The 57,671-nt window shown below is 43.4% G+C and carries 54 protein-coding genes and 1 other RNA gene (2 of these 55 cut by a window edge); 27 read left to right on the forward strand and 28 right to left on the reverse strand.

Features of this window, described 5'->3' with window-relative positions; genetic code table 11:
- The 3 genes from FAM09_RS26975 to FAM09_RS26985 form a co-directional block, all read right to left on the reverse strand.
- Positions 1-326: the 5' portion of a lactonase family protein gene (locus FAM09_RS26975; RefSeq protein WP_136580283.1), read on the reverse strand. 784 nt of this gene lie to the left of the window's left edge; the window shows 326 of its 1,110 coding nt (coding positions 1-326); it begins with the start codon at positions 324-326; the stop codon falls past the left edge of the window.
- 76 nt (positions 327-402) lie between these two features.
- Entirely contained in the window at positions 403-903 is a 501-nt protein-coding gene (locus FAM09_RS26980; RefSeq protein WP_136580284.1) for a hypothetical protein, read from the reverse strand.
- Between the two features lie 66 nt (positions 904-969).
- Positions 970-1,899: a phosphoribosylaminoimidazolesuccinocarboxamide synthase gene (locus tag FAM09_RS26985; protein ID WP_136580285.1), complete on the reverse strand. Its 930-nt coding sequence runs from the start codon at positions 1,897-1,899 to the stop codon at positions 970-972.
- Positions 1,900-2,043: 144 nt separating this feature from the next.
- Between FAM09_RS26985 and FAM09_RS26990 the strand changes: the two genes are divergently transcribed.
- Positions 2,044-4,977, forward strand: a complete 2,934-nt coding sequence (locus FAM09_RS26990) for a TonB-dependent receptor (RefSeq protein ID WP_136580286.1) — start codon at positions 2,044-2,046, stop codon at positions 4,975-4,977.
- Between the two features lie 114 nt (positions 4,978-5,091).
- Here the strand turns inward: FAM09_RS26990 and FAM09_RS26995 are convergent, their stop codons facing one another.
- The gene (locus FAM09_RS26995) at positions 5,092-5,871 is read right to left on the reverse strand and encodes a (Fe-S)-binding protein (RefSeq protein ID WP_136580287.1); all 780 of its coding nucleotides are present in this window, start codon (positions 5,869-5,871) and stop codon (positions 5,092-5,094) included.
- Positions 5,872-6,042: 171 nt separating this feature from the next.
- On the opposite strand from FAM09_RS26995, the gene FAM09_RS27000 reads away from it, so the two are divergent.
- Positions 6,043-7,581, forward strand: a complete 1,539-nt coding sequence (locus FAM09_RS27000; protein WP_136580288.1) for a S10 family peptidase — start codon at positions 6,043-6,045, stop codon at positions 7,579-7,581.
- Positions 7,582-7,679: 98 nt separating this feature from the next.
- Here FAM09_RS27000 and FAM09_RS27005 read toward each other — a convergent pair whose 3' ends face one another.
- Positions 7,680-8,111 (reverse strand): winged helix-turn-helix transcriptional regulator, encoded by a 432-nt coding sequence (locus FAM09_RS27005; protein ID WP_136580289.1) that lies wholly within the window; start codon positions 8,109-8,111, stop codon positions 7,680-7,682.
- 93 nt (positions 8,112-8,204) lie between these two features.
- On the opposite strand from FAM09_RS27005, the gene fabF reads away from it, so the two are divergent.
- The 4 genes from fabF to FAM09_RS27025 all read left to right on the forward strand — a co-directional run bounded on the left by fabF (position 8,205) and on the right by FAM09_RS27025 (position 13,501).
- Complete coding sequence (gene fabF, locus FAM09_RS27010) at positions 8,205-9,446, forward strand: beta-ketoacyl-ACP synthase II (RefSeq protein WP_136580290.1); 1,242 nt, start codon at positions 8,205-8,207, stop codon at positions 9,444-9,446.
- A 249-nt stretch (positions 9,447-9,695) separates the two neighbouring features.
- Positions 9,696-10,337: a carbohydrate-binding family 9-like protein gene (locus tag FAM09_RS27015; protein WP_136580291.1), complete on the forward strand. Its 642-nt coding sequence runs from the start codon at positions 9,696-9,698 to the stop codon at positions 10,335-10,337.
- A gap of 291 nt (positions 10,338-10,628) precedes the next feature.
- Complete coding sequence (porG, locus tag FAM09_RS27020) at positions 10,629-11,498, forward strand: type IX secretion system protein PorG (RefSeq protein WP_136580292.1); 870 nt, start codon at positions 10,629-10,631, stop codon at positions 11,496-11,498.
- An 80-nt stretch (positions 11,499-11,578) separates the two neighbouring features.
- Positions 11,579-13,501, forward strand: a complete 1,923-nt coding sequence (locus FAM09_RS27025; RefSeq protein ID WP_136580293.1) for a menaquinone biosynthesis decarboxylase — start codon at positions 11,579-11,581, stop codon at positions 13,499-13,501.
- Positions 13,502-13,615: 114 nt separating this feature from the next.
- Here the strand turns inward: FAM09_RS27025 and FAM09_RS27030 are convergent, their stop codons facing one another.
- Complete coding sequence (locus tag FAM09_RS27030; RefSeq protein WP_136580294.1) at positions 13,616-14,845, reverse strand: ABC transporter permease; 1,230 nt, start codon at positions 14,843-14,845, stop codon at positions 13,616-13,618.
- Positions 14,846-15,087: 242 nt separating this feature from the next.
- Between FAM09_RS27030 and FAM09_RS27035 the strand changes: the two genes are divergently transcribed.
- The 4 genes from FAM09_RS27035 to fsa all read left to right on the forward strand — a co-directional run bounded on the left by FAM09_RS27035 (position 15,088) and on the right by fsa (position 17,705).
- Positions 15,088-16,377, forward strand: coding sequence for a type IX secretion system plug protein (locus FAM09_RS27035; RefSeq protein ID WP_136580295.1), 1,290 nt, complete (start codon positions 15,088-15,090; stop codon positions 16,375-16,377).
- 183 nt (positions 16,378-16,560) lie between these two features.
- Positions 16,561-16,660: signal recognition particle sRNA small type (ffs, locus tag FAM09_RS27040), an RNA gene on the forward strand.
- A 58-nt stretch (positions 16,661-16,718) separates the two neighbouring features.
- A complete protein-coding gene (locus tag FAM09_RS27045) occupies positions 16,719-16,961 on the forward strand; it encodes a four helix bundle protein (RefSeq protein WP_166437281.1) in 243 nt (80 codons plus the stop codon).
- 69 nt (positions 16,962-17,030) lie between these two features.
- Positions 17,031-17,705 (forward strand): fructose-6-phosphate aldolase, encoded by a 675-nt coding sequence (gene fsa, locus FAM09_RS27050; protein ID WP_136580297.1) that lies wholly within the window; start codon positions 17,031-17,033, stop codon positions 17,703-17,705.
- 211 nt (positions 17,706-17,916) lie between these two features.
- Here the strand turns inward: fsa and FAM09_RS27055 are convergent, their stop codons facing one another.
- Complete coding sequence (locus FAM09_RS27055; RefSeq protein ID WP_136580298.1) at positions 17,917-18,366, reverse strand: hypothetical protein; 450 nt, start codon at positions 18,364-18,366, stop codon at positions 17,917-17,919.
- Between the two features lie 220 nt (positions 18,367-18,586).
- Complete coding sequence (locus tag FAM09_RS27060) at positions 18,587-18,907, reverse strand: antibiotic biosynthesis monooxygenase family protein (protein ID WP_136580299.1); 321 nt, start codon at positions 18,905-18,907, stop codon at positions 18,587-18,589.
- 276 nt (positions 18,908-19,183) lie between these two features.
- Between FAM09_RS27060 and smc the strand changes: the two genes are divergently transcribed.
- On the forward strand, positions 19,184-22,711 hold the full coding sequence (gene smc / locus FAM09_RS27065) for a chromosome segregation protein SMC (protein ID WP_136580300.1): 3,528 nt from the start codon (positions 19,184-19,186) through the stop codon (positions 22,709-22,711).
- A gap of 307 nt (positions 22,712-23,018) precedes the next feature.
- Here smc and FAM09_RS27070 read toward each other — a convergent pair whose 3' ends face one another.
- Positions 23,019-23,549: a ferritin gene (locus FAM09_RS27070; RefSeq protein ID WP_136580301.1), complete on the reverse strand. Its 531-nt coding sequence runs from the start codon at positions 23,547-23,549 to the stop codon at positions 23,019-23,021.
- Between the two features lie 78 nt (positions 23,550-23,627).
- Here FAM09_RS27070 and FAM09_RS27075 point away from each other — a divergent pair, with 78 nt between their 5' ends.
- Positions 23,628-23,957, forward strand: a complete 330-nt coding sequence (locus FAM09_RS27075; protein WP_136580302.1) for a DMT family protein — start codon at positions 23,628-23,630, stop codon at positions 23,955-23,957.
- A gap of 161 nt (positions 23,958-24,118) precedes the next feature.
- Here the strand turns inward: FAM09_RS27075 and FAM09_RS27080 are convergent, their stop codons facing one another.
- Complete coding sequence (locus tag FAM09_RS27080; RefSeq protein ID WP_136580303.1) at positions 24,119-25,135, reverse strand: beta propeller repeat protein; 1,017 nt, start codon at positions 25,133-25,135, stop codon at positions 24,119-24,121.
- A 1,073-nt stretch (positions 25,136-26,208) separates the two neighbouring features.
- On the opposite strand from FAM09_RS27080, the gene FAM09_RS27085 reads away from it, so the two are divergent.
- Positions 26,209-26,913, forward strand: a complete 705-nt coding sequence (locus FAM09_RS27085; protein ID WP_136580304.1) for a hypothetical protein — start codon at positions 26,209-26,211, stop codon at positions 26,911-26,913.
- A 183-nt stretch (positions 26,914-27,096) separates the two neighbouring features.
- Here FAM09_RS27085 and FAM09_RS27090 read toward each other — a convergent pair whose 3' ends face one another.
- Complete coding sequence (locus FAM09_RS27090; protein WP_136580305.1) at positions 27,097-28,002, reverse strand: transglutaminase domain-containing protein; 906 nt, start codon at positions 28,000-28,002, stop codon at positions 27,097-27,099.
- 382 nt (positions 28,003-28,384) lie between these two features.
- Positions 28,385-28,669, reverse strand: a complete 285-nt coding sequence (locus tag FAM09_RS27095; protein WP_136580306.1) for a hypothetical protein — start codon at positions 28,667-28,669, stop codon at positions 28,385-28,387.
- Between the two features lie 586 nt (positions 28,670-29,255).
- On the opposite strand from FAM09_RS27095, the gene FAM09_RS27100 reads away from it, so the two are divergent.
- Positions 29,256-29,891: a DUF6266 family protein gene (locus FAM09_RS27100; RefSeq protein WP_136580307.1), complete on the forward strand. Its 636-nt coding sequence runs from the start codon at positions 29,256-29,258 to the stop codon at positions 29,889-29,891.
- A 30-nt stretch (positions 29,892-29,921) separates the two neighbouring features.
- Here the strand turns inward: FAM09_RS27100 and FAM09_RS27105 are convergent, their stop codons facing one another.
- Positions 29,922-30,467, reverse strand: coding sequence for a sigma-70 family RNA polymerase sigma factor (locus tag FAM09_RS27105; RefSeq protein WP_136580308.1), 546 nt, complete (start codon positions 30,465-30,467; stop codon positions 29,922-29,924).
- A 172-nt stretch (positions 30,468-30,639) separates the two neighbouring features.
- On the opposite strand from FAM09_RS27105, the gene FAM09_RS27110 reads away from it, so the two are divergent.
- The 3 genes from FAM09_RS27110 (at position 30,640) to FAM09_RS27120 (ending at position 32,595) form a co-directional block, all read left to right on the forward strand.
- Complete coding sequence (locus FAM09_RS27110) at positions 30,640-30,864, forward strand: helix-turn-helix domain-containing protein (RefSeq protein ID WP_136580309.1); 225 nt, start codon at positions 30,640-30,642, stop codon at positions 30,862-30,864.
- Positions 30,865-31,038: 174 nt separating this feature from the next.
- The gene (gene ku, locus FAM09_RS27115; RefSeq protein WP_136580310.1) at positions 31,039-31,830 is read left to right on the forward strand and encodes a non-homologous end joining protein Ku; all 792 of its coding nucleotides are present in this window, start codon (positions 31,039-31,041) and stop codon (positions 31,828-31,830) included.
- Positions 31,831-32,100: 270 nt separating this feature from the next.
- Positions 32,101-32,595, forward strand: a complete 495-nt coding sequence (locus FAM09_RS27120; protein ID WP_136580311.1) for a hypothetical protein — start codon at positions 32,101-32,103, stop codon at positions 32,593-32,595.
- Between the two features lie 33 nt (positions 32,596-32,628).
- Here FAM09_RS27120 and ligD read toward each other — a convergent pair whose 3' ends face one another.
- From ligD to FAM09_RS27140, 4 genes are all read right to left on the reverse strand, one after another.
- A complete protein-coding gene (ligD, locus tag FAM09_RS27125) occupies positions 32,629-35,418 on the reverse strand; it encodes a DNA ligase D (RefSeq protein ID WP_136580312.1) in 2,790 nt (929 codons plus the stop codon).
- 160 nt (positions 35,419-35,578) lie between these two features.
- Positions 35,579-36,541 (reverse strand): alpha/beta fold hydrolase, encoded by a 963-nt coding sequence (locus FAM09_RS27130; protein WP_136580313.1) that lies wholly within the window; start codon positions 36,539-36,541, stop codon positions 35,579-35,581.
- Positions 36,542-36,702: 161 nt separating this feature from the next.
- A complete protein-coding gene (locus tag FAM09_RS27135) occupies positions 36,703-36,963 on the reverse strand; it encodes a hypothetical protein (protein WP_136580314.1) in 261 nt (86 codons plus the stop codon).
- 69 nt (positions 36,964-37,032) lie between these two features.
- A complete protein-coding gene (locus FAM09_RS27140; RefSeq protein ID WP_136580315.1) occupies positions 37,033-37,377 on the reverse strand; it encodes a hypothetical protein in 345 nt (114 codons plus the stop codon).
- Positions 37,378-37,977: 600 nt separating this feature from the next.
- Between FAM09_RS27140 and FAM09_RS27145 the strand changes: the two genes are divergently transcribed.
- Complete coding sequence (locus tag FAM09_RS27145) at positions 37,978-39,162, forward strand: acetyl-CoA C-acyltransferase (protein ID WP_136580316.1); 1,185 nt, start codon at positions 37,978-37,980, stop codon at positions 39,160-39,162.
- A gap of 56 nt (positions 39,163-39,218) precedes the next feature.
- On the opposite strand, the gene FAM09_RS27150 is transcribed toward FAM09_RS27145, so the two are convergent.
- A complete protein-coding gene (locus tag FAM09_RS27150) occupies positions 39,219-39,938 on the reverse strand; it encodes a hypothetical protein (RefSeq protein ID WP_136580317.1) in 720 nt (239 codons plus the stop codon).
- Between the two features lie 162 nt (positions 39,939-40,100).
- Here FAM09_RS27150 and FAM09_RS27155 point away from each other — a divergent pair, with 162 nt between their 5' ends.
- Entirely contained in the window at positions 40,101-40,619 is a 519-nt protein-coding gene (locus tag FAM09_RS27155) for a GNAT family N-acetyltransferase (protein ID WP_166437282.1), read from the forward strand.
- A 343-nt stretch (positions 40,620-40,962) separates the two neighbouring features.
- Here FAM09_RS27155 and FAM09_RS27160 read toward each other — a convergent pair whose 3' ends face one another.
- Entirely contained in the window at positions 40,963-41,349 is a 387-nt protein-coding gene (locus tag FAM09_RS27160) for a single-stranded DNA-binding protein (RefSeq protein ID WP_136580319.1), read from the reverse strand.
- A 194-nt stretch (positions 41,350-41,543) separates the two neighbouring features.
- Here FAM09_RS27160 and FAM09_RS27165 point away from each other — a divergent pair, with 194 nt between their 5' ends.
- Positions 41,544-41,957, forward strand: coding sequence for a hypothetical protein (locus FAM09_RS27165; protein ID WP_136580320.1), 414 nt, complete (start codon positions 41,544-41,546; stop codon positions 41,955-41,957).
- A 131-nt stretch (positions 41,958-42,088) separates the two neighbouring features.
- On the opposite strand, the gene FAM09_RS27170 is transcribed toward FAM09_RS27165, so the two are convergent.
- The 3 genes from FAM09_RS27170 to FAM09_RS27180 are packed head-to-tail and all read right to left on the reverse strand — an operon-like array spanning position 42,089 to position 45,088.
- Positions 42,089-42,799: a LytR/AlgR family response regulator transcription factor gene (locus tag FAM09_RS27170; protein ID WP_136580321.1), complete on the reverse strand. Its 711-nt coding sequence runs from the start codon at positions 42,797-42,799 to the stop codon at positions 42,089-42,091.
- Positions 42,796-43,842: a sensor histidine kinase gene (locus FAM09_RS27175; protein ID WP_136580322.1), complete on the reverse strand. Its 1,047-nt coding sequence runs from the start codon at positions 43,840-43,842 to the stop codon at positions 42,796-42,798. Before FAM09_RS27175 ends, FAM09_RS27170 begins: the two co-directional genes overlap by 4 nt.
- A 7-nt stretch (positions 43,843-43,849) precedes the next feature.
- The gene (locus FAM09_RS27180; RefSeq protein ID WP_136580323.1) at positions 43,850-45,088 is read right to left on the reverse strand and encodes an acyltransferase family protein; all 1,239 of its coding nucleotides are present in this window, start codon (positions 45,086-45,088) and stop codon (positions 43,850-43,852) included.
- Between the two features lie 339 nt (positions 45,089-45,427).
- On the opposite strand from FAM09_RS27180, the gene FAM09_RS27185 reads away from it, so the two are divergent.
- Both FAM09_RS27185 and FAM09_RS27190 read left to right on the forward strand, forming a co-directional pair.
- Positions 45,428-46,414 (forward strand): pyruvate dehydrogenase complex E1 component subunit beta, encoded by a 987-nt coding sequence (locus tag FAM09_RS27185; RefSeq protein WP_136580324.1) that lies wholly within the window; start codon positions 45,428-45,430, stop codon positions 46,412-46,414.
- 707 nt (positions 46,415-47,121) lie between these two features.
- Positions 47,122-48,285, forward strand: a complete 1,164-nt coding sequence (locus tag FAM09_RS27190; RefSeq protein ID WP_136580325.1) for a sigma-54-dependent transcriptional regulator — start codon at positions 47,122-47,124, stop codon at positions 48,283-48,285.
- Between the two features lie 62 nt (positions 48,286-48,347).
- On the opposite strand, the gene FAM09_RS27195 is transcribed toward FAM09_RS27190, so the two are convergent.
- Positions 48,348-49,274 (reverse strand): MerR family transcriptional regulator, encoded by a 927-nt coding sequence (locus tag FAM09_RS27195; protein ID WP_136580326.1) that lies wholly within the window; start codon positions 49,272-49,274, stop codon positions 48,348-48,350.
- A 176-nt stretch (positions 49,275-49,450) separates the two neighbouring features.
- Between FAM09_RS27195 and FAM09_RS27200 the strand changes: the two genes are divergently transcribed.
- The 3 genes from FAM09_RS27200 to FAM09_RS27210 all read left to right on the forward strand — a co-directional run bounded on the left by FAM09_RS27200 (position 49,451) and on the right by FAM09_RS27210 (position 52,709).
- Entirely contained in the window at positions 49,451-51,037 is a 1,587-nt protein-coding gene (locus FAM09_RS27200) for a S26 family signal peptidase (RefSeq protein WP_136580327.1), read from the forward strand.
- Positions 51,038-51,250: 213 nt separating this feature from the next.
- Positions 51,251-51,736 (forward strand): cytidine deaminase, encoded by a 486-nt coding sequence (locus FAM09_RS27205; RefSeq protein WP_136580328.1) that lies wholly within the window; start codon positions 51,251-51,253, stop codon positions 51,734-51,736.
- Between the two features lie 199 nt (positions 51,737-51,935).
- Positions 51,936-52,709, forward strand: coding sequence for a hypothetical protein (locus FAM09_RS27210; protein WP_136580329.1), 774 nt, complete (start codon positions 51,936-51,938; stop codon positions 52,707-52,709).
- Between the two features lie 65 nt (positions 52,710-52,774).
- On the opposite strand, the gene FAM09_RS27215 is transcribed toward FAM09_RS27210, so the two are convergent.
- The 5 genes from FAM09_RS27215 to FAM09_RS27235 all read right to left on the reverse strand — a co-directional run bounded on the left by FAM09_RS27215 (position 52,775) and on the right by FAM09_RS27235 (position 56,595).
- Positions 52,775-53,812, reverse strand: coding sequence for a flavin reductase family protein (locus FAM09_RS27215; protein ID WP_136580330.1), 1,038 nt, complete (start codon positions 53,810-53,812; stop codon positions 52,775-52,777).
- 2 nt (positions 53,813-53,814) lie between these two features.
- Complete coding sequence (locus FAM09_RS27220) at positions 53,815-54,816, reverse strand: YhdH/YhfP family quinone oxidoreductase (RefSeq protein WP_136580331.1); 1,002 nt, start codon at positions 54,814-54,816, stop codon at positions 53,815-53,817.
- Positions 54,817-54,922: 106 nt separating this feature from the next.
- Positions 54,923-55,429, reverse strand: coding sequence for an O-acetyl-ADP-ribose deacetylase (locus FAM09_RS27225; protein WP_136580332.1), 507 nt, complete (start codon positions 55,427-55,429; stop codon positions 54,923-54,925).
- 163 nt (positions 55,430-55,592) lie between these two features.
- On the reverse strand, positions 55,593-56,096 hold the full coding sequence (locus FAM09_RS27230) for a methylated-DNA--[protein]-cysteine S-methyltransferase (protein WP_136580333.1): 504 nt from the start codon (positions 56,094-56,096) through the stop codon (positions 55,593-55,595).
- A 166-nt stretch (positions 56,097-56,262) separates the two neighbouring features.
- Complete coding sequence (locus FAM09_RS27235) at positions 56,263-56,595, reverse strand: tRNA-binding protein (protein ID WP_136580334.1); 333 nt, start codon at positions 56,593-56,595, stop codon at positions 56,263-56,265.
- Between the two features lie 36 nt (positions 56,596-56,631).
- Here FAM09_RS27235 and FAM09_RS27240 point away from each other — a divergent pair, with 36 nt between their 5' ends.
- Positions 56,632-57,042 carry an OsmC family protein gene (locus FAM09_RS27240; protein ID WP_136580335.1) on the forward strand — a complete coding sequence of 137 codons (411 nt, stop codon included), beginning with the start codon at positions 56,632-56,634 and terminating at the stop codon, positions 57,040-57,042.
- Between the two features lie 148 nt (positions 57,043-57,190).
- Positions 57,191-57,671: the 5' portion of a Gfo/Idh/MocA family protein gene (locus FAM09_RS27245; protein WP_136580336.1), read on the forward strand. Its footprint extends 938 nt past the window's final position; the window shows 481 of its 1,419 coding nt (coding positions 1-481); the start codon lies at positions 57,191-57,193; its stop codon lies beyond the right edge, outside the window.

Here is a 57,671-nt window from a genome sequence, read left to right on the forward strand (position 1 = left end):
TGGTCACCGCCGGTGGATTGTTTATCGATGAAAGTAAGAGTGCCATTGCTTTTATCAAAGGAAAAAACCGATACGCTGCCTTTGTCATTCGCATCCTCATTTACGGCATATACAAATTTCTCATCCGGCGAAAGATCAAGATAGGAGGGGTTAGCAGCCGCGGCTTTACTTACAAAGCTCACCTCGCCGGTTTCCGAATTCATTTTATATACATACAATCCTTCGCTTTTACCTTTGGTATAGGTGCCGATCAATAAATAATAGTTCATTTGACAATCACCGATTATAGGGATAAGCAATAAAATTATGTGCCAGATCTTTTTCATACCGGGAAGATACGGAAAAGGCGGTTGATCAATTAACGGGTTAACAAGTTGATAAATTAGCTTTTTGGGATGCTAATTATTCTAAATTTTTAAAAAAACGATTGGCCCATATCCTGAGTGTTAAAGTAACAATAGTAATTGAACCCAGTACAATATAAAACGGCGTGTACCCGGAAACATTCCAATAGCAACTACCTGAAATAATAAGTAATACCATCCCCACGTTCAATAAGATCGTGGAAAGGCCAAATACATTGTTAAAGGTGAGCAATAGTATTTCATGATCGTCGTTAAAAAATCCTTCCTTGTAAGCCACCTTAGCTGTCTGCCTGAGCACCCACGTGTCTCTGCTTTGTGTATCTGAATGTTGGTATATTATTTCATTATTGTACCGCGAAGTGAATTGAAAGAAGGGAATGTAATATGGATTGTCTTCACTGTCTGGCCTCATCTCCAGTTTAACTACAGTGGCAATTGCTATATTTCCTTTTTTTATAAAGTTAATACGGTTCCAGAGAAATGATATCCCCACGATCAGCACTACCAGGCCCGATGCTAAAAAATATTCGAATTCCATTTCAGGCACAAAATATAAAAAGCCCCGGTGTTACAAAACACAGGGGCTAATCTTTTAACTTGTCAACTAGCTTTTCGCTTTCTCCAGTTCTTTCACTACCCGGTTGTAGGTTTCCTCTTCCGAAAGCGCCTCAGGTTTAAATTTCTCCCCAATCACTTTCTCATACAGCTCAATATATCTCTTTGAAATGGTGTTGATCCATTCATCGCTCATTTCGGGAACCGTTTGTCCTTCTTTGCCCATAAAATTATTGGCAATAAGCCACTCGCGTACAAATTCCTTGCTCAGTTGTTGCTGGCGTTCCCCGCTTTTTTGTCTTTCTTCAAAGCCATCGGCATAAAAATAGCGGCTGCTGTCGGGCGTATGAATTTCATCCATCAGGTAAACGGTGTTACCGATCTTGCCAAATTCATATTTTGTGTCAACTAATATCAAACCCTGTCTGGCGGCAATTTCTTTACCGCGGGCGAATAATTTCAGCGTATAGTCTTCAAGTATAGCCCAATCTTCGGCCGATGCCAGTCCTTTGGCAATTATTTCTTCTTTTGATATATCTTCATCATGTCCGGCTTCTGCCTTAGTGCTTGGCGTTATAATAGGAGTGGGGAAGTAATCATTTTCTTTCATACCTTCGGGCAGGCGTACACCGCATAATTCCCGTTTTCCGCTTGCGTAGGTACGCCAGGCGTGACCTGTTAAATTACCCCGCACTACCATTTCAATTTTAAATGGCACACATTTTTTCCCGATCGATACATTAGGCGCCGGTACCGATACTAACCAGTTGGCGCAAATGTCGTTGGTAGCCTGTAGCATGTAAGCAGCTATCTGATTTAATACTTGTCCTTTATAAGGAATGGGGCGGGGAAGTATCACATCAAACGCCGAGATGCGATCACTGGCTATCATTACCAACCATTGATCATCAATGGTATATACATCCCTGACTTTGCCTCGGTAAAAGTTTGTCTGCTTCGGAAACTGTAATGATTTCATGGGGCGAAGATACCAGCGATGTGGATAATCATGAAAAAAAGAATTCCCGAAATATCAACAAAATCAACAAGATGTGATTAAATAAAATTTTCTGTTGAAAGTTACAAGTCGTATTTTGCTCAATAACCATAAAAACTCCATGCTATGAGTAGATGTTCTCGTTGCCTGGCAGCTTTATCCTTGCTTTTGATGTATACGATTGCTGCCAGCGCTCAAACCAGTACTATTTCGGGCACCGTTCGGAATAGTACGAACAAAGAAACCGTTCCCTACGTTTCGGTGGCTATTAAAGGGACAAGCACCGGAACCTTTACCGATGAAAAAGGCACCTTTAAATTAACCACTTCACATGCCTTTCCATTAACCCTGGTGTTTACGTCCATAGGTTTTACTTCACAGGAAGTATCGGTAACCAGTGCCGGAACGCCTGTTGACGTTGATTTTGTTCCCGGGTCAAGTTTAGGTACAGAGGTGGTCATATCGGCCAGCCGTGTTCCGGAGCGAATTCTCGAGTCGCCAGTGTCAATTGAACGCATGAATGTAGGCGCCATACGGGCGGCTGCCGCACCCAATTATTACGACCAGGTGGCCAACCTGAAAGGGGTTGACCTTACCACATCGAGCCTTACCTTTCGCACCATCAGCACGCGTGGTTTTAACGGCAGTGGTAACCTGCGGTTCAACCAATTGGTAGATGGAATGGATAACCAGGCGCCTGGTTTGAATTTCAGTGTGGGTAATATCATCGGGCTTACCGAACTGGACGTTGATAACGTAGAGCTTTTACAAGGCGCTTCTTCTGCGTTGTATGGTTCAGGCGGTATGAACGGTACATTGCTGATGAACAGTAAAAACCCGTTCAAATACCAGGGACTGAGCTTCCAGGCAAAACATGGTTACATGCATTTTGATGATCCCAATAAAAGTAATGCTACGCCTTATTACGACTGGTCGCTTCGTTACGCCAAAAAGATCGGCGAAAAGTTTGCTTTCAGGATCTCCGGGCAATTCATAAAGGCCGATGACTGGCAGGCTGCCGATTATCGCAATCTGCAACGTAACAACGTATTCAGTTCATTAAAGGATGGCAATCGTACAACTGATCCCAATTACGATGGGGTGAATGTATTTGGTGATGAAGCCAGCGCCAGCATGCAGGCGTTTGCACAGGCAGCACGTGCTCAAATTGGTGCAACCGCACAGGGCCAGACTGCTATTGCCGGGGTGGATGCGCAGATTGCGGCTGGCATGACACCACAACAAATGGCGGCTTATTGGGGCACTGCAAGCCCTACCATTGCACAGGCACTCCCGTTCCTGATTGCTTCCAATACGAATGTAAATAACCCAAACAGAGGTATATATGGCGGCCAGAATATAAGCCGTACTGGATATAACGAAAGCGACCTGGTTGATTATGATACCTACAATGTAAAAGTATCAGGTGCTTTGCATTATAAAATAACCGAGAACATTGAAGCCATTCTGGCTGGTAACTGGGGTACCGGTACCACCGTGTATACCGGGGCCGACCGCTACAGTATCAAGAACCTGAAAATGGGCCAATATAAACTGGAAGTAAAGGGTAAAAACTGGTTTGTGAGAGGGTTTACCATCCAGGAAAATTCGGGTGATGCCTATACAGCTACTACGGCTGCAGTGGCCATCAACAGGCGATGGAAATCTGATGCTACCTGGTTTCAGCAATATGCAGGAACATATGGTGCAGCCAGGTTGGGCATATTACCAGGCACAGGCGGTGCTGTATTACCCGATGCAACTGCCCATTCAACTGCCCGGGGCGTAGCCGATGCCGGTCGTTATGTGCCGGGTACGGCAGAATTTCAAAAAGCGTTTGATAGTCTTACAAATGTATCCATCAGCAAAGGCGGCGCTAAATTCGAAGACAAGTCTGATATGTACCATTTTGAAGGTCAGTATAATTTGAGCGAACACATCAAATTTGCAGAAGTACTGGTAGGCGCCAGCTTCCGCCGGTATGTGCTTAACTCACAGGGAACCATATTTGCCGATAGTGCAGGCACCATTGGTATCAACGAAGTGGGTGGTTATGCGCAGGTTTCGAAATGGGTAATTGAAGATCGCCTGAAATTAACCGTTTCGGGCCGGTACGATAAGAATGAGAATTTCAAGGGCCGCTTTACGCCACGCGCTACGGCATTAATAAAGGTGGCTAAAGATAACAGCTTCCGTTTATCATATCAGCAGGCATATCGTTTTCCTTCCACGCAGGACCAGTGGATCAACCTGCGGACACCGGCGAGCATACTTATTGGCGGTTTACCAGATTTTTATACGTATTATAATTTTGGCGGAAGCCCTGCTTATACCGCTGAAAGTATAGTTGCTTACCGCAGTTCTATAAATAGTGGTACACCTAATCCAACGTTACTGAAAGTGGCTGATTTTGGTACGCTGAAACCGGAGATTGCCAACTCATATGAAATTGGTTATCGCGGTTTGCTTACTTCAAACCTGCTGGTTGATGCATATGGTTATTACAGCCAATACAAGGACTTTTTGGGCCGTAAGGCGGTGGGCCGGGGTTCAAGCGGCGATCCAAACAGAGCATTTACTGAATTGGCAAGTCCGTTTACAACTACCAATTACTCATTTATATCCAATTCAGACAATACGGTAAATGCATTAGGCTGGGGGGTAAGCGTAAATTATCGTTTACCCAAAGGATACGACTTTGGTGTAAACGTGTCGGGTGATCAGTTGAATGATGTAGATTCAGGATTGGTAACCTTCTTCAATACACCTAAAGTTCGTTTCAACATAACATTGGGTAACGAAAAGGTAAACGGTTCTAACTGGGGCTTTAATATTTTGTATCGCTGGCAGGATGAAATGTTGTGGGAAGGAACTTTTGGTACCGGTCAGGTGGAGGCATTTGGATCACTCGATGCAATGGTTAGCTATCGCTTGCCAAAGATCAAAAGCCTTATTAAACTGGGCGCTACCAATTTGACGAATAAATATTATACTACTGCCTTTGGTAATCCAAGTATTGGCGGCTTGTATTATGTAAGTTTTGGGTATAATGTATTTTAAAGTAATAAGTGAGTAAAATAAAAATGGCATCCGCCCACCGGTAGGATGCCATTTCTTTTTTATAAGGCCATTACTTTTTAATTTCTCATTTCACATATTTCATTCTTCATTTCGCTACGCCATACTCGCCGCTACCAGCTCCGCCACATCTAACACTTTCACCGAATCTTCTTTCTCCTTTTGCTTTACACCATCGGTAAGCATGGTATTACAAAACGGACAGGCAGCCGCCACAATATGCGATTCCGTTTCCAACGCTTCCTGTACCCGCTCCTGGTTAATACGGATAGTGCCTTTTTCTTCTTCCTTGAACATTTGCGCACCACCGGCGCCGCAGCACAAGCCTTTGCTTCGGCAACGTTTCATTTCTACCAGTTCTGCATCCAGTGCTTCCAGCACTTTGCGCGGCGCTTCATAAATATCGTTTGCCCGGCCCAGGTAACAACTATCGTGATACGTAATGCGTTTTCCTTTAAAGGCACCACCTTCTTTCAAGGTTATTTTTCCTTCATCTAGCAACTGTTGTAAAAAAGTGGTGTGGTGTATCACCTCATAATTACCGCCCAGCTCGGGATATTCGTTCTTCAGAATGTTAAAGCAATGCGGACAAGCCGTTACTATTTTTTTGATGCCGTAGCCATTCAATATTTGAATGTTCTGGTAGGCCATCATCTGGAACATAAACTCATTACCGGCCCGCCGTGCAGGGTCACCGGTGCAGGCTTCTTCTTTGCCCAATACCGCAAAATTGATACCCACCTTTGTGAGGATGGTGGCAAATGCTTTGGTTATCTTTTGCGCCCGCTGATCAAAACTTCCTGAACAGCCAACCCAAAACAATACATCCGGCGCAGTGCCGGCGGCGGTCATTTCAGCAACAGTGCGTATTTGCATGTGGTATACCGGTTTACGGCCTCAAATATAAGGTTTAAGCTGACTAATTCATACATCGTATATTCAACATGCCTTACGTGGCATAAGGTATTAACCATCTATGTATTTGGCAGCTCTTTTGCGAAAAGAACCTATAAATTTGATACCTTGAAAAAGCCCAACTTCATCATTATGAGAAAAAAACTATTGATTTTTATTCCTTTAACGTTCTTCTTTATATACCCGATCCGGGCTCAGAAAAAAACAGCAACAGAACCAACGCCGCCCAAAGTGGTGAAGCAAGGTGAAAACGCCAATACAGTTCGCCTCGCGCTCGACAGCAGCGTGACCACTTCCAATGCCGTAACCATAAAAGGACAGCGTGTGCCGTATACCGTAACGGCTGGTTCCATGCCGGTTTGGGACGAGAACGGCAAGCCGCTTGCCGGCGTTTTCTATACGTATTATGAAAGATCTGATGTAAAAGATCTTTCCACCCGCCCATTGGTGATCTCGTTCAATGGCGGTCCTGGTTCATCGTCGGTATGGATGGAGATCGGTTATACAGGCCCGCGAATGCTGAAGATCGATGATGAAGGATACCCGATCCAGCCATACGGATTGCGGGATAATCCGCACTCGATTCTCGACGTGGCCGATATTGTATATGTTGATCCGGTGAATACTGGTTTTTCGCGGCCGGCTGATAAGGAGATCCCCACTACTGCATTTTTTGGCGTAAACGCCGATATCAAATACCTCGCCGGGTGGATCAACACTTTTGTAAGCCGGTACAAACGCTGGCCATCGCCCAAGTTCCTGATCGGTGAAAGTTATGGCACTACCCGGGTATCGGGACTGGCCCTGGAATTACAAAATAGCCAATGGATGTACCTGAACGGTGTTATTCTGGTTTCTCCCACCGGCCTGGGTATCGATCGCAAGGGGCCCGTAGATGTTGCTTTAAGCCTGCCGTATTTTGCCGCCACTGCCTGGTTTCACAAAAAATTACCGGCCGATCTGCAAAGCAAAGACCTTACAGCCATGCTACCTGAGGTAGAAGCCTTTACTGTTAATGAACTGATACCGGCGCTGGCCAAAGGCGGTAGTTTACCTGAAGCTGATAGAACGGCTATTGCTGCAAAAATGGCGCGTTATTCGGGATTGTCGCAACAATTCATTTTACAGAATAACCTCGAAATACTGCCAGCTGCATTCTGGAAAGAATTATTGCGCGATAAAGGATTTACCGTGGGCCGCCTCGATAGCCGCTACCTGGGCATTGACAGAAAAGATGCCGGAACCGAGCCTGATTATTATGCAGAGCTCAGTCATTGGCTGCATGCGTTTACGCCGGCTATCAATATGTACCTGCGCGATGAATTGCGGTATAAGACCGACCTGAAATATTATATGTTGGGCCCGGTGTCGCCCTGGGATCGCACGAATGACCATACGGGTGAGAACCTGCGGCAGGCAATGGCGCAGAATCCATTTCTGCATGTGTTTGTGCAGTCGGGGTATTATGATGGCGCCTGCGATTATTTCAATGCGAAATACAACCTGTGGCAAATGGATGCTGCCGGGAAATTAAAAGGACGCTTGTCATGGGAAGGCTATCGCGGCGGACACATGATGTACCTGCGGAAAGAAGACCTGGCTACCTCTAATCAACACCTGCGGGAGTTTATATTGAAAGCCATTCCGGGAGATAAGCCAGCCAAATATTGAATATCGAATGTTGAATAACCAATGTTGAAGTGAAAAATTAAGAATGAAAAACAGAGAAATGAAAAAGGGAATACAGCGGTAGAATACTTTTTCATTTCTCATTCCTCATTTTTCATTTTTAATTTCACGTGTTCCTTCAAAAGATTCTTCTTCATTTTATCAATTCCCCTCGGTAAATTCTTCTTCGCATCTCCAATGATCAAATCCCTGTTGGGATTCAGTTTTATGGAAGCGTATTTATCTGACCATAAACCAATGCACAGGATCACCGGCAACAGATCGATGCCTTTTTCGGTAAGGCTGTAAACGATCTTCTGTTTGTGCTGGCTGTCTTTTCCCTTCCGGATGATCTTCTCTTTTTCGAGCATGGCTAACCGGTCGGCCAGCAAATTGGTGGCAATGCCTTCTGCCGAGCTGAGGAATTCGTTGTAATACCGCTTACCAAAGAACATGAGGTCGCGGATGATAAGGAGCGTCCACTTATCACCAAATATTTCAATGCCGTAATTCAGCGGGCAATCAGATCGCATAGTGTTAAATTTATAACCACTTGCAAATATAAAGTAGTTTATGTTATCTTTGTACCGCTTGTGTTTTGCAAGTGGTGCAATAAATAAAATACTATGAACAGAGTAGTAGTTACTGGTATGGGTGCGCTAACACCCATTGGCAACGATGTATCGGCATTTACAAATAATTTATGGAAGGGGACCAGTGGGGCGGCGCCCATCACCCGTTTTGATGCCAGCCGTTTCAGAACAAAGTTTGCCTGCGAACTGAAACAGTATGAGGCAACGGCCCTGCTCGATAAAAATGAATTGCGCAAAACAGACCTGTTCACCCAATATGCCCTGGTGGCGGCCGATCAGGCAATAAAAGATTCCGGACTTGATTTTCAGGCCATGGACCCCTTTGACACGGGTGTTATCTGGGGATCGGGGCAGGGTGGTATGCAAACCTTTGAAGAACAGGTAACGGAATATGTGGAAGGGGATAGAAACCCACGGTTTAACCCTTTTTTTGTTCCCAAACTTATTGTTAACATGGCTTCGGGGATGATCTCTATCAAATACCGGTTGATGGGCATTAATTATACTACTGTATCGGCTTGCGCTACCTCCAATACCGCCATTATGGATGCGCTCAATTACATTAGGCTGGGAAAAGCAAAGGTGATCATTACCGGTGGATCGGAAGCACCCATAACGCCTGCATCTGTAGGTGGTTTTTGTGCCATGAAAGCAATGTCGGTGCGCAATGATGATCCGCTGACAGCATCGCGTCCGTTCGATGTAAACCGTGATGGCTTTGTAATGGGAGAGGGGGCCGGCGCCCTGGTGCTGGAAGAGTATGAACATGCCCGTAAGCGCGGCGCAAAAATATATGCAGAAGTAGCCGGCGCAGCTATGACGGCCGATGCCTGGCATATGACGGCTACGCATCCCGAAGGATTGGGGGCTTTACAGGCCATGCGGTTAGCGTTAAAGGATGCAGGCGTTGCGGCCGGTAAGGTTGATTATGTAAATATGCATGCCACTTCTACATCCGTAGGTGATTTGAGTGAGATCGCTGCAATTACGAAGTTGTTTGGCAATGACATCGGGGCTGTTCATTTGAGCGCTACCAAATCTATGACGGGCCATTTGCTGGGGGCTGCCGGTGCTATTGAAGCCATCGCCTGCATAGCAAGTATAAACGAAAGTGCAATTCCACCAACCATCAATACCCGGCAACTCGATCCGGAATTACCAGCCGGTGTGCCCATTGTATTAAAAGAACCGGTTAAAAAGAATGTGGAAGTAGCTATGAGTAATACATTTGGTTTTGGCGGGCATAACGGGATCGTGGTATTTAGGAAGATGTAAGTTGTTATTTCTGCATATGGGGATAATGGGGCTTGCTACCTGGTTGTAGCGTTTATGGTTTATTGTTTTATGGTTCTTTTATGCGTGAATCCCGCATATTAGTGAGCAGGCTGAACAGGCGACAACAATAAACTATAAACGAGAAACCATAAACTAATAACAATCGTTTGCGCAATTTTAGTTTTCCAAATCATTGGTATAGAGTAATTTTTCAGCTTCTTTTAATAAAATTGAAGCGGGTCTTATTGTATGAATTTTCTGCGGGTTCCTTATCTGAATGGCATTGATCAACATACTTCATTACGCGATATTTCGGGTATACTTGATAAAGCACCCAGGCAACAATTGGTGTATGTTCCCTGGGCCGACTTCCCTTATCGTCCTGAAGTGCTGTTTTCCATAGCGCATGGCTGCGATGCAGTCTTCATAAAATATTTTGTTAAAGAAAAAACAGTGAGAGCAGTTAATAATACACTTAATTCACCCGTATATAAAGACAGTTGCGTAGAGTTTTTTATTGGCTTCGGGAACGAACCCGCCTATTACAATTTTGAATTCAATTGCATCGGTACGCATTTAATAGGATATGGGGCCAATAATACCGACCGCACGCTTTTACCGAATGAGATTAGTCAACAAGTAAAGTACAAATCTGAACTAACCAATGATCAAAACCAGGAAACCATTGGCTGGGAATTAACCCTGTTGATACCGGTATCTGTTTTTTATTTTCACAATATTCAGTCCATAAATGGCAGGCAATGCGTTGCCAATTTTTATAAATGCGGCGACGAATTACCCGAACCGCATTTTGTAACCTGGTCAAACATTCAATGGCCGCAACCTAATTTTCATTTGCGCCAGTTTTTTGGCACCCTGGTTTTTGAATAATTAGCTAATTCGATAATGTGATAATTCGATAATGGAAATACAGGTTGCTGATGTGCGGGGGTCTGCAATATACCCTGCTTAAAAGCGCGAGGCATGATATAATAAGTCTGTGTAACCTAACGTATTACCCCATTTGCCAGATATCACATTATCACATTCTTTTTTGGCTTGAATCTTGCTTTCCAACCCCCGATCAAAATTCACCGTATCTACCTTTTACCATAAACACTTTCACCGGAATCCGCTATCCCCTGAGAACTTGCCCTGAAATCATTCATTAAAAAAAATTACATGCGAAAACTTTTGCTATTGAGTATGCTGTGTCCTGTAATAGCCGTTTCCCAGCAACGCTTTCATGTTACCCTGTTTGGTGGCCTCTCCAATTATGCGGGCGATCTGCAGGACCATCAGTTTACCTTACAACAATCAAATTTTGCATTCGGCGCAGGTATTAAATACGATTTTACACCTCATCTCGCACTACGGCTGGCGTTTAACCACGGCAAAATTGAAGGGGACGATAAAAAAAGCAGCGATCCGATGTTACGGGCACGTAACCTCAGCTTTGCTTCAAAAATTACGGAAGGCAGTTTATTGCTGGAATATACCTTTTTGAATATGGAAGACAGAAAGATCTCTCCATATGTTTATAGCGGCCTTACCGTTTTTCACTACAATCCTTATGCTTTTGATACGCTCGGTAATAAGGTTTTCCTGAAACCATTGAGCACCGAAGGGCAGGGCCTTGATGCCGACCGCAAGTCTTACAACCTGACCCAGTTTGCGATACCGGCAGGAATAGGAGTGAAATTCAGGATCACCGATAATACGGTATTGGCATATGAGGTAAGCGTACGCAAAACATTTACCGATTATCTCGATGATGTAAGTACAACCTATTTCGATCAGTTTGCACTTGCGCAGCAACGTGGGTTGAAAGCAGTAGAAATGGCTTACCGGGGCGATGAAGTGAAAGGTTCCAGCGCTACTTACCCTGAACATGGATCGGTACGCGGCGGGGCAAAATATAAAGACTGGTATTATTTCACCGGTTTTACCTTGTATATTGGAATAGGCTCCGGCAAAGGCGGTGGCGGTGGTTCATTTGGCCGTGGTTCACGGGGTGGAAGGAATCAATTGGGATGTCCGAAGGTATTATAAGGTGAATGCCTCATTTTTCCCCGCTTCTGCATTCAACATTCGATATTCAATATTCAACATTCTCCCCGTACTTTTGCCGAATGGCATATAGAAATCAGCAACATTTTATTGATGTATTGGAGCAGGCCGGTGAACTGGTACGTATCAAAACCTATGTAGACCCCAAATTAGAAATAGCAGAAATTACAGATAGGATCAGTAAAACTACGGGCGGCGGCAAAGCCCTGTTATTTGAAAATACCGGGTACGATTTTCCGGTGCTCATGAACGCATATGGCAGCGACAAACGCATGTGTCTGGCATTAGGCGTACAACACCTCGATGATGTAGCCCGTGAAATTGAAAGCTTGTTCCATTTACTGGCTTCGCCCAAAGAAAGTATCATCGACAAATTAAAAGTATTGCCGAAGCTGTCGCAGTTTGCTTCCTGGATGCCTAAAGTAAAGAGTGGCAGAGGCGCTTGCCAGGAAGTGATCATGGCGCAGCCTGATATTACCAAATTGCCGGTGATCACCTGCTGGCCAAAAGATGGCGGTCCGTTTGTAACGCTGCCCGTTATTCATACCAAAGATCCCAATACCAATACGCGCAACGTAGGCATGTACCGTATGCAGGTGTTCGGGCCTGCCTTAACCGGTATGCACTGGCACAAGCATAAAGTAAGCGCCAAACATTTTAATGAATACAAAAAGCTCGGCAGGCGAATGCCCGTGGCGGTAGCACTGGGCGGCGATCCCGTGTATGCGTATTCAGCCACTGCGCCCTTACCTGAAAATGTAGATGAATACATGCTCGCCGGTTTTTTGCGCAAGAAAAAAGTGGAACTGGTAAAGTGTATTACGCAACCCGAGATTGAAGTGCCGGCCGATGCCGATTTTGTAATAGAAGGGTATGTAGAACCGAATGACGAACTCATATGGGAAGGCCCGTTTGGCGATCATACCGGTTATTATTCATTGCCCGACTGGTATCCGCGTTTTCATATTACAGCTATTACGCACAAGAAGAACCCGGTTTATCCTGCAACCATTGTAGGTATTCCGCCGCAGGAAGATGCCTGGCTGGGTAAGGCTACGGAACGTATTTTCCTGGCGCCTATCAAAATGACGATGGTGCCCGAAATTATTGATATGGATATGCCGGTAGAAGGCGTTTTTCACAACCTGGTTATAACAAAGATCAGGAAAGAGTTTGCAGGCCAGGGACAAAAAGTAATGAATGCCATGTGGGGGGCCGGACAAATGATGTTTAACAAGATCCTTGTGCTGGCCGATGAAGGCGTTACGATTCAGCAGTATGAAAAGCTGGCACAGTATGTATTTGCCAATATGAACCCGGCTACAGATATCTATTTGTCGCAAGGGCCAATGGATGTGTTGGACCACAGTTGCAGCAAACTGGGCTTTGGCGGCAAAATGTGCATCGACGGAACAAAGAAATTCGAAGAAGAAACCGATACCGCATTTGAGTTCCCGGTGTTAAGCACGCAATTCGATAAACAACTCCTGTTAAAACAGTTTTCTGAAATAAGAGGCATCAACGATGCATTGCCTGCCATTCATATTCCCTGTTTGGTTATTTCAGTAGAAAAGAACCGGAAGGGGCACATTCGCGAGCTGCATCAGCAATTATGCGCCACCGGTATGATAGAAGGTATTAAAATGGTATTGTATGTAGAGCATACCGTTGATGCCAATGACCTGCCGGTTGCTTTATGGCGTTTCTGTAATAACCTCGATCCCCGCCGGGATAGCATCCTGATACAACAACCTTCCCGGCAACTACCTGGTAAAACCTGGGCCTGCATGGGCTTTGATGGCACTATTAAAACCGCCGCGCTCGACGATTTTCACCGCGACTGGCCAAACATTATTGTAGCGGATGATAAAACCATTGCATCGGTAGATGAAAAGTGGGGCCGGTTGGGATTGGGTGAGTTTGTTCCCTCTCCATCACTGAAGTTTAAAGATCAGATGTACGGGGAGGAAGCGGTAGTTAAATAGTTTGTAGTTTGTGGTTTATGGTTTGTAGTTGTTGCCGCATATCAGACGGCTCAACAATTAGCGGGAATGCCGCTTAAAAAGAACCACAAACAACAAACTACAAACCACAAACTGTTATCTGAATTGAATAGCTTTGATCGGCTGTACTCTTTTAATGATAATGGTGGGTATCAGCAATACGAGAAAGCAAACGATAAACGTGCCGGTATTCACTGCGGCGATCTGCCACCACACAATATCAACCGCCGCCTCTGAAATGTAATATGCATCTTCCGGTAATTTGATAAAGCCCGTTTGTTGCTGCAACCAGGCAATCAACAATGCGCATATATTGCCCAGGAACAAGCCAAAGAAGGTTATAATGGCGCCATGATACAGGAATACGCCCCGAACCGTATAATTGCGGGCGCCCAATGCCTTCATCATTCCTATCATGCGCGTACGTTCCAGCACCAATATCAATAAACAGGTAATTAAATTCAATATGGCTATGCCGATCATGATGGCCAGCACAATAAAAATGGTCTTGTTCTGTAACGCCAGCCAGTCGAAAATGCTGGGATAAATGTATTTGATGGTATTGCTTTGCAAGCCGATCGGAATGTCGGGCACAACGGCTTCGCTCACCGCATCCATGCGATTATAATCATGCAGGAATATTTCATAACCGCCGATCTGGGTAGCATCCCAGTCATTTAATCGTTGTATCAGCTTCAGATCGCCAACTGCGATCAGTTTATCGTATTCTTCAATGCCTGTTTTAAAAATACCAACCACAGTCAGCTTGCGGGGGCGGGGAGGAGCGCCCGGTTGAATGAAATAGATCAGTACCTGGTCGTTTACTTTTAATTTTAACAAATTGGCTGTATATGCCGACAGGTTTATTTCGTTGCTATAACCGCTGTCGGTAAAAGAAAGCCAGCGGCCTTCTACCCTGAATTGCTCCAGGTTGCTGAAATCATATCCTTTATCGAGCCCTTTGAACAATACGCCTTCTATGGTTTCTGCGGTTTTCAGAATGGCATTTTTGGTAGCAAATGCCTGTACTGTTTTAATGGCGGGATATAATTTCTTAAGGCCGGTTACCGAATCACTGCGATGGATGGGCGTTTCTTCGGCAATGGCAACACGGGCCGAATAATAGCTTTGAATGCGGATATGTCCCCAGAAACTAAAAATTTTATGGCTGATCGTTTTTTGAAACCCGCTGGCAAAAGTTAACGTCAAAATCATTACCGTAACGCTGATAACAGTCGCTGCAATTGACAGGCGGATAACAAAACGGGAAAACGATTTCTGCTGATTAAACGCAATTCGGCGTGCTATAAAAGCGGCAATATTCAACCGGCATGATTTTTAGTTGATCAAAAATAACTGTTTAAAATCTCAAATCACAAAAAACAAATTCCAAAGCATAAACCTCAAATCACAAATTCCAAATCTCAAATAATAAAGCCAGCTATGGTTCCTGGATTTTGGTTCTTGTAATTTGTTATTTGGTATTTTTCTTTGGTTCTTGAAATTTGATTTTTGGTGCTTTTCTTTGGTTCTTGTAATTTGAATTTTGGTGCTTTCAATTATACAAAATGAAAAATATTCTCATATTAACGGCGGCTTACCTGATGAATTGCCTTGCAGGAAACGCTCAATTGACAGAAGCCGTAAACCTTCCTAACATAAAAACTACTCAGTTATTTCCTTCCGGAAACCAACTGGGGTACCCGGTATTAAGCCTGAACAGTTCAGACAGGCTGGAATTACATTTCGACGACCTGGATGGGAATGTTAAAAATTACTCCTATACATACCAGTTGTGCAATGCCGACTGGACGCCGGTCATGTTGAGCAGTTTTGATTTTATTAAAGGATTCTCCTACCAACGCATCAATACCTATCGCATTTCGTCCGTTGCCTTTACCCGCTACACGCATTACTCTGCGGTAGTGCCAGATAATAACTGCGCCCCTTCTCGTTCGGGCAATTACATCCTGAAAGTATTCCTGAACGGCGATACCTCAAAAGTGGCTTTTACCAAACGGATGCTGGTGCTTGATAACCAAACCACCATTGCAGCGCAAATACAACAGCCATTCAATGGCGAGATCTTCCGTACCTGGCAAAAGATCCCGTTCACGGTTACATTAAGCGATAGATTGCAGGTGATGAACCACCTGCAGCAAATAAAAGTGGTGATCTTGCAGAATAACCGGTGGGATAACGCGCTCGTGAATGTAAGGCCTACTTTTTTCGCTGGCAAGAAGCTTGATTTCAATACCGAAGACCAGATTGTTATGCCGGGCGGAAAAGAATGGCGCTGGCTCGATCTGCGAAGCTTTCGTTTGCAGAGCGATCGCGTAGCGAAGGCCAACTATAATACCCGCTCCACAGAGATCTTTGTTAAACCTGATGTTGACAGAAGCCAGCAGCGGTTTGTATATTATCGCGATATTAATGGTATGTACACTATTGAAACTACCGAAAGCCTCAATCCGTACTGGCAAACCGATTATGCAACGGTACATTTTGCTTATATCCCGCCCGATAATGTTCCCTTTGCCAATAAAGATCTTTATTTGATAGGGCAAATGAACAACTACAATCTCAACGACACCGCTAAAATGACTTTCAATAACGACACGCGGGCGTATGAAAAAACACTTTTCTTAAAGCAGGGGTACTATAACTACAATTATGTAACCATTGATCAAACCAATAAAAAAAGAGCGGCCTCTTATGAATATACAGAAGGTAATTTCTGGGATACCGAAAATGATTATATGATACTGGTGTATTACCGTGCACTGGCCGGCCGTGCCGATGAACTGGTAGGCATTACCCATGTAAGCTCACTCAATGGTCGTAAAGGCATACAGTAATATCGAATATTAAACCGAAGAATAACCAATGTCGAAGTATAAGAAAACAGGTGACTTTTACATTTACTTCAATATTTAATATTCAACATTCAATATTCGACATTATAATCTTGGTTTTTAATTCTTTATTCAAAATTCTTCGGTGCAATATTCGATATTCTATACTTTTTCCTACATTTGCACCGGCAGGTCTTACACGACCAGCTCCCGCTGAACCCCCCCAGGGCCGGAAGGCAGCAAGGGTAGGTGGTTGTAGCGGTGCGATGTAAATCGCCTGCCATTTTTTCTTTTTTATTGGGGATTGCAAATTGCATATTCAGGAATCACAAATGCAAAATTGTATGACCCCGACAGAACTACAGGATAGCCTAAAAAAGTTTGCTTATCGGGTTGTAAAAGTTACTGAATCAATACCCGATTCAATTCTTTCAAAAGTTATTAAGGGACAAATACTTCGCTCAGCCTTTTCTGGTGCCGCAAACTACAGATCAGCATGTACAGGATATACAAAAAAAATGTTCAATTCTAAATTGGCAATTGCCTTGGAAGAAGTGGACGAACCTGTATTTTGCACACCCCTTTAACATCAAGAAAAGGAAAAAACAACGCAAATACGTAAATTTGCAATCTGCAATCTAAAATCTAAAATAATCATGAAGTTTTTTATTGATACAGCGAATCTTGCCCAAATTAAAGAAGCCCACGACCTTGGAATCTTAGACGGTGTTACCACCAACCCTTCCCTCATGGCCAAAGAAGGCATTAAAGGAGAAGACGCGGTAATGCAACACTACCTTACTATTTGCGAACTGGTTGATGGTGATGTAAGTGCTGAAGTTTTATCTACCAGCGTAGATGAAATTATTGAAGAAGGCAAAAAGCTGGCTGCTATTCACCCCAATATTGTTGTAAAAGTGCCCATGATCAAAGATGGCGTGAAAGCATTGAAATGGTTTTCTGACAACGGTATTAAAACCAATTGCACTTTGGTGTTTTCTGCCGGACAAGCTATACTGGCCGCCAAAGCAGGTGCTAACTACGTATCACCATTTATTGGCCGTATCGACGACAGCAACTGGGATGGCGTTGAACTGATTAAACAGATCGCTCAGATCTACAAAATACAGGGGTATAAAACAGAGATCCTGTCTGCTTCTATCCGCAGCCCGTTACATATTGTAAAATGCGCTGAAGCAGGTTCTGATGTTATTACATCACCACTTGAACCAATTCTGGGCCTTTTAAAACACCCATTAACTGACCTCGGATTAGCCAAATTCCTCGAAGACGCCAAGAAAATGCGTACTGAACTGGCAACAGCTAAATAAGTCAATAAGCAATAAGCAATTTGCAATAGACAATAAGCAAAATTTATAAAATGGGACTGACCAAAAAGGTTAGTCCCTTTATTTTTGGAATGTTTGATGGCTGCCTATTCGCAGGAAACCAGAATATTCGAATGCCAGACCATAGAGCCATCAAACTATCTAACCATTAACAGTGGCATGACTGGCTTTTTAGTCAGCCCCTTGTTTATGTTTAAGTTCTGTAGGCAAAATTTCTCGAACTCTTTCTGCTTCTTCGTGAAGGCGTATTCAATATCTCATCAACGGTTTTCAATCTTTCCGTTGATTCTACTTTCTTCATATAGATCGTTACTTCTTTCCAGATCGAATTATTATTTTTCAGCACAGCTTTCACGGTCACTTTTTCCCCTTTAAATGCGGTATCTATTACCAGGCTGTTGCCTACGAATTTACCGGTAGAAGCCGTAAAGTCGATCTCTTTATTGGTTAAAGGAAGCCAGCGGCCATTAGATAATTTGCCATCAACATTAATGTAATTATGCACGCCTTTTTTAAGGCTGTCGGTATACAGGTTGAAGAAAATACTGTCTACCTGCTGGGCGCGGCCGGCCAGGCTGGCGGTGGTTACCAGTAACAGTAAAAGCAACTGTTTAATGGGTACGATGGTTGGTTTTTTCCGCATTGTGTAAAGTGTAAAATTGTCTTTCAAAAATACGACGGATATAAGTCGTATTGTTTAGACTATAACAAACCCGCCCGGGTTGTGACCCGCGGTATAAATTCGTGTTAAAGGAAGCGTGAATGGTGAATTGTAGATGGCCAATGGTGAAAATTCGTGAAGCCCGAATAATTGCACCTTCCCGAACAAAGAACAACAAACCATAAACCACAAACAATAAACCTTAACTTTCAACCGCCGCCAGCGTAAACAACTCCTCATAATGCCGCACCACGGGGTCGTACCGTACCATCATTTCCTGGGCAATCTTCGGCACTACGGCAATATCTGCGGCATCACCGGCAAATTCCCTGATGGCGTCCATATTTTCCCAATAGGTTACCACTAAAAACTCAATACCATCAGTGACCACCCTTTGCAGGATGGACGCATTCACAAAGCCTTTGATAGTTGATAATTTTTTAAATGTATCGTTTTGCAGGTGAGCGATGTAATCATTGGTACGCTCAGGTTTTACAACGCCTGTCCAGTTTCTGGTGATCATAGTAAAATGGGATTGATTAGTAATTAGGCTTAACGCTTAAAGCTTAAGGCTTAATGCTAAAGACAAAAACAGCGCCACGGTATTGGCCTACGGCCTTCCGCGTCTTTAAGTTAAGACAGAATGCCGAGAATACTCACAACATATTAACATTTATAAACACCATTCCACAGGTTTATTCCCCAAAAGTGCACAACTTTTGAGTGCTCTTAGCATAAGCGGCACTATTTTGTATCGCTATTCGTTACTTTTGTCGTTTCCATTAAAAAAATTGAACAAGTGCGCCTAAAAAGCTTAGAAATCAAAGGGTTTAAGAGTTTCGCCGATAAAACCGTACTCCACTTCGATGAGGGTATTACGGGGGTTATCGGGCCCAACGGGTGTGGTAAGAGTAATATTATCGACAGTATCCGCTGGGTGATCGGGGAGCAGAAGATTAGTCATCTCCGCAGTGAAAACCTTGAGAGTCTGGTGTTTAACGGATCAAAAACCCGCTCGGCGAGTGGTTTGGCTGAGGTAAGCCTTACTTTCGAAAATACCCGCAATCTGCTACCTACCGAGTTCAGTACCATCACCGTTACCCGCAAATTCTACAAAAGTGGGGAAAGTGAATACCGCCTGAATGATGTACAATGCCGCTTGCGCGACATCCAGAACCTGTTCATGGATACCGGGGTGAGCACCGACAGCTATGCCATTATTGAGCTGGGCATGGTTGACGAGATCATTAAAGATAAAGAGAACAGCCGTCGCCGGATGTTGGAGCAGGCTGCCGGTATTACCATCTATAAAACCCGCAAAAAAGAAGCTAAGCAAAAGCTGGATGCCACCGAGCAGGACCTGGCCCGTATCGAGGACTTGCTGTTCGAGATCAACAACCAGTTGAAAACGTTGGAGAACCAGGCCAAAAAAGCTGAGAAATACTACGAAATAAAGAAGGAATATCGCGAACTGAGCATCGAGCTGGCCAAAGCAGCCCTCGAAGGTTTTAACCTTACGTATCGCGATTTGACCCAGCAATCTGAGGTCGAGACCGACAAAAAGATCCGGCTGGACGCAGAGATTGCCAATGAAGAGGCTGTTATTGAGCAGGAAAAAGTAGGGTTTATTGAAAAAGAACGCGCCCTGCAAAGCATGCAGCACGAGTTCAACGACTTGTTACAAACCCTGCGTACCAAAGAAAATGAAAAGAACCTGGCTTCTCAACGCCTGAACTTTTTGAAAGAGCGTGAGAACAGCCTGCAGGAGTTTTTAAATAAAAGCGAAGGCACACTCAAAGGCCTCGAAGAAAGCATTGATTTTACGCGTATACAGGTAGGAGAGGAACAGGGCAAACTGGAAGGCCTGGAACAAATGGTAGAAGACCATAAAGAAGCGGTAGAAACCAAACGCACCGTTTTTGATGAAATGAGAGGCAAGGTAGATAGCCTGCGTGCCGAGAACCTGAGCCTGCAACGCAACCAGTTTGATGCAGAAAAGAAAGTGGCGGTTGCCGATACTTCTATCCAGAACGTACAAAAAGCGATCGGACAGATAGAAGAAGAACGCGAAACCCGCTACAGCCAGTTAAAACAACTGGAAGAAGAAAAGATGGTGAAGGAGCAGGAACTGGAAAAAAGACAAAGAGACCTGGTTCAGTTACAGGACCACCAGGAAAGGACCAAAGAACAGATCTTAATAACCCAGCGCGAACTGGAAGGGTTACGCCAGGAACTGGCAGAAGAAGGAAGAAAGCTGGATGCCAAAAAAAATGAGCACGATCTGCTGAAAAGCCTGATCGACTCCATGGAAGGTTATCCCGAAAGTGTGAAGTTCCTCCACAACAACCCGGGCTGGAACCATACTGCGCCCATTTTATCAGATATCATCTATGTAAAAGAAGAGTTTCGCGCTGCCGTTGAAAACGTGCTGGAGCCTTACCTCAACTATTACGTGGTGAATAACCTGCAGGAAGGTTTACAGGCGGTACACCTGCTTGATAATAACAAGAAGGGTAAAGCGAACTTCTTTCTGTTGGATAAATTGAACGAACGCGCAAAAGACACAGAGAACGGTCATTCGCCCGCCAATACCATCGCCGCGATGGATGTAATTGAAGTGGATGCGCAATACCGCCAGTTAGCCGAATATTTACTGGGCAATGTATTCATTGCCGAGAACGAAGACGCCCTGTCGACCAGCAATGGTGCTGTGGTGCTGGAGAAAACCGGTAAATATGTAAAAGGCAAATTCTCTTTAACCGGTGGTAGCGTTGGTTTGTTTGAAGGTAAAAAGATCGGTCGTGCCAAGAACCTGGAGAAACTGCACGAAGAGATCGTGGCGCTGGAAGGTGTTGTGCAAAGGCTGAAAGACGGTATTCAGCAGAAGCACAACGAAGTGATCGGCTACAACGAGCAATTGAAAGATACCGCTATTAAACAAACGCAGGCTGATATCAATACACTCACCAACCAGATGTTCTCCCTGGAGAACAAAATGGAAAACCTGCACGGTTTACAAAGTTCTTCCCAGAACAGACTGGAAGAATTACAGATGAACCTGGAAGAGACCACCTCTTCAATTTCAGGCACCCGCCAGCAATGGGAAGAACTGGTGAAACAGTTGAATGAATTGCGCGACCAGTTGAAGAGCGTGGAAGATGAATACAAATTGGCTGAAAGCGAATACAACAACGCCCAGGCGGTGTTCAATGAATACAACCTGCAACTGACCCGTCAGACCAGTAAGATCAATGCCCTGACCCAGGAGCTGGAATTCAAGAGCAAACAGTTGGTCGATCTGCGCAACCAGGTTGAATCCAATGCATCGCAATTAAAGCAAACGTTGGAGAATATCACGGAGAGCGAAGAGCAACTGAGCACAGCCGAGAATGGATTGATCGGCATGATGCGTCGCAAGGAAGAAGAGGAAAAAGTACTGAACGAGGCCGATCAGGCGTATTACAATATGCGCAATGCATTGGGCGAGAAGGAAAGCGAACTGCGTCATAAATCAAAAGAAAGAGAGCAGACCGAGCATTTGCTGAGTGAAATAAAAGACAAGCTGAATGAACTGAAACTCCAACTGGCCGGAATGAAAGAGCGGTTGAACGTGGAGTTTAAGATCAACCTCGATGATATCATCGATCAACCCCGTACAGGCGAAACGCCGGTAGAGGAGTTGCAGGAGAAAGGCGATCGCATGAAGAAGCGCCTCGAGAACCTGGGTGAAGTGAACCCAACGGCCATTGAAGCGTTCCAGGAAATGAAAAAACGCTATGAGTTCATCCTCGAGCAAAAGAACGACCTGGTAACGGCGAAAGACAGCCTGTTACAAACCATACAGGAAGTAGAGGCCACTGCCAACCAGCAGTTCCTCGATACGTTCAATAAGGTGCGCGAGAACTTTCAGAAGGTGTTCAAGGCCTTGTTTACCGAAGATGATTCGGCAGACATGATCCTGGAGAACCCGGAAAACCTTGCCGAAACCAGCATCGACATCGTGGCCAAGCCTAAGGGTAAACGCCCGTCTTCGATCACGCAGTTGAGTGGTGGAGAGAAAACATTAACGGCCACCGCGCTGTTGTTTGCGATCTATTTGATCAAGCCGGCGCCGTTCTGTATCCTCGATGAGGTGGATGCGCCGCTGGATGATGCCAACGTAGGCAAATTCACACAAATGATCCGCAAGTTCAGCCAGGAGAGCCAGTTTATCATTGTAACGCACAACAAGCAAACCATGAGCGCTGTGGATGTGATCTATGGGGTAACCATGCAGGAGCCCGGGGTGAGCAAGCTGGTGCCGGTTGACTTCAGAGGTTTGAACTAAGGAATTATGAAGCGTAAATATAACAATGTTGAACCCGGTAGGAAACTATCGGGTTTTTTGTTTTGCACGATTATCCTTCAAAAATGCACGCTTTTTGCGGAAAACAGCACGAATATTAACTTGTATCACAACTTATAGTAATAAGATTTAAATTCGCCACGCTTTACAGTAACTCTCCATCATAGCCATGAACTTAAAACTACTGTAAAGACCATTTTCAGGAATAGTTTTTTTTGATTCAATGGTTGTAAATTAAAAAGCCTCCCGGCAAGTTCGGGAGGCTTTTTATATAGCAGTGATCACTTAATTAGTGTCCATGTCCACCTTTCTTTCCACCACCGCCTTGTTGGCCAGTCATGGTTGCCAGGTCGCGATCGAACAGGTACATACCACCTTTATCTTCACCGATCAGGTTCAGTTTGTCGATGACTTCACGGGCAAGGCTTTCCTCCTCGATCTGCTCGGTAACATACCATTGCAGAAAGTTATGCGTGGTATAATCTTTTTCCTGGATACACAATTCAACCAGCGCATTGATCTCGTTTGACACTTTTACTTCGTGTGAATGAACGATATCAAAGATCTCGCGGATATTTTTAAAATCCTTCTGCGGTGCAGCGAAAGGGGGAACAATAGCATGACCGCCGCGGTCGTTAATATAGCGGAACAACTTGAGCATATGCATTCTCTCTTCATCAGAATGGTGATACAGGAACTGCGCCACGCCTTTATAGCCTTTTACTTCAGCCCAGGAACCCATGGCCAGGTAATACATCGATGAATACCCTTCCAGGTCTATTTGTCGGTTTAATGCCTCTTCTATTTTGCTCGAGATCATAGTGAATGATTTAATTAATCCAAATTACTGAATAATTATTAGTTAAAATATTATTGTAATCATCTTTATTTTTGAAAAATGCGAACGATACTTTTACTCATTTGCTCCAATGTGTTTATGACAATAGCATGGTATGGTCATTTGAAACAACAACAGGTTCCCTTATGGAAAGCCATCGCAATAAGCTGGGGCATTGCCTTTTTTGAATATTGCCTTATGGTCCCTGCCAATCGCTGGGGATTTACTAACGGCTTTACCGGGTTTCAGTTGAAAATGACGCAGGAGGTGATCACCCTGGTTGTATTTACAGGCTTTGCGATGTTTTATTTACATGAGCCTTTTCACTGGCGCTACCTGGTGAGTTTTGCCTTGTTGCTGGGAGCGGTTTATTTTATGTTTAAGAAATAGCTTCAAGCCATAAGCTGTAAGCCGTCGCGCAATCAATAAATAGAAGTCCCACCAATAAAGAAGCCCCGGCGGTAATACCATCGGGGCTTTTATTTATATGTTTTCTGCTTGCAGCTTGCGGCTTGCAGCTTGCGGCTTGAAGCTTGCAGCTGTATTTATTATCACATTACCAGTTTAGCAACGCGGCCATTGCTACCTGCTAAAAAAACGGTCTTGCCATTTTTTGCCTTGCGACAAACGTGAAAACCATTCGTACTGATCAGGCGCCACGTCATACCGCTGTCGGTCGACAGATCAACGCCTGATGTGCCACAACACAACAATTTTTTATTGGTAATGTACACTACGCAACTGCGATAGCCATGGGGTGGAGTGGTAGGGTGGATCCACGTATGTCCGCCGTCGTGGGTAAGTACGCAATTACGCGTGGTATCCTTATCATTGGTAAAGTCGCCACCGGTAATGATGAAAGTATTGCTAACGCGCACCCCATCGGTGCGAACGGCAATGGAATTGGCGCCGGTACTTTCTTTGCCCTGTATAATAGGGATCGGCCGGCCGCCGGCATCATCATGTAGCCGGCTGGAGGTGCCGCCACTTACAAACAAAAAATCCTTATTGCGGAAATAATGTATGTTGCTGCCGCTGCTGGCAAAACAGGCTTCCCCGGCCATCGCGTTCGATTGCATAATGCCCGGCGTTTTGCGCCAGGTATTGCCGCCATTGGTTGTTTTGGCTATAAAGAATTTTGAGTCGATGGGGTCGCCCACCACCACGCCGTTTTTATTATCATAGAAATCCATGGCATCGAGGAACATGCCCCTGGTAGAATCGGTGAATACAACTTTCCAGGTAACGCCGCCGTCGATGGTCTTTAAGATCTTGGCTGGTTCGGCAATGCCCATGATGATAGCTGTGTGCGCATTAAAAGCCTCAATATCGCGGAAGTCGGTTTTTTCGAAACCCTTTACGATTTTCCATTGCCACGTTTTACCGCCGTCTAGCGACCTTCCAACGGTGCCATTGCTGCCACTGACCCAAACCACGTCATCATTGACCGGGCTGAGCCCTCTTATAGATACTGCTTGTCCGCTGGTGAGCAGTTCAATGGATTGTGCTGAAGAGGAAAAAATAAAGCCGGCCAACAGAACGAAAAGGAAAGATACGCGGAGGATCATGGGTGTTAATGTTTTGGGTTAGCCCCAACAATATAGGAAAATCCCAAAAAACAAATCCCAAATAGCAAAGGCAAATCCCAAAAAACAAATCCCAAATTTTAAAGGCAGTGATGAAGTTTGGAGATTGGGTTTTGGTTCAATAACCTGGTACAAATAAAAAGCCTCCCGATAAATCAGGAGGCTTTAATATCTTCAGTCGACCTACCAAATGTGAACTGTTTTCAATGGTATCGGATTTCATTTCAAAGGTAAAACACGTTTTTGGTTACGGGTTTTCAGGATATCGACTGGGCTTTTCAAGGAATTAATGGACTTGGTTTACATTCAGGCATTGGATTTAAAAGCGAACGGTTTTTCAGGATACGATCTACATACGTAACAATTACGTTTTTTGGAACGGTGGTTCTTTCACTTGATATTGGATGGTCTTCGGAATTGGATTTTAAAACCTCTTTAAAAAACTTACTACTATTTACTATTGGATCAGTAAATCAAAAATATATGTTAAACTCTTTAATTCATAGAGCAAATCTGCTCAATTTAAAATCTTCAGTTATTACGTTCCGCATAGTTTAAACAACATGGGGTGCAGGTAAATAACCAGTTAGTTGTATAGTAATTTTACTAAGATCAGGGGTTGAGAACTCCGGTAACGGGGCCGTAATAGGGACTTTTTTATCACAGTGCTTGCCCTTTGATCAATAAGAAGATTTACGGGTAGTAGGCTTCGTGAACCAAAAGGGAAAAATAGCATGGGAAATAGAAATTAACAATGCGTGGATAAAATAATCAGTTTTACTGAGGCGATGCACTAAGTAGAAATCTCGGTTGTTACATACAGATATAACTTCATTGTTCACCCGATAATAGTATGCTAAATCGATAAAAGAAGTGCAATTAGTACTACATAATTGATTACCCTTAAGTCGCCTTATGCAATCGATTGTGTAGAAATGATTTTAAGTATAGTATTTTATGCAGAAAGCTATAAAAGTACAATTACTGAAAAAGCCCGCCAGATGCAATATTTTGCAATATTTTAGCGATTTTAGGGCGTAATTCTGTTAATGGTTTTGAAAAGTATTATATACCAGATCGTATCTATTTTGGCTGTAGGGTTGTATTTCATACCAATGCTTATTGTAATAGGGAAGAAGCTTTGGCCGGCAGTACCATTTAGATTATTTGCCTTGTACTGGCTGGTATGCGCTATGGTGAACCTGATAGAATTTATTCCATTGCCATACTATGTAATGGAATTGTATACCGTGATCTATAACCTGCTCGATATTCCTTTAGTACTTACCATCATTTATTTTTCTACCTCCTCTGACGCCATTAAAAAGTTCACCAGAATAGTAGCTCCGGCGTTACTTGCTGCAGGGTTGGTAAACTGTATTATCAGGGGTTTTACTACAGATGTACTGGAATATGTGCTGGGTGGGGAATTGCTTATTGTAATAGGGGTGATCGTTTGGGAGATCATTCTGAAACTACAACAGATCAAACTAACCGGTCATGCAAAAGGTTTGCTGTTGATCTATGCCGCCCTGTTTTTTGAATATGGAACGTTCGTTGTAATTTATATCTTCGATTACTTCCTGCCGGGTACTTCTACTTCTGCCGATAACTTCCTGGTGTATTATCTGTCTTCCCTGGTAGCGCTTCCGATAGCTTTGTGCGGGTTCTTAACCAGGGGCATTAAAACGCCACCGCCCGTTGCCGATCGCGTAGAGAATCAATTCAGCAGGAACATTCCTGATTATGTGCAGCTCTAAAATGAAAAATTAAGAATTAGAAATAAGGAATGAAAAAGTAAAATCCAGTGCCGGGTAGCGAACGGAACGTATAAGTGAGTGACACAACAGAAGGTGATAGTAGTACTTAGCCGGCTAAAAAATAAGGTCATTCCCAATTGTCGCTGCTTCCTACTCCCTACTTACCACTAGCCACTAGCTATCCTATAAATTAATGATCGCGTACGCCGTTTCGCTTACGTACGGGCCGCCGGGGTAGCGGGCGGTATAATCGAGGTTGATCCAGTATTGTCCGTTTTGTTCGTGGTAATACATGTTGTCGATGGCTTCATTGCCAAACAGGTGGATAACGGCCTGCTGCATCATCTCGAACTGTTTTTCGTCGCCGCACAACAATTCAGGGTACAAGTGACCGTCTGTTAAGATCATGCGGCAATGAGCGCCTATTGCTTTCATACACGTCACCATCAGGATGGTGTGGTCATCGCAATCGCCGCCCAGGCCATTTCCGATGGTTTCCTTGGCTGTGGCAAAGTATTCATCCCTTTCTGAGTCTGACACATACTTGAAGTTGCTGTTAATGTGCTTGAACAGCGACAGGATGCGCACCTGTGACCCATATTTGGGATAGTATTCATCAAAAGACTCCAGGGAGTGTTTAACAGAATAGTTGCGGACCACAGAATCGGTGGCAATTACTTTTGATTGAAGCGATTTTACCGTTTTGGTAAGCGGGCCATCAAAAAAGGTTGGACGTAAAACCAGGTCTATTTCCTTCTGCTCCTTTTTACCCCAGTTATTTTGCACCATGGTTTTGTAATCCCTGATCATATTGCCAAAACCGTAGCCGTTGGTAAGCTGGTTGTAGATGAGCACCAATATCAATAAACCTACCGCAGGTAACAGTAAAAAGCGAAACAGCCGAAGGGTGAGAAATGTAAGTGCACCGGCGAGTATAATTGAAACGGTGAGGTCAAGGTTCCAGTCGCCAAGAATTAATGGTGGAATATACCGGTTGATGAGCGGCGCCAAAGGAATTACTGCCAGTATGCTGATTAAAACCAGCAGCACTTTTCGGGTATGGCCATATTTGTCCTGGGCGTGGTTCATAAAGCAAAAGATTTACAGAAAACCTAAATTCAACCATTTTTTTTACATGGCAAGTGTTAACGCTTTCTGTATTTAACCGGTAAAGAGTTCTCCTGATATCGCAGTAAAATAATGTATGGAGTGGTATCAGGCGCTTACCGTCAGTTGACCAAATTGAATCCCCCAAAAATCCGTGAAACAATATGGTAACCGGCTAAAGCAAACTTACGAAAATCCCTTTAGAAAGGCAAGGGTTTAGAGCATAAGGTTTAAAGTAAAGTGTGTGATTAAATGAAAAGAAAAAGGTTTAAAGTTGTTCTCACTTTAAATGAAATTTCTATGTAAGATCCAGATCATTTAGTGAGTACCTGCTTTAAACCTTCTACTATTACTTTAGAACTGACTACTCGTCATCTTCTTCCTCATAATAGGCATCCTGGCTGTCGTTATACACAGCTTCCCATTCCTTCACTTTATCATCGCTTAACAATTCCAGGATGTCGAAAATCGGGTCAGCTTTCTTTTTCCATACCAATACAGGCATATCCTCATATTGGGTAATGTACAGGCACTGGTCAGTTTCTACCGTTATCTTAATAAGCGTTACAGGTTCGTCTTCTTTTTCCTGTATCAAGTAATAACAGCCGGGCTCTAATAATGCATACGAATACATACTAATATCCTCCACCTTTTTTAATGTTTCAAAAAAGAAGAATCAACAGGTTGCAAGCCGAACTAAATGGGTAGTGTACGTCGCTTCGTTCTACAGAATTTTATGGGTTGTTCCATGTAGTATAATGGGATGGGTAAGTAAAGTTTCCCGGAACGCGTACAAACCAAAATTAGGATAAATAATCACACCCACCACGATTGGAAAGGCTGCCAGCACGAATTTATAATTTGTTTAAAAATGTCTATTGATAATCAGTTGTTTATGAAATTTAGCGTTATTAGCCTTTAAACATTAATTGATGAAATTTAAATTTTTCGCCCGGCCATTGAAAAGCTGTTTTTGGCATCGGTTTTAATGCCGGCAACCTGGCAGAAACTCCTTTTGACTGTCATATTGAAAGTGGGCCAGGGTAAGAATCGGGCAGGCGGAAGGTTTTGTTCTGGAATCACAGGGACCTGACAGGGACCTGACAGGGACCTCACAGGGACTTCACCCGGAAATTATCCCGGTGAGGTGCGGGTTAGCTCCCGGGTAAGCCCTTGTTTTTTGGGATTGATGTGTGAAAAAATTTATATTTATAGCCTGATCAATACCAAACGCTATGGCAAAGTTTACCGAGGGTATAAACGGCCCGTTCAAGGGCAAAGTTGGTACCGTAATTGGCGCTTCGTGGAAGGGCATCCCTTACATGCGATCGCGTCCTAAAAAGCGCACGAGTGAGCCAAGTGAAAGAGAAATGGCTAACCGGAAAAAATGGGCTATGTCCCAATTCTGGTTGCAGCCCGTGCTTGATTTTGTTCAGCTTGGGTTTAAAGGGTATAGCCCGAAATCGGAAGGGTTTGTGGCTGCGAAGTCTTATTTAATGAAGAATGCATTTGAAAGCGAAGGGCCCGATATTCATATAAACCCGGCCCTGGTAAAAGTAAGCGCGGGCGACCTGCCATTACCGGCAACCATGCAGATAACCCAGTTGGAAGCCCGGCTGATACAATTCACGTGGGACACAGCCTTTCCCGGGGAAAAGGCACATGAGGGCGACCAGGTTATGCTGCTGGCTTATAATATTGATGATGGAGATGCCGATTGTAATCTGATTGGGCAGTTACGAAAGAACGGCTCAGATGTATTGAAATTGTCAAAAAATGCTGCCGGGACCTTTCATTTGTATGCAGCTTTTAATGCGTATGACCGAAGCCGGCAGTCGGATAGTATGTACCTGGGAACGGTAGAAGTGTAAAAGCTTTACTACCCAAATTACTTTCGGCGCTCACAGGCAGGCCTGCACTTTGCCGCGTACCAACTGAATGCCGCGCACTTTCTGGTTTCGAACGGTGTGAACAGAAAGCTGTAACCGCCGGGCTATTTGTTTATTGCTTAGCCCGCCAAAGTAGCTATACAAAACAATTTTACGGCATTGGACCGGCAATGCTTCCACGCTATAATATACGTCGCGTAAAATTTCTGCTTGGGTAATTGCATTCAATACGGGTTCATCAAACTCATCCGTTAATACGCGCAGGTCGGCCTTTGCCCTGGCCATATGTTGTGCTTTTTGTTTATGGTTAATACAGGCATTGCGGGTACTGATGTATAAAAACGCCTTTACCGCATAAACCGAATTGAACTGATCTTCTTTCTGCCAGTATTTTAAAAATATTTCTGTTACAATATCTTCAGCCGCCAATTGATCGGTCAGGAGCTTTCGCGCAAAAAAAACCAACGGATCATAAAAACGGTTGTAGATATTGGTGAACGCAACGGATCCCGCCTCATTCCATTGCGCTATACCGTTACAAGGGTGCGGTAGGTGCATACAACAGGTTTACTGGTTTAGTTAAATGTGCAGACTGTTGAAGTGGCTGGGTGGGAATATGATTACCAGGGAATAGCCGGCAAAAATAAGGAAAATATATAATGTGGGGTCGGTATCCCACATCTTTTTTATGAATTTCGGTGATCTTACCCCCATTGTTTAATCATCTATAATGAAAGCAGGGGAGGACAAAGAGACCTTAAAAAAGTTTGGCGGTAATTTAAAGAAGATCAGAAAGCACAAGGGCTTTAGCTTGCGTACTTTGTCGCACGAATGTTCTATTGACTTCAGCGATATCGGAAAAATTGAACGCGGCGAAATAAATGTTACTTTACTCACTATTGTACAACTGGCCAAGGCGCTGGAAGTTTCTCCCGATGAATTATTTAAATGGTGAAAAGCAATCCTTCTGCGCAAAAAAATACCCATTTGCAGCGTTTCGCCGGAAATAATGGCCTTACCAATGTAATCAGCAGTTCGGAACGGGTTTGTAAGCACAAAATATAAATACTACTCATGTAAGGGAATTCTCCACTGGCATAATTGTTTCAGCACTACTAAAAAATCTCTTATGCGAGCCATTTGGACCGGGGCCATCGGTTTCGGATTAGTAAATATTCCCGTAAAATTATTCAGCGCCGTACAAGCCAGTGAGCTTGACCTGGATATGCTTGATAAAAAGGACCACTCCAATATCAAATTCAAACGTGTTAATGAAAAAACAGGTAAGGAGGTTGCCTGGGAGAATATTGTACGTGGTTATAATTTAGATGGCCATTATGTGGTACTCACTGAAGAAGATTTTCAAAAGGTACGGCCTGAAAAGAACAAGATCATCAACATTACAGAGTTTGTTGATGAAACGGAAATAGATACGATGTATTATGAAAATCCCTATTACCTGGCGCCGGAAAAGAATGGGGTAAAAGCGTATAACCTGTTGCGTGATGCCCTGGAAGAAACCGGTAAAGTGGGCCTGGGAACTTATGTATTGCGGAACAAAGAAAGCATCTGTTTGATAAAGCCGCATGAAAATATACTGGTGTTGAATAAGATACGTTTTGGGGAAGAAATACGCGATACCTCGGAACTGGAGGTCAAAGAAACGAAAAGCAATCCGGCGGAATTGAAAATGGCCATAGCACTGATTAACCAATTGTCTGGTGAATTCGATATTTCACATTTTAAAGATACTTATTCAACAGAGCTAATGAAGCTGATCAGGCTTAAAGCAAAGGGCAAGAAAATTGAAAAACCCACTTTGCGCGTGGTGCATTCACGATCACAGGATCTTATGGAACAATTGAAAGCCAGCCTGGGGAAAAAAGAGAAAGGGGGAGGTCGTAGAAAGACGGCATCCTGATGGAAATTAAAAATGAAAAATTAAAAACGAAGAATAAAAAAAGAAATACAGTTTTGTGAACCGGGTGCCGTAAATGTGAAATGGTCCTCTACTTTTATTTTCTATTTTAATTCTTCATTTCTCATTTCACTGCATCTTCCTTGGAAAAAATTCATTAAATTAGTAGTGATCCTATTCGTGTGTTTTCAACCGCCCTTAAGGAATTGAATTTAACGTTTGCCAGAATGATACCGGAATGATTTTTTATTAATTCATCAAAACCTCACGCTTGTGGAATATCAACAAATAGCGGAAATTTTGAATGACCTTTCTACCATTAACCGCGAAAGGGCTAAGGCTTATGAAGAAGCATCTTTTCTGAATTTTATTTTTAACCTGGAATTACGAGGCACATTTGCATTACTGGCCAATCAAAGCCGTCAAAACAGTTTTGCGCTCCGCCAATACCTGGAGCAGTTTCAATACAACCATCCCTCATTTAAAAAGCCATTACCGCAGCTTACGTTTGGTGATTTGTATAACCACTGGAAAAACATGGGTGTTTCTTTTTCTGGTCCTAATATTTACGACATGCTGAAAAGCAGCGAGCAGGGTGAAGAAGCCATCCAGGTAATTTACAGCAAGGCGATCGATCAGTTACCCGCCGGCGACCTGCATTATCTTTTAGAAACGCAGTTACGGGGCCTGCATACTTCACACAGTATAGTAAAAAGTATTTTGAACCAGCCGCAGAAAATGCCGCAGAAGGTCAGGAAATCGAGCTAAGGGATGTTCATAAGTTTTTAAATTGGGGAAACTTTATTCGCTTTGCATGTCATTGATCTTGCTGAGCACTTTTTTCAGATTGATGCCTTTGCCTAATACCGGTTTAAATATATCACCTACTTCTTTTGCCCGGTCGTACATGTTATCAATGGTAAAGTTCTGTATGCTTAAGCCTTTTTTTACTTCCTCCCAATGCAAGGGCGCAGATGCTGTTGCGCCAGGTTTGGGGCGTAATGAATAAGGCGCTGCAATAGTTTGTATAGACCTGTTCTGTAAATAATCCAGGTAGATCTTGTTTTTTCTTTTGGCCGGACTACGCTCCAGGCTGGTAAACGACGGTATTTCATGGTAAACAAGCGTAACCAGCAATTCGGCTAACTGTCTCGATTGGTCGTAGTCATATATCGCTCCTAATGGAATATAAATATGCAAGCCGGTTGAACCGGATGTTTTGCAATACGTATCTATTTCCAGATCATCGGCCAACGCTTTAACAACCTGCGCGGCTTCAATCACTTTATCAAAAGAGATCTTACCCGGGTCAAGATCAATGACGCACCAGGTAGGGTTATCAGGTTTCCTGGTAGTGCTGTGCCAGGGATTCATTTCAATGCAGCCCAGGTTAGCCATATATAGCAACGAGGCTTCATCGGTACATACCAGGTATTGTTTTTTCTCTCCGTCGGATTCGCTTACATAATCGTGCTTTTCGATCCAGTCGGCTACTTTGCCGGTTACATCTTTTTGGTAGAAGCTGGGCTTTTTTATACCATTGGGAAAGCGGTTCATCGATTGCGGCCGGTCTTTCATATAAGGCAGCATATAGGGCGCGATGCGTTCATAATAATTCAGCATATCCCGCTTCGTGATCTTCTCAGCCGGCCAGTATATTTTATCGAGATTGGTAAAGGTTAATTCCTTTTTGTTGATAATGATAACCTGTTCCTTGTCGGTGTCATTCAGAAAACTTTTCGTCGTTTTGGCTGAAGGTTTTTGTTCTGCGTTAAGCGTTCTGCGTTTAGCGTTTCCGGAAGCAGTTTTCTTTTTAGCTGTTTTTGTTTGCATCTTTTTAGTGGTTTGGCTTCGTTGTTGTGATGCGCTTTCTTCTTCTCCTTCCTTTACAGCGGTAGCGGTGCGAACCGCTTTTTCTTTATGTACATCTTTCGCTTTTTTGTCTTCCCGTAATCCCATGAAAATAGGTTGCCGCAGGATATTATCTTTTGTCCATTCAGAAAACTTGACCTCGCAAACCAGCACCGGTTTTACCCAGGTACAGGGCATATTGGTCTTTGGCTTTTTTTCAAAGGGCGAAGTAGCTGTAACCAAAGGCTTCAGTTTTTTGTAAATGGTTTCCAGGGATTGTTCAGTAAAACCGGATCCGCTATGACCTACGTATTTCAATCTGTTGTTTTCATACACGCCTAATACCAATGCGCCAAAATGACTACGGCTACCCCGGCTTTCTGTAAAGCCGCCGATCACTACTTCCTGTCGTTGATTGGCTTTAATTTTTAGCCATTGTTTGGTACGTACCTTTGGGGTGTAAGTACTATCGATGGCTTTGGCTATAATACCTTCCAGTCCTTGTTGTGTGACAGCCTCAAAAAATTGACTGCCTTTCTTTTCAATATGATCACTGTACCTGACCAGGGGATGTTCCGGAAGGACCTGCTGTAATATTTCTTTGCGTTCATGCAAAGGCAGGTTCATAAGGTTATAACCGTTGAGCCACAAAAGATCAAATGCATAATAAATCAGTTCGCCCTGACCGGTCTTTTGCCATTGCTGCAACAACTGGAACTTGCTTTTGCCGGCTTCATTGAGGGCAACGATCTCACCATCGATAACAGCTTCCAATTCCAATTCCTGTAAAGCTGTTACTACCGGTGAAAATTTTTGATTGTAAGAAAGGTTCTTTCTCGACATGATGGTAACATCGTTTCCGTTGATGTAGGAAAGGGCGCGGTACCCATCGTATTTTATTTCAAATACCCAGTCTTTATCGTCAAACGGTTCATCAGTGAGGGTTGCCAGCATGGGAATAATGCCTGAAGGCATTGGCCGGCGTTCACCTTTTTTAATGAGGTTGTCTATTGCGGCGGGGACTTTTTTTTTAGCCGCCTGCTTTTTTGTTGCAGTCGTTCTTTGGGACGATTTTTTAGCGGGCGCTTTGGCAGATATTGTTTTTTTAGCAGCGCTGCTTTTTTTAGCAGTTGATTTCTTGTTGCTCTCCCACACGTTGGTGCTTTCTTTGGCTACCTGTTCCAGTTTCAAACCCGATTGAACAGATTTATTCTTTTTGGTTACATCTGAAGTAGAGGCGTATTTGTCGCGTTTTTTAATCAACAGCCAGGCATTGTCTTCACTGCTTTTTATATGTACCAGGGCAAAATCACCCTTTAGTTTTTTTCCGTGTAACCGGATCTTGAGGTCGCCTTTTCGTAATTGGCCAAGCAGGTGGTTCTCTGCTTTTTTTCCGCCTTCTTCAAATTCCATGGGTTCGTAAGTACCTTCATCCCATACGATCACAGTGCCGGCGCCATAATTGCCGGGCGGAATAATGCCTTCAAAGTCTTTATAATCGTAGGGATGATCTTCCACCATCATGGCCAGCCGTTTGTCCTCAGGGTTCATCGATGGGCCTTTGGGAATGGCCCAGGATTTCAGCACGCCTTCCATTTCAAGGCGGAAATCATAATGCAAACGGGAAGCATCATGTTTTTGAACAACAAAGCTCAGTGCACCGGAAGTTGCTTTCTTTTTGCCTTCCGGCTCCGGCGTTTTATTGAATGATCTTTTCTTTTTATACGTGGTTAGGCCCATCTTTTCAGTTTCTGGTTTGTGGTTTCTGGTTTTTGGTTATTCGCCTCATTCGAAATCCGCTATCAGCAAATTGAAATATGCAAAATGCTAATGCAAAATGCACGCCCCGGCAGCTTAGTCTTACCCTATCTATATTTCTCTGTTTTTCATTCTTCATTCTTCATTTTAGAAAGGTCAGCAAAATCTGCTTAAACTGCCCAAGATCCTGTATGTGCGGAATATGGCCGATGCCGGGTAATTCCAATAATAAGGCATTGGGAATTTGCTCTTTTGTTTTCTTCGCCAGCGCGGGATATTGACCATATTTGTTTTTATCGTCCTCACTTAACAAGGCTTTCCCAACAACGGTTCTGTCTTCCGAACCAATGATCAACAGAGTAGGGGCAGTAATGCGATCCCATTCGTAACAAACGGGTTCTTCGTAGATCATTTGGTACGTGATGGCATTAATACGTGCAATGCGGGGAAATTCAGGGTTTTTAAGCGCATCCGCCTGGGCCTGTACATATTGCTCGTATTCGGGCTTCCATTGCGGATAATAAGTTTGCTGATATTTTTTATACGATTCGTAGGTGGCGTTTATTTCTTTTTGGTATACCTGATCTAAAGTTTGGTAGGGAACAAAGCGCTGGTAATCTTCCAGTCCGATAGGATTTTCCAGTACTAATTTTTCAACTTTCTGCGGATACATCATGGAAAAGCGGGCAGCCAGCATTCCCCCCATGGAATGGCCAACCAGGTATACTTTATCTATATGCAGGGAATCGAGCAGGCGATTCATTGCATAGGACAACAAATGAAAGCTGTAATGAAGTTCCGGTTTATCAGAAAGGCCCCAGCCAGGTTGATCGGGTACGATCACCCGAAAACCGGCTTTCACTAAAAAGGCCATTACATCTTTCCAGTAATAGCCATTGAAATTCTTGCCATGAAAAAGCAACACTGTTTTGTGCCTTGGTGAATCGGGCATTGCATCCATATAGGCAATCTGGACAGGCTTTTTCTCTAAAACAATGTTGAATTTTTTAACCGGGTAGGGGTACGTCAGTTGTGCCTGTGTGTATAGCGTGGTGAACAGGCAAAATAGCATCGCCAGGTATTTGGGATAATGTTTATGCAACATGCAGGTATAAATTAGTGCATGAAGTTACATGCATTTGGTAACCTTTTATAGTTTCTGATATTTTAACAGTAAAGCAGGGGTCAATAAATCTGATGTACGCAAGCACTCAGCCAGCATAACGTAAACAGGCGTAGATGAAATCCACGGTTTGGTATTAGGGGCTAGCCTGGATCGGATTCAATTTTTTCTTTTACCATCTCTATTAAAATATTCAACTGACGGGGATCCATAATGTTTTTTTGATGTCCCATTTCATATTCGTTGAACAATACATCACCTTGTTGGGTAAGGGTGAAAAGATAATTGTCATCTGAGAAAACATCGAATACGATCAAATCGCCAAAATCCCTTTCCTTGATCTGGCAGGAAATGGTTTTGCCACTTACCGATAGTTCCATCGTTTTTGTTTGCAATTCTTCCATACCTGCAATATTTGAATTAATAAATGAGGAAATGGTTCAAACTGTACTAACAATTTTCAAAAAAATGCATTAAGAAAAGATAGCTTGTTCTTCACGTTCCTGCACCGGGATCCTCTTTATGAGGTCGTCATAATTCTCTTCTTCATGGGTAGTATAGGCGCCATATGCATCCATAGTATAACCCATAGTACCATCGTTTGCCTGTATCAGGTAAACGATAGAAGAGTCTGCCGGATCGGAGGCACCTTCAAAACGATAGGTCTTAATAATGGTTAAGTCTTCCGGTTTATAAAATTTACCATTGGTGGTAGTGAATTTATCTTTGGAAATTTTAAACTCATTATCGTTATGTTGTTGTCTCAACTTCTCCAATACTTCGGTTAAGGTTGTCATTTCAGAAGGCCTCGTTTCCATAAATATGTTTTTTAATGAATAAAAAGGTCAGCGATCGATAAATGCCAAACTGCTATTATTTACGTGTTGTCTTATTATTATTGTTTCAAAAACCTGTGCCACCCTAAAACCTTGAATTATATTGGTTTTTCACCTTGAATTTACGGAAGCCTTATACCTGGTAGCTGCTTTGTTGAAGAAGCGGCCTAATTGAAGAAATTTTTCTACACAAAATCTGTCCTGGGCTGATCGCTATTCATTTCCCGTACTGGTAAAAGCTATGGAGTAGGACTGGCATAATATTTTTAATAGTTATTACGAGCGATAATTTTTTCCTTCCGGCAATTAACACTTTTTTAGAAGAGCTGATAAGAATGCTGGATACAGAAATGTAAAAAGGGAAAAAAATATCACGAGCCCCGGGTAAAAACCGGGGTTTTTTATTGGGAATTATGGTGAGTAGTGAATGCCTGCCTTTTGCCGGCCTGTGTTGCCCTTGAACAATTTGATTGGTTTAATATCCTGGAATTTGACTTTTGGAATTTTGTCAGCTAACGATTGTTAGCAAAACTATATCTTTGTCCTTTCAATCTTGAACCGCATCTTAAAAGAACTTACTATATGAATAAAAAGGAAGTATATGTTATTTCAGCCGTGCGAACACCCATGGGTAGTTTTGGCGGCAGCCTGAAAGATTTTTCTGCTACAAAACTGGGCGCCATCGCTATTAAAGCTGCTTTGGAGAAAGCAGGTCTGCAACCTAACCAGGTGCAGGATGTGTTGATGGGATGTGTGATACAATCTAATCTTGGACAGGCGCCTGCCCGGCAGGCCGCTAAATTTGCCGGTTTACCCGATGAAGTGAATTGTACCACTGTAAATAAGGTTTGCGCCAGTGGTATGAAGGCTATTGCCCAGGCGGCACAAAGCATAGCCCTGGGAGATGCCGACATTGTGGTAGCCGGTGGAATGGAAAGCATGAGCAATGTGCCGTTTTATGTTGACAGCCTGCGTTGGGGCAATAAATACGGAAACAGCAATTTAATTGATGGCCTGGCTAAAGACGGTTTAACGGATGTGTACAACGGCCAGGCAATGGGGAATGCAGCAGAATTGTGCGCCAAAGAATGCGGCATTTCGCGTAACGACCAGGATGCATTTGCCATTGAAAGTTACAAGCGCAGCCAGGCAGCCTGGGCCGAAGGGAAATTCGCCGAAGAAGTAATACCAGTAGAAATTCCGCAACGCAAAGGCGACCCCATAAAATTTTTCAAAGATGAAGAGCCTTTCAATGTAAAATTTGATAAGATCCCTGAATTGAAACCTGCCTTTCAAAAGGAAGGAACGGTTACTGCTGCCAATGCGAGTACAATGAATGACGGTGCGGCTGCATTGGTGTTAATGAGCAAAGAAAAAGCGGAGGAGTTGGGTTTGAAACCTATTGCAAAAATTATTTCTTACGCAGATGCAGAGCAGGCGCCGGAATGGTTTACAACAACTCCGGCATTAGCTGTTCCAAAAGCGGTGGCCAAGGCCGGGTTAAAAATGAGCGATATCAATTTTTGGGAATTGAACGAGGCATTTGCCGTGGTAGGTATTGAAAATACCAAACGCATGAAGCTGGATGCTGCTAAAGTAAACGTACATGGTGGCGCGGTTTCATTGGGACATCCATTGGGGTGTAGCGGGGCGCGTATCATTGTTACCCTTATCAATGTGTTGAAACAAAATAATGGTAAATATGGCGCTGCTGGTATATGCAATGGCGGTGGCGGCGCATCGGCTATGGTTATTGAACGCGTATAGGACAACAGTTTTTATATAAGAGCAAGCCCTCCCGATAGGTGGGAGGGCTTGTTTATTTATTTTGAACTGAGATCAGCCCGATAAGAGAGTAGTTCTGACCAGCTGCTTTCAACAAATTGCTGTATCACTGCCAGGTAATCTTTATAACCGCTTTCATTGTATTCTGCTTTATATCTTTCCATAAAGGGCTTTCTAAAGGATGGGTCTCTTTCTTTCCAACCGGTCTTATAACGGAATACCAGGATGTACTGGGTGGGGCCGGAACCGGAAGCCTGGTAAACGGCAACGGGTTCGTTGCTTTTCTGCCACACAACTTTTATTTTTTTCAGCAAAGCAACAATAGTATCGCCATAGCCTTGTTTTGGAAAAACATGCAGAATGGCCATTTTTTCGGAAAAGTCGAGTAAAGGAACAGAGCTTAATTCTTCCCGGTAAAAGGCATATCCTTGTGAGCCTTGTCCGGTTGTTAACGGCGAAATACTGGTATTCCAGTCGGTCATATGTTCCTTACTGATATCCTTACGTTCATCGAGCTGTGCCCAACTGTTTGGGCCTTCCGTTACATGATAGCCGCCGGCATCGGGACCGGAGATGATTTCATATGTGCGCCATTTCCACTCACCGGTATGATATTTTTGCGCATGTGAGGTAAGCGCCTTTTCAAATTCAACAACTTTGTCGGGTTTGGGGAATGCTCTGAATGTGCTTACAACATTTTTAGTTTGGCTGGTGCCAATACAAGGGATCAGTAACCAGCAGAGAAAGAGTTTTCTCATGTCTTAATGTTTTGGGTTTAATTTAATTGTTGAAGAAGGTCGTAGATAGGGAGGGAGTGGATATAGAAAAAGGATATATAAAAGGTACAAAGAATATATGTCAGGAAAAAATGATATAGGTCAACACCGTTATAAATGAGGCTTCATCAATACATTTGCATTATGAATGAGATCAGAATAAAAGAAGCTACCACCGCAGACGCGGCTTTGATTGCCGATCTAAGCCGACAAACGTTTTATGATGCGTTTGCTGCGGAGAATACAGCGGCGGATATGGATAAGTTTTTGAATGAGCGGTTCACCAGGCAAAAGCTGATGGAAGAAGTGGGTGCTGCGGGAAATACTTTTTTACTGGCTTACGATGGAGATGAAGTGGTGGGGTATGCGAGAATGCGGGAAACGGCTAGTCCAATTTTAACCGAAGAAGGACCCGCCATTGAATTAGCCCGTTTATATGCGGTACAGAAAAGTATAGGCAAAGGAGTGGGGAAGGCCCTGATGCAACATTGCGTAAATTTTGCACAACAAAGAGGCGCCCGGATCATTTGGTTGGGTGTATGGGAGAATAATCAAAGAGCCATTGCTTTTTATACCAAATGGGGATTTGAAAAATTCAGCGAGCATGTATTTATGTTAGGCAATGATGCCCAAACAGATTGGCTTATGAAAAAGATGTTGTAATAACAAACCCGCCGATAGAGATCAGCGGGTTTACACACAACATCGACAAGTTACCCACATAAGCCTGGATTTTGGCACCCCAGGATGAGCACTTCATAGTACACCATAAAACATACACTTATACTAAACATGGCTTAACAAGCTCAGAGATCATTTGCGATGCTGCCCGGTTTGCGGGTTGAATGGAGCGTTCAACATGGGCTTTGGTGCGGCTCTTCTTCAGAAATTGTACGCTTCACATGACATTACAAGCTGCACTATGCTGATTTTGGATTTTACCGCCCAATATGAACACCATATACAACACCACAACATCGGCAAGCACTCAACTACACCGAAAACATTATGCTTCAGTTAGCGCGTCTTCTTCCTGCTCTACGTATTCGGTTTGAGGCTTACCGCCGCCCAGCAAGAGCAATTCGTTCAGCACCACTTCAGTAACATAACGTTTTATGCCATTCTTATCGGTGTAGTGGCGATGCACCAGCTTGCCGGCCACAGCTACTTCTCTGCCTTTAGTTAAGAATTTTTCTGCTATTTCTGCCAGTTTACCCCAGGCTATAACGTTATGCCAGGAAGTTTCGGTAATTCTTTCGCCTTTGGAATTGCGGTAAGTATCATTGGTTGCTATTGAAAAGCGGGCAACTTTTTTACCGTTTTCAGTAGTGCGTATTTCAGGTAATTGGCCTAAGTTTCCTATTAGCTGAACTTTATTTCTAATTGCGTACATAACTGTAAGTTTTAAAGATTATTAATTTATTTCAGTCTATCCGGCGCCGTTCGATTGACAACACAAAGATGTACGGCTTTTTATCCGGTTAACCGGTTTTTATGCATTTGTATTCGGATATAAACGTTTATTGTCGTTTATAAACGACTATTTTTTGTACTTTCCCTTTTTAATAGCCATCTAAACCTTTGATAATGACTGTTAAAAACTGCCTGGCTTGTGAGAAGCCTATTAAAGGCCGTACTGATAAGAAATTCTGCGACGATTCATGCCGGAATAATTACAATAATCGGTTAAACAGCGACGCGACTGTATTGGTACGGAATATCAATAACATTTTGCGTAAGAACCGGCGGATATTGGAGGAATTGCTATCGGCGCTGGAAAAGAAAGTTCTGGTGATCGATAAGCAAAAACTGGTTGAAAAGGGTTATCAATTTGAATACTTCACCGAACATTATACGACCAAAGAGAGTGAACAATATTATTACTGTTACGATTATGCTTACCGTCCATTGCAGGATGAAAAGTTATTGGTAGTAAAGGACACCCGCAAAAAGACGTTTCCCAATGAAAGGAATCATCGGTTAGTAAAGAGTGCAGATTAAAAGCGGGCTATACAATTGCCGATTTTTTTTGTAGCAGATCAGGCAGGCCATTTTCCTTGAAGGCAAAAAGTGCCTAAGTCCTCCAGGCCAAAGTATTTGAATGGAAGTAGGTTGTAGAAATTTGCGATAACCTACTTTTTCAGCAACTTATTATTTACAATCTTCTCCATCATCTCCTCTTTCTGATATTTGGAAATGGGTATCTGGTACTTGTTGGCAACGTGCAGTATGTTGCCCTCGATGGATTGAATACATTGGATGTTTACCAGGTATGATTTGTGCGGCTGTATGAACTGGCCTGCCGGTAATTTTTCCTGTAAAGCTTTTAAGGTGGAGTGGGTGATTAGTTTTTTATCGGGTGTATACAGCGCTACATAATTCTCCATGGCCTCCACAAACAACAGCTCATGAAAATTAACTTTTTCCAGTTTGTTATCGGTTTTAATGAACAGGTAGTTGGTGTCTTTGCTTGAGGCTCCTGCAAAGTAATCGTAGGCTTTGTTGGCTGCCTTTAAAAATCGCTCGAATGAAATGGGTTTTAACAGGTAATCCAATATATCCAGTTCATAGCCTTTGATGGCGTATTGCTCGTAGGCGGTTGTAAATATTACCTTCGGCGCCTGGGAGGTGTTTTTTAAAAAGTCAATTCCGGTAACATAGGGCATTTCTATATCAAGGAAAAGCAGGTCAACTGGTTGTTGCTTTAATAACGAGTTTAATTGAACCGCATCTTCACAAACGCCAACCAGTTCCAGGAAATCAATTTTATCAATATAGCCTTGTAGTCCTTTGCGGGCTAATGGTTCATCGTCGGTTATAATACATTTTATGGTTGGCGTCATGGTACTTGTAATTGTATTTGTGCAAAAAAGCTGGTATCCTTTTTTACAACAGTAAAGGTATGTTTTGCCGGGTATAATAATTCCAGCCTTCGTTGCAGGTTTTCAAGTCCAATTCCGTTCCGGGGCTGTGAACTGTTCTCTTTTATCCATGCTGTTTCTATTGGTATTGAGTTCTCAACCATAAAGCAAATGCGGTCATTTTCTTTGCGGGCTTCAATAGTGATGCAATAATCACCCCCTACATATTTAAACGCATTTTCTACCAGCGGCAAAAACAGCAGGGGATAGATCTGCTCGCTATTCAATGCCTGATCAAAATGCACCTGCAGTTGCAATTTATCGGAGCTTCTTACTTTTTGCAGATCGATAAAGTTATGCAGGTAATGCAGCTCCTGGTTTACCGGTACGGTTTGTTGCTGATCGTACAACTGGTACCGTAATAGTTCGGAAAACTTCTCTATACTTTTCTTTGCCTCTGCTACATTATCATCCATTTGAAAATAAACGGTGTTAAGCGCATTGAATAGAAAATGTGGGTGGTATTGCGCTTTTAGAAACTTGAGCTCTGTTTGCAAATGGTCATTGGTCATTTTTTCGAGTAAGAGCTTATTGTTTACATAGGCCTGTAACAGCTTGCTGCTTCGAACCACCGTATAGTACACCAAACAAAATAATAGGGGAATTATATTGATAGTGGCAAAATCGCCCCAGCTTAAGCCGTCGTCAGTCAGCGCTGCCACGGGGGTAAATATGGCGTTGTTGGTCACCTCTGTAATTATTATTACCCAGCCCAGTTCCTGTAATATTATTTTGAAATTAATGGTGTGTTGTAATCTTTTATCAAACCGTTGAAACAGTTTGTCAAATGCAAATAGCATTATATATCCTGTGCCTATACAAAAGATAACTTCAATGGCAGTGATCATCCAATCGCGTCGCCAGAACCGGAAATGCGCGACCGTATCATTGATCACCCGTATATTGGCGTAGATAAACAAGCCAAACAAACCCGGGAAAACATATTTCCAAAACCATTTCATCATTTGTAATTTACGATATTTGAATGGCCGGTTGTATTATTTCAACCGTTTTCTCCTGTACAGTGTTACCGCCAGTTTCAACAACAGGCTTTATCTCTTTTTTCTTCGGTTTCATCCCAAACAGGAAACGCATTACGGAATAAGGCCTGATGAACAAATGATAAATACACATTATCAGCGCAAAGGAAATAATAAAAGTGAATACAAATTTGCTTAGTACCGTATCGCTGGTTCTCATTACATAAAATACTACAACCACTATTATTGTCTGGTGTAAAATATAGAACGGATATACGGTTTTGTTTATATAATTCTGTATGCGGTGTTTTTTATTCAGATATCGTTTGCCATATCCAATAGCGGTGAAGATCCAGCTCCAGGCAGTAAGCGGATATAGCGCTATATACGCATATGTACGCCAGTCGCTTCGCACGTTGGCGATAACCTGATAAGGCTCCATATGGTTCCAGCGTAAGTAATAGATAAGGATAATGCTCAGAAAAGCCAGCAGAAGAGAGATGCGGCGGTTCCTTTCAAGACTATCCATCAAAGCGGGAAAATTGATACAGGTAAAGCCTGTTATTAAGAAAAAGATCCAGTATACATGCCGGCCCCAATCATGTATCAGGTCGTGCGTTTCGGGAAAGTATAAATTCATGGCGGTATAGGCAATTACACTTGGCACTATCAGCAGATAGATCCATTTACGGCTTGCCAGTTTGTTAAAGAATGACAATCGTTGTTTGCCGCGTTCGCTCATGCTCCATTTGAATGCCGGCGCCAATAAAATGTCGTACAAAAAAAGATAAACAATAAACCACAGGTGATGCCAACTGAAATTACCTGCCGGGTACACGCCACTGGTAAAAACACTAGGGTAGAAGTCGGCAAAGTTCCCTTTAAAGCCTTGCGCCAGTCTTTCCATGTAAACCTGAGGTGGTACAATCACCAGTATTCCGAATAACAATGGGATAAATAGCCGCCGGAAGCGTAAACCGATGAAGTTTCCAGTGGTTCTGCTTTTCAACATAAAATACGTTACGGTGCCAGAAATGAAAAACAGCAACGGCATTCTGAAGCGGCCAAGCCAGAAGTTGAATTCCATGAGCAGGTTGCTGGTCTCTTTATTTTTAAGGTGCCATTCCCATTCTGCCACAAATGCCATGGATGAATGAAGAAAGAAAACTGCGAGGATCGATAAAATACGTAGCCAGTCTAGATAAGCCTGACGGGTAGAAACAGGTTGCATACCGCTAATTTTCTACAAACCTAGTTTCCTGGTTTCCGCGGGTAAAATTACTTTGACGTGTGGACGGATTGGGCGGGTGAAAAGACGGGGAATAATTAAAAACGAGGAATGAGGAAGGGAATTGGAAGTCAGGAGGCAGAATATGCTCTTTTTTACTTCAGATAATTAAAAAAATCCATGAGTTAGCTGCCTGAATTGGTTTGAAATCAGCCAGCCGCGGGCTTTTTGCGGTTCAGCCTGACTTTCTGTCTATTAGACATTTAATTTATTATTGCCCGGCAATTTGTTATTATGCTCTTCAACCAATAATTTTGCCGGGTTTTAAAAACTGAATACAGAATGGCAAGAACTATCGCATTTCGCGAAGCACTCCGCGAAGCTATGAGTGAAGAAATGAGAAGAGACGACCGGGTTTTCCTGATGGGTGAAGAAGTAGCTGAATACAATGGCGCCTATAAAGTAAGCCAGGGTATGCTGGCAGAATTCGGCCCTAAAAGAGTTATTGATACCCCTATTGCCGAGCTCGGTTTCGCCGGTATTGCGGTAGGTGCTGCTCAAAACGGTTTACGTCCTATCGTTGAATTCATGACCTGGAACTTTGCCGTACTGGCATTGGACCAGATCTTAAACACAGCTTCAAAAATGCTGGCGATGAGCGGTGGACAAATTGGTTGTCCTATCGTTTTCCGCGGGCCAAACGGTTCTGCCGGCCAGTTGGGTGCCCAGCACTCTACTGCTTTTGAAAGCTACTACGCAAATATTCCGGGCATTAAAGTAGTTTCTCCTTCTAACCCATACGACGCCAAAGGTTTGATGAAAGCCGCCATCCGCGATGAGGATCCGGTAATGTTCATGGAGAGCGAAGTCATGTATGGCGATAAAGGCGAAGTTCCTGAAGAAGAGTACATTATTGAAATTGGTAAAGCCGACGTTAAGAAACAAGGTAGCGATGTTACCATTGTTTCCTACAATAAAATGATGAAAGTAGCGCTGGGCGCCGCCGCTGAACTGGAAAAAGAAGGGGTAAGCGCTGAAGTGGTTGACCTGCGTTCTATTCGTCCGCTCGACTGGCAAACAATCCTCGAGAGCGTTAAAAAGACCAACCGCCTGGTGATCGTAGAAGAGCAATGGCCCATGTGTTCAGTATCTTCTGAGATTGCTTACCGCATTCAAAAAGAAGGTTTCGATTTCCTGGATGCGCCTATCCGCCGCATAACTGCTGCTGATGCGCCGCTGCACTATGCTGCGAACCTGGTTGAAGCCGCTTTACCGAACGTTGAACGCACGGTAAAACTGGTGAAAGAGGTTATGTATATGAAGAAATAAAAAGGCAAAGAGGCAACGAGCCAACAGCCTGCTTCCACGCTACTGAATATACTGTAAATTAATTGGCTATAGCAAATTGCGTAAGCATAAGCTGTAGCCAGTTTTTTTTATGGAGAAGGCAGAACGCTTAACGCTGAAGGCTGAACGCAAAACGCTGAACGCTTACTTGAAACCGGCGCCTGGTAACCGGTAACTAATAAAAAAGCCAGACTTTCGTCCGGCCGTCTTGCTTGCTTTGGATAATAATAAAAAAGCTTACTGAAATATTTTCAATACAGAGGAGCATAAGGTTAACAAACCATACATGCCTCCAAGAATTAATCCACCTAAAAGTGCTAAACGGGTAATAACTTTAGATAATGACAGGTGAGAACGAACATCTACTGCGGATGCCTTCATAAGTAACGGATTTGGTTAGAAATTGTGTTTTTTAAAGGATATGTCACAAAATAATATGTATTCATAAGTCGCGCAAGGTAGTTTTACTAGGTAATCTCCTTTCTTTTATTCTTTTTTTAACAGTCCCCCACGTTTTGGCAAAGATTGCCATTTTTACTCTGAAAATGAATAGTTTAGCAAATTAGCTTATAGATTCCTGTGCTAATTATGTATTATTGCCCTAAGAGGTTCCATTCCAATCATTACTTTTGACAAATTAGACAAACATTCTATTTAATTATCCATAGCTAAAGACTGTTAAACCAACTATGTCAAACATTTTAATTATCGACGACGAAAAAGCTATCCGTAAAACCCTGAGCGAGATCCTTTCCTATGAAGGTTACAAAATAGAAGAAGCCGGCGATGGGGAAGAAGGGCTTAAAAAGTTTAAAGAGAAAGCGTATGATGTGGTGTTGTGTGATATCAAAATGCCTAAACTGGATGGGATTGAATTTTTAGATAAGGCTCGTGAAGCCAATCCTGATGTACCGGTGATCATGATCTCAGGTCACGGTACTATTGAAACGGCTGTAGAAGCTGTTAAAAAAGGCGCCTACGATTATATTTCCAAGCCACCCGATCTGAACCGTTTGTTGATCACCATTCGCAATGCGATGGATAAGAACAACCTGGTTACTGAAACCAAATCGCTGAAGCGCAAGGTGAGCAGGGTGGAAGAAATGATTGGTGAATCAGCTGGTATTGTTAAGATCAAGGAAACTATTGATAAAGTAGCGCCCACCGATGCCCGTATTCTGGTAACAGGCGAAAACGGGGTAGGTAAGGAGCTGGTAGCCCGCTGGGTGCATGAAAAAAGCAACCGCGCTACTGCTCCGTTGGTGGAGGTAAACTGTGCAGCCATTCCCAGCGAACTGATAGAAAGTGAATTGTTCGGCCATGAAAAAGGGTCGTTTACTTCAGCCGTTAAGCAACGCATCGGCAAATTTGAACAGGCCCACGGCGGTACGCTTTTCCTCGATGAAATTGGCGATATGAGCCTGAGCGCGCAAGCCAAGGTGTTGCGTGCCCTTCAGGAAGGAAAGATCACCCGCGTAGGCGGCGATAAAGACATCAGCGTTGATGTTCGTGTAATTGCGGCTACCAATAAAGACCTGTTGAAAGAAGTTGATGATAAGAATTTCCGCCTCGACTTATACCACCGCCTCAGTGTGATCATCATTCATGTGCCTTCGTTAAACGATCGCCGCGAGGATATTCCTTTACTGGTTGATAAATTCCTGGCCGATATCTGTGCTGATTACGGCATCCCTAAAAAGGGCATAGAGAAAGATGCTCTTGAGGGATTGAAACAACATAACTGGACGGGTAATATCCGCGAATTGCGTAACGTGGTAGAGCGGTTGATCATTTTATCGGGTAAAACCATTATTCCCGATGATGTACATGCGTATGTAGTCCCGAAGAGATAAAATCTCGAATAACCAATAATGAATGTTGAAGTAAAAACCACTACTTCAACATTCATTATTCATCATTCAATATTCATTATTGCCCCGCGCCCTTCTTTAAGAAAGGCCCTCTTCTCCTCAACCGTCTTCAACAGGCGCACATTCGGCAAATCGCAACTGCACTGGCAGGCTTCCGGGCCTGAAAAAACGATCTCTTTATCGGGGAACATGCTGGAGAACTTTTTAAGGTACTCGTGCATGTCGCATTTATTCAAATTGGGGATAATGAGAAAATACAATTGCGTACAGGGGTGCTGGCTGCAGATCTGCTGCAACATGTTCAGCGGCACATTCTTTCCCATATAAATAACCGGAACGCCTTCTTTTTTAAGCATGTATTGCATAAAAAGCAGGGGCAATTCCTGGCATTCTGCGCCGGGTATATCGTGGTGGTCGCCTGCCGGTGTAAACAACAATACCCGCCGTCCGCCGGAATAAACGGGTCGTTCCAGGCCATCAATGGCCACCATCATTTTTTTAATGATCAGCGAGCGGGCAAAATGGGCATGCGCCTGCATTACCTGTCCGGTTAGCCATAATACCCCTATTTTTTTTAGGAAAGGGAACAATACACAGAGCACGCTTTTTTCAAAACCGACATGTAATACCAGGTTATGCAGTATTTTATCGAACCGGGGCTGATCTAAATCGATGGCAGCCTCTGTTAATTGATTTATAAAAATATCGTAATTATCAATATCCGGGGTTACTTCCAATGCCAGTTTAGCCATTTCTTCCGGCGAACAACAGGCAATTTGCGAAATTTTATGGCCCTGGTTATACAGGTAGGCAATGCGTAGGAGGTGCTTTAAGTCCTCACAATCATAGAAACGGTGCTTACTTTCCCTGCGTTTTGGGCAGAAAAGATTATATCGCTGTTCCCAGATGCGCAGGGTATGCGCTTTAATGCCCGTTAAGTTTTCAATATCCCGGATGGAAAAGAGATTCATAGTATTGTAACAAAAGGTAAGATATTACAACTAATGCAACTGGAGAAATACTGTTTATCACAAATGCCCATAAGCTTACAATTATACGTTTTTTAGCAAAATGTTCGTTATTGGCCTGTTTCTGTGAGAATTAATATGGTATTTTTGCCCGGATTTTTTTATAAAACAGCCCCATAATGAGTTTACACGATCTGTTTGTAATCATACTAATATCCTTACTTATCGTTGAATTGCCTGCCTTTGGCCTGGCCAAATTATTCGAAAAGGCCGGTATACCCGCATGGAAAGCCTGGGTACCCTTCTATAACACCTGGGAAATCGTAAAAGTTGCCAAAATAAGAAGGCACTGGTTTTACTGGCAGTTTATACCGGTAGCAGGCTGGTTCATCAGCATCTGGTTGCTGGTTGAAATGGTGAAGTTGTTCGGTAAGTTCAGGTTCCTCGATCATGCGGCGGCGGCTTTGTTGTCGGTATTGTACTTTCCCATGATCGGTATGAACCCAAAGGTAAAATACCTGGGCCCCGAGGCGGTAAAGAACCATAAAAAAACTACGCTGAGGGAATGGATCGATGCAGGCGTATTTGCAGTGGTGGCGGCTACCCTTATTCGTGTTTTTGTGTTTGAAGCCTATACCATTCCTACAGGCTCAATGGAAAAAACATTGCTGGTAAACGACTTCCTGTTTGTAAGTAAGCTCAGTTACGGCCCACGCATCCCCAATACGCCGTTGGCTATCCCATTTGTACATCATACCCTGCCTGTTACGCATTCAAAATCATATACTGAAATTATTCACCTGCCTTATACACGGTGGTTTGCCAGCCCGGTTAAACGCAACGATGTGGTAGTGTTTAACTTTCCGGCAGGCGATACGCTCACCAAAGAACTCGATTCGGCAGATCCTTATTACGATATTTTGCAGAGTGAGGAAATGAAGCAGTATCAGCAGTTAAAAGGACAAATTGCCAATGAGGCTGAATTAAGAGCTATTAGTAAACAAAAGGCCCGGGAAATTGTATGGACCGATTATACCATTATGACCCGCCCGGTTGATAAACGCGAGAATTACATTAAGCGTTGTGTAGCCATTGCTGGCGACACCATTCAGATCGTTGATGGTATTCTGATGGTAAATAACCAGAAAGCCTTTGTTTCGCCTACCGCTGCCACCGAATATATTGTTAATACTACCAGTAACACCATATTGACGGAAGAAGGTTTGCGTGATGCTGGTATCCGTTTAACTTCTGAGCCAAACAGCTTACCCGATTTTCAACCTGGCACCGCTAACAGCTACAAAATAAACCTCACCGAGCAGGAAGTAGAGATCCTGAAGAAAATACCGGGTGTAACTTTAACCCGCGAAATAGAACCCATTGGCGACCCACGGATATTCCCACGCGATACTGCGAACATTTTATGGAGCGTAGATAATTTTGGTCCGTTGTGGATCCCTAAAAAAGGTGTTACTATTCAGTTGACTCCTAAAAATGTAGCCTGTTACAGACGCGCCATCAAAGTGTACGAGAACAACAAATGGGAGGAGCGCGATGGCAAAATATTTATCAACGACCAGGAAGCAACTACCTATACCTTTAAAATGAACTATTACTGGATGATGGGTGATAACCGCCATCGTTCGCAGGACAGCCGCTTTTGGGGTTTTGTGCCTGAAGACCATGTAGTAGGGGAAGCCTGGTTGATCTGGATGAGCTGGGAAAAAGGCGTGCGCTGGAGCCGGATGTTCAGAACTATACATTAATGGTTTATGGTTTATGGTTTGTGGTTTGTGGTTTCCGCACTTTTTAGAAGTCTTGTTAATTTCAGAATGCCCGATCGAATAGCAGCAGCCGGCGCAATACAGGGAACCCAGAAACTAAACCCAAAACAAGAAACTTTCATATCTTTAATAATCCTTCCCGCTCAGCGGGGAGGATTTTTTGTCTGGTTGAAGACATAAAACAAAACAAAGAATATGAAAAAAGATGAATATAAATTTTCATTCGAGGTGTATGAGTCAATAGAAGAGTTGTCTGAAGAAGATGCATGGTTGCTCAATGAAGCCCGTGAAGTAACGGAGCATGCGTATGCGCCGTATTCACATTTTCATGTAGGGGCAGTTGCCAAACTGGCCAATGGAGAAATTGTGGCCGGCAGCAACCAGGAAAACGCTTCATTCCCGGTAGGCTTATGTGCCGAGCGGGTATTGCTCGCCTCTGCATCATCGTTATATCCTAAAGTGCCGATTGAATCTATGGCTATCAGTTATCAGTCGGGCAATGGCGACAGCGATCATCCTATTTCTCCCTGTGGTATTTGCCGGCAGTCATTGCAGGAATTTGAAATGCGTGTAGGGCATCCCATACGCCTGATACTGGGGGGGATGGAAGGAAAAATTTATGTGATCCCTAAAGCAAGCACCCTGTTACCACTGGCATTTACAAGCGAAGAATTGAAGTAATTAAGTTATTAAGTTATTAAGTTATTGAGTTATTGAGTTATTGAGTTATTGAGTTATTGAGTTATTGAGTTATTGAGTTATTGAGTTATTGAGTTATTGAGTATCGGGAACTAACCAATTTAACTTAATAACTAATGAACTAACGAACTTATAACTCTCTTGCATTCACGAAACCTTTTCTCTACATTAGTGAATGCGAATGCTTATACCAATTATCCTTTTTTCGGGTATTAGCCGTGTGGTGGCGCAATCTCCCCAGAAAATTGAACAGGAGTTATTGTCCTCGTTCAGGCAGTTGCAATACTGGGCTTCCTATAACGATGCACATGCTAAAGACCGTATTGATTCTATAAAGCAAACCAATACTTTTTTCCGCACGAAGTTATTGGCATTTACTGCTGCAGAGCGATCTACTTTTACCTACGACTTTAAAGAACTGGAAAAAGAAGGGCTTATTATCAGGACATCTGAAGATGGCTTGTTCCGCATTTATTCCTGGGATACCGGCTTGGGCGGACCTGAACATTATTTTGATGCCGTTTTTCAATACAAGGCAAATAATGAAGTGTTTTCGAGGCTGGCCCACCAGGAGATCGATGAAACCGGAAAATGGTATTCCCGGATATATGATCTGAAAACAGATACCAAAACGTATTACATCGGCTTATACCATGAAATGCATTCAACAAAAGACATGGTGCAGGGCGTAAAGCTCTTTTGCATTGAAGATAAAGAGGTCAATGAGTCGGTACGTTTATTTAAAACCACCAAAGGGCTCGCCAATGAATTAGGGTTTGCCTATAATTTTCTTACGGTAGCCAGGCGACCTGAAAGACCGGCGAAATTAATTTACTACGATACAGAGGACGATCAGTTACATCTCACAGTGGTAAAAGAGGACGGTACTGTAACCAAACAGATCATCACTTATCAATTCACCGGTAAGTATTTTGAAAGAATTAAAGGCAGATAGAAGACTTAGCCCAAAGCCTAAAGCCCAGGGCGCAAAACATATTTGCTTTAGGTTTTCGGCTTTGCTCATACATCCAATTCAACATCCGACGTTGCATACCCCGTACAGGTAAGCACCAATCCTGCCTGAAGATCTGCATCGGTAAGCACTTCGTTGTTACTCATAGTTACCGAACCTTTACGGCAATGAGCTGCACAGGTGCCGCAGCGGCCGGTATTGCAACTAAAGGGGAGGGTTATGCCTTGCTTTTGTGCAGCCTGCAATAGGGTATCGGGCCAGGCCGTAGTGAGTTGATGTGTTTTTTGTGCATAATGCAATACCACCTTGTAAGCCGTTGAGGGCATCGTAAAAGCCGGCTTACGCACCGGTTCAATTACAAAATGCTCTTTACGTAATTGGTCTTCACTAAAGCCCAGGGTGCGCAACGTAAACTGCACCATACGCATAAACGGATCGGGACCGCAGGTATAGAATAATATGTTTGTAGTTTGTTGTTTATAGTTTGTGGTTATAAACTGTTCGAGCAGCCAGTTGTTGAGGCGGGCGGGCCTTAATTCAGCTTCAATTGGATTGCTCAGCAAGTCGATGCGCTTGAACCGGTGTGCATACTGCGTAGCCAGTTGTTGCAGCGTGTGGTGATAAATGATGCTGTGTTCATCATGATTCTGGTAGATGAGGATGATATGGCTTTCCGGTTCGTGATAAAGCGTCTTTTTTATCATACCAAGGATGGGCGCTATGCCGCCGCCGGCCGCAATAAAACAAATATGCCGCTTTTTTGCCGCATTGGTTTCAATCGTAAACCTGCCTGCGGGCGGTAAACTGCTAACGATGGTTCCCCATTGCCAGGTATTCAAAATATATCGTGAAATTTCACCGTTCGGTTTTCTTTTTACGGTAATGGCTATGTGCTTATCAATGCCCGGCGCCGTACAGATAGAGTAGGAGCGGCGAATTTCATGCCCATGGTGGTAAAACAAAAAAGTAATTGACTGACCGGCATCCCAGGTAACGGGTTTGCCTTGGGCTTCCTCCAATTCATATGTGTTGGTATCAGGTGTTTCTTTGATCACCTGTATCACTTTCCACTGTAACAACTCCATAGTTACAGGTTGTTGAGGTTGACAACGATACGGCCCATAACTTTTCCCTGTAAAATGCTGTCGATATAGGTAGCGTTCAATTCATCGAGGGTTACTTCTTTGGCTATGACAGGTAATTTATCTTTAATGTTCCATTCGGTCGATAATTTTTCCCAAATGATAAGCCGTACGGCCATGGGCGTTTCGGCTGACCCAACGCCTAATAAATTAACGCCGTTCAATATAAATGGATACACGGTAGTGTCGAGCTTGGGTGACGATACCAGTCCGGTACTCACAACGCACCCTTCGGGTTGACACCCTTTCAATAAGGTGGCCAGCGTATTGCCGCCAACGGTATCAACGGCCCCGGCCCATTTGGGTTTTAATAATGCTTTATTGGAGGTATCGTTTACAAATGACCTGGCTTCAATCTGGGTGGCGCCCAGGTGTTGTACATATTCCTGCGCATTCGATTTACCGCTTACGGCAATTACTTCATACCCGGCTTTTGATAAAATAGAAATGGCCATACTTCCTACACCACCGGTAGCGCCTGTAACAACAATAGGACCAGCGCCTGGCTCCAGTTTCATCAATTCCATTTTATAAGCGGCACAAGCGGCGGTAAAACCGGCCGTACCAATGATCATGCATTCTTTTAGCGTATAATTATCAGGTTTTTTAACTACCCAGTTCGCCGGTACGCGAATATATTGGCCGAAACCGCCACAAGTGTTCATGCCCAGGTCGTAACCGGTAACCAATACTTCATCACCTGCCGCAAACAGTTCATTGCGACTGATCTCTACCACGCCGGCCGCATCAATACCAGGGGTATGCGGAAACTGGCGTGTAATACCTTTATTGCCTGTTGCAGAAAGTGCATCCTTATAATTCAGGGAAGAATAATGCACTCTGATCACGACTTCACCATTAGGCAGATCATCGATTTTCCTGTCAACGATATTTCGTTCAAATGTTCCAGTCTGAGTTTCTGTTATCCAAAGCGCTTTAAAAGGCATACGTATAATTAATTTCTGATTTTTTGATTTAGAGATCTCGGGATTTCTTTATGCCAGGCTTTTTTCTAAATCTCAAAATGCCGAAATCCCAAAATCAGCAATTTCACTATAATCTTACTTTATATAAAGAATAATTCTCATCATCAAAGCAAACAAAGAAAATCTCATCCAGGCTGTTATCGGTTGCAACAAACTGTTGTACTTCTCTTATGGCAATATCCGCCGCTTCCGGTTTGGGAAAACGATAAATGCCCGTGCTGATATTTGGAAATGCAATGGTATTAACGCCATGGGCAATGGCCAACCGTAATGCATTTCGATAACAATTGGCCAGCAGTTCCGGTTCACCCTTATGGCCGCCATTCCAAACCGGCCCCACCGTATGAATTACGTATTTTGCCGGTAAGTTGCCTCCTGTGGTTATCACTGCCTCGCCAACGTCGCAGCCGCCCTGTTTAGCCCTGATCTGTTTGCATTCTTCCAGAATGGCGGCGCCACCGGCCCGGTGAATAGCGCCATCTACACCACCGCCACCCAGTAAGGAGGTATTAGCGGCGTTTACTATAGCGTTTACCTTTATCTTGGTTATATCACCTTTTATTAGCGAAATCATAGTTAAAATCTCAAATCACAAATACCAAGTTCCAAATAATAAACCCCAAATCTCAAATTCCAAACAAATCCTAACACAAAAGTCAACTACGGATTTTGGATCTTGGTCCCTTGGCTTTGGGATTTGTTTTTGGATCTTGGGATTTGGTTCTTGGAATTTGTTTTTAAAATAAAGTCTGCACTCCATGCGCTATTTTGTTTTCATGCTGCAACAACCATTTTTTGCGTGGTAATCCGCCTGCATAGCCTACCAGTTGATTGTTTGAACCAATAACCCGGTGACAGGGAACAATGATGGCTACATTATTCTGCCCGTTGGCAGCTGCTGCAGCCCTGATCACTTTAGGGTCGCCCAGCCGGCGTGACAGCTCCAGGTAACTGATGGTTTTACCAAACGGGATGTTCATCAGTTCCGACCATACCTTTTGTTGAAAGGACGTGCCTTTCTGCGATATGGGCAATTCAAAAAAACGGCGATTGCCATGAAAATACTCTATCAGTTGTTCTACCGCCTGAATGGCCATAGACGGTAATTCGTTGTTATCGGTGCCAGCCGTTATCTTCTCCTGCTCATCAATAAATAACACTTCACTGATAAACTGGCCCGTACCTGCAATCTGCAGTAAACCTACCGGCGATTGGTAATATGTAATGAATGCATCTGGCATACTTTTCCCGGTTCATACAATGATTTTTTGATCATATATACAATCGTTATACCACTATGCGCTGAACGCTTAAGGCTGGTTTCCGAAATCTCAGGTCGCTACGCCGGCATCCGGCTTTCCGCATTTGGCGTTTTGCGTTGAGCGTTTTGCGTTGAGCCTTCGGCTTTCAACCTATTTTCCAGCCGTTCTGAACGGGCTGGTCGGGAGTTAGTAAAACTACCTCTTTTTTATCAGTGTATACGCCCAGTACCAGGCATTCGCTGAAAAAATTAGCTATCTGTTTCGGTGGAAAATTTACGATAGCTACTACCTGCTTGCCAACCAATGCTTCTTTATTATACAAATGTGTTATCTGGGCCGAAGATCTTTTGGTGCCTGCCTCTCCGAAATCGATGGTAATTTGCCAGGCCGGGTTTTTAGCTTTGGGAAAATCATTAACTTCCCTAATTGTTCCGACCCGGATATCTATTTTTGCGAAATCATCCCATGTGATGTGCATAGCTCTTAATTTTTTTCAAAAATAAATTACAATTAAATGAAACGTACAGCTACTGCCGTTTGGAACGGCTCAGGAAAAGATGGAAATGGACATTTAACTACGCAAAGCACTACATTAAACAAAACGCAGTATTCGTACAAATCAAGGTTTGAAGAAGGCGTGGGTACCAACCCTGAAGAGCTGATCGCGGCTGCGCATTCGGGCTGTTTTGCCATGAAATTAAGTTTTGTACTGGCTGGCGCCGGCTTTACCCCCGATTCACTGGATGTAACTTCTACCATCAGCCTGGAAGATGGAACTATTAAAAGTTCTCACCTGGTGTTGAAGGCAAGCATTCCCGGTATCAGTGCAGAAAAATTTAAAGAGTGCGCTGAAGATGCCAAAGCCAACTGCCCTGTAAGCAAGTTGCTGAATGCGGAAATTACGCTGGATGCTTCTTTAGTGTAATTCGTAAATAGCAAGTAGTAAGTAGCTAGTAGCCAGTGGGGATAAATTTCAAGGCTTTCCTACTCGCCACTAGCTACTCGCCACTCGCTACTAAAATACTTTACGCTCTCAGCGTTGATTAACCTTCATCCTACAATAGCATTTAACTATGCCCTCAAACAAACGCACCACCTCCCGGCGCAGCTTTATTAAAAATACCTCATTGGTTGCCGGTAGTTTTTTCATTGTGCCACGCCATGTATTAGGCCGTGGTTTCACTGCTCCCAGCGATAAGCTCAATATTGCCGGAATAGGCGCAGGCGGCAAAGCCGAAGTGAATTTACCTTATGCTTACAATAATGGCGCTGAAAATATAGTAGCCCTGTGCGATGTAGATGACCGCATGGCCGTAAACGCCCGCAAACGTTGGCCCAACGCACCGTACTACCGCGACTACCGCGAAATGCTTGATAAAGAACAAAAGAACATAGATGCGGTTATCATTACCTCACCCGATCATATGCACGCCGTACAGGCCCTGGCTGCCATGCAACTGGGCAAGCATGTGTATGTGGAGAAACCTTTAACGCACGACATTTACGAAGCCCGCATCTTAACGCAGGCCGCTCAACAATATAAAGTGGTTACAC

Origin of the sequence: Niastella caeni, from assembly GCF_004834005.1 — a bacterium.
Taxonomy (GTDB): domain Bacteria; phylum Bacteroidota; class Bacteroidia; order Chitinophagales; family Chitinophagaceae; genus Niastella; species Niastella caeni.

Bases quoted from the DNA above. Each gene is read 5' to 3' on its own strand.
- FAM09_RS27025 (WP_136580293.1), top strand. From the start codon at position 11,579: ATGGCATATAGAAATCAGCAACATTTTATTGATGTATTGGAGCAGGCC.
- FAM09_RS27165 (WP_136580320.1), top strand. From the start codon at position 41,544: ATGACTGTTAAAAACTGCCTGGCTTGTGAGAAGCCTATTAAAGGCCGT.
- FAM09_RS27080 (WP_136580303.1), bottom strand. From the start codon at position 25,135: ATGATCCTCCGCGTATCTTTCCTTTTCGTTCTGTTGGCCGGCTTTATT.
- FAM09_RS27070 (WP_136580301.1), bottom strand. From the start codon at position 23,549: ATGATCTCGAGCAAAATAGAAGAGGCATTAAACCGACAAATAGACCTG.
- FAM09_RS27110 (WP_136580309.1), top strand. From the start codon at position 30,640: ATGAAAGCAGGGGAGGACAAAGAGACCTTAAAAAAGTTTGGCGGTAAT.
- FAM09_RS27100 (WP_136580307.1), top strand. From the start codon at position 29,256: ATGGCAAAGTTTACCGAGGGTATAAACGGCCCGTTCAAGGGCAAAGTT.
- FAM09_RS27160 (WP_136580319.1), bottom strand. From the start codon at position 41,349: ATGTACGCAATTAGAAATAAAGTTCAGCTAATAGGAAACTTAGGCCAA.
- FAM09_RS26985 (WP_136580285.1), bottom strand. From the start codon at position 1,899: ATGAAATCATTACAGTTTCCGAAGCAGACAAACTTTTACCGAGGCAAA.
- FAM09_RS27230 (WP_136580333.1), bottom strand. From the start codon at position 56,096: ATGCCAGATGCATTCATTACATATTACCAATCGCCGGTAGGTTTACTG.
- FAM09_RS27240 (WP_136580335.1), top strand. From the start codon at position 56,632: ATGAAACGTACAGCTACTGCCGTTTGGAACGGCTCAGGAAAAGATGGA.
- FAM09_RS27045 (WP_166437281.1), top strand. From the start codon at position 16,719: ATGACCCCGACAGAACTACAGGATAGCCTAAAAAAGTTTGCTTATCGG.
- FAM09_RS26980 (WP_136580284.1), bottom strand. From the start codon at position 903: ATGGAATTCGAATATTTTTTAGCATCGGGCCTGGTAGTGCTGATCGTG.
- FAM09_RS27005 (WP_136580289.1), bottom strand. From the start codon at position 8,111: ATGCGATCTGATTGCCCGCTGAATTACGGCATTGAAATATTTGGTGAT.
- ku (WP_136580310.1), top strand. From the start codon at position 31,039: ATGCGAGCCATTTGGACCGGGGCCATCGGTTTCGGATTAGTAAATATT.
- FAM09_RS27225 (WP_136580332.1), bottom strand. From the start codon at position 55,429: ATGATTTCGCTAATAAAAGGTGATATAACCAAGATAAAGGTAAACGCT.
- FAM09_RS27015 (WP_136580291.1), top strand. From the start codon at position 9,696: ATGAATTTTCTGCGGGTTCCTTATCTGAATGGCATTGATCAACATACT.
- FAM09_RS27105 (WP_136580308.1), bottom strand. From the start codon at position 30,467: ATGCACCTACCGCACCCTTGTAACGGTATAGCGCAATGGAATGAGGCG.
- FAM09_RS27035 (WP_136580295.1), top strand. From the start codon at position 15,088: ATGAAAAATATTCTCATATTAACGGCGGCTTACCTGATGAATTGCCTT.
- FAM09_RS27055 (WP_136580298.1), bottom strand. From the start codon at position 18,366: ATGCGGAAAAAACCAACCATCGTACCCATTAAACAGTTGCTTTTACTG.
- FAM09_RS27185 (WP_136580324.1), top strand. From the start codon at position 45,428: ATGGCAAGAACTATCGCATTTCGCGAAGCACTCCGCGAAGCTATGAGT.
- FAM09_RS27200 (WP_136580327.1), top strand. From the start codon at position 49,451: ATGAGTTTACACGATCTGTTTGTAATCATACTAATATCCTTACTTATC.
- ligD (WP_136580312.1), bottom strand. From the start codon at position 35,418: ATGGGCCTAACCACGTATAAAAAGAAAAGATCATTCAATAAAACGCCG.
- FAM09_RS27175 (WP_136580322.1), bottom strand. From the start codon at position 43,842: ATGATGAAATGGTTTTGGAAATATGTTTTCCCGGGTTTGTTTGGCTTG.
- FAM09_RS27145 (WP_136580316.1), top strand. From the start codon at position 37,978: ATGAATAAAAAGGAAGTATATGTTATTTCAGCCGTGCGAACACCCATG.
- FAM09_RS27155 (WP_166437282.1), top strand. From the start codon at position 40,101: ATGAATGAGATCAGAATAAAAGAAGCTACCACCGCAGACGCGGCTTTG.
- FAM09_RS27215 (WP_136580330.1), bottom strand. From the start codon at position 53,812: ATGGAGTTGTTACAGTGGAAAGTGATACAGGTGATCAAAGAAACACCT.
- FAM09_RS27150 (WP_136580317.1), bottom strand. From the start codon at position 39,938: ATGAGAAAACTCTTTCTCTGCTGGTTACTGATCCCTTGTATTGGCACC.
- FAM09_RS27220 (WP_136580331.1), bottom strand. From the start codon at position 54,816: ATGCCTTTTAAAGCGCTTTGGATAACAGAAACTCAGACTGGAACATTT.
- FAM09_RS27210 (WP_136580329.1), top strand. From the start codon at position 51,936: ATGCTTATACCAATTATCCTTTTTTCGGGTATTAGCCGTGTGGTGGCG.
- FAM09_RS27170 (WP_136580321.1), bottom strand. From the start codon at position 42,799: ATGACGCCAACCATAAAATGTATTATAACCGACGATGAACCATTAGCC.
- FAM09_RS27060 (WP_136580299.1), bottom strand. From the start codon at position 18,907: ATGATCACCAGAAACTGGACAGGCGTTGTAAAACCTGAGCGTACCAAT.
- FAM09_RS27135 (WP_136580314.1), bottom strand. From the start codon at position 36,963: ATGGAAGAATTGCAAACAAAAACGATGGAACTATCGGTAAGTGGCAAA.
- porG (WP_136580292.1), top strand. From the start codon at position 10,629: ATGCGAAAACTTTTGCTATTGAGTATGCTGTGTCCTGTAATAGCCGTT.
- FAM09_RS27180 (WP_136580323.1), bottom strand. From the start codon at position 45,088: ATGCAACCTGTTTCTACCCGTCAGGCTTATCTAGACTGGCTACGTATT.
- FAM09_RS27090 (WP_136580305.1), bottom strand. From the start codon at position 28,002: ATGAACCACGCCCAGGACAAATATGGCCATACCCGAAAAGTGCTGCTG.
- FAM09_RS27130 (WP_136580313.1), bottom strand. From the start codon at position 36,541: ATGTTGCATAAACATTATCCCAAATACCTGGCGATGCTATTTTGCCTG.
- FAM09_RS27140 (WP_136580315.1), bottom strand. From the start codon at position 37,377: ATGGAAACGAGGCCTTCTGAAATGACAACCTTAACCGAAGTATTGGAG.
- FAM09_RS27205 (WP_136580328.1), top strand. From the start codon at position 51,251: ATGAAAAAAGATGAATATAAATTTTCATTCGAGGTGTATGAGTCAATA.
- fsa (WP_136580297.1), top strand. From the start codon at position 17,031: ATGAAGTTTTTTATTGATACAGCGAATCTTGCCCAAATTAAAGAAGCC.
- fabF (WP_136580290.1), top strand. From the start codon at position 8,205: ATGAACAGAGTAGTAGTTACTGGTATGGGTGCGCTAACACCCATTGGC.
- FAM09_RS26990 (WP_136580286.1), top strand. From the start codon at position 2,044: ATGAGTAGATGTTCTCGTTGCCTGGCAGCTTTATCCTTGCTTTTGATG.
- FAM09_RS26995 (WP_136580287.1), bottom strand. From the start codon at position 5,871: ATGCAAATACGCACTGTTGCTGAAATGACCGCCGCCGGCACTGCGCCG.
- FAM09_RS27190 (WP_136580325.1), top strand. From the start codon at position 47,122: ATGTCAAACATTTTAATTATCGACGACGAAAAAGCTATCCGTAAAACC.
- FAM09_RS27235 (WP_136580334.1), bottom strand. From the start codon at position 56,595: ATGCACATCACATGGGATGATTTCGCAAAAATAGATATCCGGGTCGGA.
- FAM09_RS27195 (WP_136580326.1), bottom strand. From the start codon at position 49,274: ATGAATCTCTTTTCCATCCGGGATATTGAAAACTTAACGGGCATTAAA.
- FAM09_RS27000 (WP_136580288.1), top strand. From the start codon at position 6,043: ATGAGAAAAAAACTATTGATTTTTATTCCTTTAACGTTCTTCTTTATA.
- FAM09_RS27075 (WP_136580302.1), top strand. From the start codon at position 23,628: ATGCGAACGATACTTTTACTCATTTGCTCCAATGTGTTTATGACAATA.